Origin of the sequence: Endozoicomonas arenosclerae, assembly GCF_001562015.1 — a bacterium.
In the GTDB taxonomy this organism is placed as follows: domain Bacteria; phylum Pseudomonadota; class Gammaproteobacteria; order Pseudomonadales; family Endozoicomonadaceae; genus Endozoicomonas_A; species Endozoicomonas_A arenosclerae.
Map to the genome: position 1 here is coordinate 1 of NZ_LASA01000090.1, position 57,671 is coordinate 57,671.

The 57,671-nt window shown below is 48.2% G+C and carries 46 protein-coding genes (1 of these 46 running past the window's edge); 35 read left to right on the forward strand and 11 right to left on the reverse strand.

Features of this window, described 5'->3' with window-relative positions:
• Both WG89_RS14050 and WG89_RS14055 read left to right on the forward strand, forming a co-directional pair.
• Positions 1-204: hypothetical protein (locus WG89_RS14050; RefSeq protein WP_216638488.1), on the forward strand; the 204-nt coding region annotated here is incomplete at its 5' end.
• A 94-nt stretch (positions 205-298) separates the two neighbouring features.
• A complete protein-coding gene (locus WG89_RS14055; protein ID WP_062267156.1) occupies positions 299-841 on the forward strand; it encodes a thioredoxin family protein in 543 nt (180 codons plus the stop codon).
• 1 nt (position 842) lies between these two features.
• Here the strand turns inward: WG89_RS14055 and WG89_RS14060 are convergent, their stop codons facing one another.
• The 5 genes from WG89_RS14060 to WG89_RS14080 all read right to left on the reverse strand — a co-directional run bounded on the left by WG89_RS14060 (position 843) and on the right by WG89_RS14080 (position 5,469).
• Complete coding sequence (locus WG89_RS14060) at positions 843-2,072, reverse strand: hypothetical protein (protein ID WP_172806817.1); 1,230 nt, start codon at positions 2,070-2,072, stop codon at positions 843-845.
• A gap of 63 nt (positions 2,073-2,135) precedes the next feature.
• A complete protein-coding gene (locus WG89_RS14065; protein WP_062267160.1) occupies positions 2,136-3,593 on the reverse strand; it encodes an ArnT family glycosyltransferase in 1,458 nt (485 codons plus the stop codon).
• 269 nt (positions 3,594-3,862) lie between these two features.
• A complete protein-coding gene (locus WG89_RS14070) occupies positions 3,863-4,474 on the reverse strand; it encodes a tRNA-uridine aminocarboxypropyltransferase (RefSeq protein WP_062267162.1) in 612 nt (203 codons plus the stop codon).
• Positions 4,446-5,063 carry an alpha-ketoglutarate-dependent dioxygenase AlkB family protein gene (locus WG89_RS14075; protein ID WP_062267165.1) on the reverse strand — a complete coding sequence of 206 codons (618 nt, stop codon included), beginning with the start codon at positions 5,061-5,063 and terminating at the stop codon, positions 4,446-4,448. Before WG89_RS14075 ends, WG89_RS14070 begins: the two co-directional genes overlap by 29 nt.
• A 121-nt stretch (positions 5,064-5,184) precedes the next feature.
• A complete protein-coding gene (locus WG89_RS14080; protein WP_062267167.1) occupies positions 5,185-5,469 on the reverse strand; it encodes a DUF406 family protein in 285 nt (94 codons plus the stop codon).
• 146 nt (positions 5,470-5,615) lie between these two features.
• Between WG89_RS14080 and WG89_RS14085 the strand changes: the two genes are divergently transcribed.
• From WG89_RS14085 to WG89_RS14120, 9 genes are all read left to right on the forward strand, one after another.
• On the forward strand, positions 5,616-5,927 hold the full coding sequence (locus WG89_RS14085; protein WP_062267169.1) for a Dabb family protein: 312 nt from the start codon (positions 5,616-5,618) through the stop codon (positions 5,925-5,927).
• Positions 5,928-6,199: 272 nt separating this feature from the next.
• Complete coding sequence (locus WG89_RS14090) at positions 6,200-6,709, forward strand: DUF4829 domain-containing protein (RefSeq protein WP_062267171.1); 510 nt, start codon at positions 6,200-6,202, stop codon at positions 6,707-6,709.
• Between the two features lie 31 nt (positions 6,710-6,740).
• Positions 6,741-6,911 carry a hypothetical protein gene (locus WG89_RS31195; protein ID WP_172806818.1) on the forward strand — a complete coding sequence of 57 codons (171 nt, stop codon included), beginning with the start codon at positions 6,741-6,743 and terminating at the stop codon, positions 6,909-6,911.
• A 14-nt stretch (positions 6,912-6,925) separates the two neighbouring features.
• Positions 6,926-7,843 carry a helix-turn-helix domain-containing protein gene (locus WG89_RS14095; RefSeq protein ID WP_062267173.1) on the forward strand — a complete coding sequence of 306 codons (918 nt, stop codon included), beginning with the start codon at positions 6,926-6,928 and terminating at the stop codon, positions 7,841-7,843.
• Positions 7,844-7,972: 129 nt separating this feature from the next.
• Entirely contained in the window at positions 7,973-11,308 is a 3,336-nt protein-coding gene (locus tag WG89_RS14100) for a protein kinase domain-containing protein (RefSeq protein ID WP_079253837.1), read from the forward strand.
• Positions 11,309-11,859: 551 nt separating this feature from the next.
• Complete coding sequence (ppc, locus tag WG89_RS14105; protein ID WP_062267178.1) at positions 11,860-14,493, forward strand: phosphoenolpyruvate carboxylase; 2,634 nt, start codon at positions 11,860-11,862, stop codon at positions 14,491-14,493.
• Between the two features lie 70 nt (positions 14,494-14,563).
• Positions 14,564-16,474: an NADAR domain-containing protein gene (locus WG89_RS14110; protein WP_079253838.1), complete on the forward strand. Its 1,911-nt coding sequence runs from the start codon at positions 14,564-14,566 to the stop codon at positions 16,472-16,474.
• Positions 16,475-16,498: 24 nt separating this feature from the next.
• Positions 16,499-17,920: an opioid growth factor receptor-related protein gene (locus WG89_RS14115; RefSeq protein ID WP_062267183.1), complete on the forward strand. Its 1,422-nt coding sequence runs from the start codon at positions 16,499-16,501 to the stop codon at positions 17,918-17,920.
• Positions 17,921-18,000: 80 nt separating this feature from the next.
• Positions 18,001-19,125, forward strand: a complete 1,125-nt coding sequence (locus WG89_RS14120; RefSeq protein ID WP_062267185.1) for a beta-ketoacyl-ACP synthase III — start codon at positions 18,001-18,003, stop codon at positions 19,123-19,125.
• A 46-nt stretch (positions 19,126-19,171) separates the two neighbouring features.
• Here WG89_RS14120 and catB read toward each other — a convergent pair whose 3' ends face one another.
• Positions 19,172-19,807 (reverse strand): type B chloramphenicol O-acetyltransferase, encoded by a 636-nt coding sequence (gene catB, locus WG89_RS14125; RefSeq protein WP_062267187.1) that lies wholly within the window; start codon positions 19,805-19,807, stop codon positions 19,172-19,174.
• A 174-nt stretch (positions 19,808-19,981) separates the two neighbouring features.
• Here catB and ubiE point away from each other — a divergent pair, with 174 nt between their 5' ends.
• From ubiE to WG89_RS14180, 11 genes are all read left to right on the forward strand, one after another.
• Positions 19,982-20,743, forward strand: a complete 762-nt coding sequence (gene ubiE / locus WG89_RS14130) for a bifunctional demethylmenaquinone methyltransferase/2-methoxy-6-polyprenyl-1,4-benzoquinol methylase UbiE (protein ID WP_062267362.1) — start codon at positions 19,982-19,984, stop codon at positions 20,741-20,743.
• A 2-nt stretch (positions 20,744-20,745) separates the two neighbouring features.
• The gene (locus WG89_RS14135; protein ID WP_062267188.1) at positions 20,746-21,336 is read left to right on the forward strand and encodes a ubiquinone biosynthesis accessory factor UbiJ; all 591 of its coding nucleotides are present in this window, start codon (positions 20,746-20,748) and stop codon (positions 21,334-21,336) included.
• A gap of 52 nt (positions 21,337-21,388) precedes the next feature.
• Entirely contained in the window at positions 21,389-22,990 is a 1,602-nt protein-coding gene (gene ubiB / locus WG89_RS14140) for a ubiquinone biosynthesis regulatory protein kinase UbiB (protein WP_062267190.1), read from the forward strand.
• Between the two features lie 8 nt (positions 22,991-22,998).
• A complete protein-coding gene (gene hisI, locus WG89_RS14145; RefSeq protein WP_062267192.1) occupies positions 22,999-23,436 on the forward strand; it encodes a phosphoribosyl-AMP cyclohydrolase in 438 nt (145 codons plus the stop codon).
• Positions 23,429-23,758: a phosphoribosyl-ATP diphosphatase gene (locus tag WG89_RS14150; protein WP_062267194.1), complete on the forward strand. Its 330-nt coding sequence runs from the start codon at positions 23,429-23,431 to the stop codon at positions 23,756-23,758. Before hisI ends, WG89_RS14150 begins: the two co-directional genes overlap by 8 nt.
• Before the next feature lie 170 nt (positions 23,759-23,928).
• Positions 23,929-24,147 carry a twin-arginine translocase TatA/TatE family subunit gene (gene tatA, locus WG89_RS14155; protein ID WP_062267196.1) on the forward strand — a complete coding sequence of 73 codons (219 nt, stop codon included), beginning with the start codon at positions 23,929-23,931 and terminating at the stop codon, positions 24,145-24,147.
• A gap of 100 nt (positions 24,148-24,247) precedes the next feature.
• Positions 24,248-24,652: a Sec-independent protein translocase protein TatB gene (gene tatB, locus WG89_RS14160; protein WP_062267198.1), complete on the forward strand. Its 405-nt coding sequence runs from the start codon at positions 24,248-24,250 to the stop codon at positions 24,650-24,652.
• Positions 24,653-24,766: 114 nt separating this feature from the next.
• A complete protein-coding gene (gene tatC, locus WG89_RS14165) occupies positions 24,767-25,504 on the forward strand; it encodes a twin-arginine translocase subunit TatC (protein ID WP_062267364.1) in 738 nt (245 codons plus the stop codon).
• Between the two features lie 110 nt (positions 25,505-25,614).
• On the forward strand, positions 25,615-28,395 hold the full coding sequence (locus tag WG89_RS14170; protein ID WP_062267200.1) for a serine/threonine-protein kinase: 2,781 nt from the start codon (positions 25,615-25,617) through the stop codon (positions 28,393-28,395).
• An 83-nt stretch (positions 28,396-28,478) separates the two neighbouring features.
• Positions 28,479-29,189 carry a 16S rRNA (uracil(1498)-N(3))-methyltransferase gene (locus WG89_RS14175; protein WP_062267204.1) on the forward strand — a complete coding sequence of 237 codons (711 nt, stop codon included), beginning with the start codon at positions 28,479-28,481 and terminating at the stop codon, positions 29,187-29,189.
• Between the two features lie 87 nt (positions 29,190-29,276).
• Positions 29,277-30,071: a DUF2059 domain-containing protein gene (locus tag WG89_RS14180; protein WP_062267206.1), complete on the forward strand. Its 795-nt coding sequence runs from the start codon at positions 29,277-29,279 to the stop codon at positions 30,069-30,071.
• 12 nt (positions 30,072-30,083) lie between these two features.
• On the opposite strand, the gene WG89_RS14185 is transcribed toward WG89_RS14180, so the two are convergent.
• Entirely contained in the window at positions 30,084-32,330 is a 2,247-nt protein-coding gene (locus tag WG89_RS14185) for a primosomal protein N' (RefSeq protein ID WP_245662919.1), read from the reverse strand.
• Between the two features lie 283 nt (positions 32,331-32,613).
• On the opposite strand from WG89_RS14185, the gene rpmE reads away from it, so the two are divergent.
• The 3 genes from rpmE to WG89_RS14200 all read left to right on the forward strand — a co-directional run bounded on the left by rpmE (position 32,614) and on the right by WG89_RS14200 (position 35,324).
• The gene (rpmE, locus tag WG89_RS29400) at positions 32,614-32,829 is read left to right on the forward strand and encodes a 50S ribosomal protein L31 (RefSeq protein ID WP_079253839.1); all 216 of its coding nucleotides are present in this window, start codon (positions 32,614-32,616) and stop codon (positions 32,827-32,829) included.
• A 232-nt stretch (positions 32,830-33,061) separates the two neighbouring features.
• On the forward strand, positions 33,062-33,736 hold the full coding sequence (locus WG89_RS14195) for a thermonuclease family protein (protein WP_062267210.1): 675 nt from the start codon (positions 33,062-33,064) through the stop codon (positions 33,734-33,736).
• 337 nt (positions 33,737-34,073) lie between these two features.
• Positions 34,074-35,324: a malic enzyme-like NAD(P)-binding protein gene (locus WG89_RS14200; protein WP_062267212.1), complete on the forward strand. Its 1,251-nt coding sequence runs from the start codon at positions 34,074-34,076 to the stop codon at positions 35,322-35,324.
• Between the two features lie 132 nt (positions 35,325-35,456).
• Here the strand turns inward: WG89_RS14200 and WG89_RS14205 are convergent, their stop codons facing one another.
• Positions 35,457-37,934 (reverse strand): penicillin-binding protein 1A, encoded by a 2,478-nt coding sequence (locus WG89_RS14205; protein WP_062267214.1) that lies wholly within the window; start codon positions 37,932-37,934, stop codon positions 35,457-35,459.
• 518 nt (positions 37,935-38,452) lie between these two features.
• Between WG89_RS14205 and WG89_RS14210 the strand changes: the two genes are divergently transcribed.
• From WG89_RS14210 to hemE, 10 genes are all read left to right on the forward strand, one after another.
• Positions 38,453-39,544, forward strand: coding sequence for a pilus assembly protein PilM (locus WG89_RS14210; RefSeq protein ID WP_216638489.1), 1,092 nt, complete (start codon positions 38,453-38,455; stop codon positions 39,542-39,544).
• Positions 39,544-40,110: a PilN domain-containing protein gene (locus tag WG89_RS14215; RefSeq protein WP_062267216.1), complete on the forward strand. Its 567-nt coding sequence runs from the start codon at positions 39,544-39,546 to the stop codon at positions 40,108-40,110. The genes WG89_RS14210 and WG89_RS14215 overlap by 1 nt, the downstream gene beginning before the upstream one ends.
• Entirely contained in the window at positions 40,107-40,721 is a 615-nt protein-coding gene (locus WG89_RS14220; RefSeq protein WP_062267217.1) for a type IV pilus inner membrane component PilO, read from the forward strand. Before WG89_RS14215 ends, WG89_RS14220 begins: the two co-directional genes overlap by 4 nt.
• Positions 40,721-41,248, forward strand: a complete 528-nt coding sequence (locus tag WG89_RS14225) for a pilus assembly protein PilP (protein ID WP_062267219.1) — start codon at positions 40,721-40,723, stop codon at positions 41,246-41,248. The genes WG89_RS14220 and WG89_RS14225 overlap by 1 nt, the downstream gene beginning before the upstream one ends.
• 328 nt (positions 41,249-41,576) lie before the next feature.
• Positions 41,577-43,658 (forward strand): type IV pilus secretin PilQ, encoded by a 2,082-nt coding sequence (locus WG89_RS14230; protein ID WP_062267221.1) that lies wholly within the window; start codon positions 41,577-41,579, stop codon positions 43,656-43,658.
• A 146-nt stretch (positions 43,659-43,804) separates the two neighbouring features.
• The gene (gene aroK / locus WG89_RS14235) at positions 43,805-44,329 is read left to right on the forward strand and encodes a shikimate kinase AroK (protein WP_062267223.1); all 525 of its coding nucleotides are present in this window, start codon (positions 43,805-43,807) and stop codon (positions 44,327-44,329) included.
• 14 nt (positions 44,330-44,343) lie between these two features.
• Entirely contained in the window at positions 44,344-45,435 is a 1,092-nt protein-coding gene (gene aroB, locus WG89_RS14240; protein ID WP_062267370.1) for a 3-dehydroquinate synthase, read from the forward strand.
• A gap of 521 nt (positions 45,436-45,956) precedes the next feature.
• Positions 45,957-50,414, forward strand: a complete 4,458-nt coding sequence (gene gltB / locus WG89_RS14245; protein WP_062267225.1) for a glutamate synthase large subunit — start codon at positions 45,957-45,959, stop codon at positions 50,412-50,414.
• A 132-nt stretch (positions 50,415-50,546) separates the two neighbouring features.
• Positions 50,547-51,974, forward strand: a complete 1,428-nt coding sequence (locus WG89_RS14250; protein ID WP_062267228.1) for an FAD-dependent oxidoreductase — start codon at positions 50,547-50,549, stop codon at positions 51,972-51,974.
• Positions 51,975-52,193: 219 nt separating this feature from the next.
• Positions 52,194-53,261, forward strand: a complete 1,068-nt coding sequence (hemE, locus tag WG89_RS14255; RefSeq protein ID WP_062267230.1) for a uroporphyrinogen decarboxylase — start codon at positions 52,194-52,196, stop codon at positions 53,259-53,261.
• A gap of 72 nt (positions 53,262-53,333) precedes the next feature.
• On the opposite strand, the gene WG89_RS14260 is transcribed toward hemE, so the two are convergent.
• The 3 genes from WG89_RS14260 to purH form a co-directional block, all read right to left on the reverse strand.
• A complete protein-coding gene (locus WG89_RS14260) occupies positions 53,334-55,673 on the reverse strand; it encodes a response regulator (protein ID WP_172806819.1) in 2,340 nt (779 codons plus the stop codon).
• A gap of 508 nt (positions 55,674-56,181) precedes the next feature.
• The gene (gene purD / locus WG89_RS14265; RefSeq protein WP_062267234.1) at positions 56,182-57,465 is read right to left on the reverse strand and encodes a phosphoribosylamine--glycine ligase; all 1,284 of its coding nucleotides are present in this window, start codon (positions 57,463-57,465) and stop codon (positions 56,182-56,184) included.
• A 179-nt stretch (positions 57,466-57,644) separates the two neighbouring features.
• A protein-coding gene (gene purH / locus WG89_RS14270; RefSeq protein WP_062267235.1) for a bifunctional phosphoribosylaminoimidazolecarboxamide formyltransferase/IMP cyclohydrolase crosses the window boundary here: on the reverse strand, positions 57,645-57,671 show its 3' portion. Its footprint extends 1,560 nt past the window's final position; the window shows 27 of its 1,587 coding nt (coding positions 1,561-1,587); its start codon lies off the right edge, out of view; it ends in the stop codon at positions 57,645-57,647.

Genomic DNA, 57,671 nt, shown 5'->3' on the forward strand with positions numbered 1-57,671 from the left:
GTGTACCGCTATGAAAACATGATGACCCCTTACGAAAAGTTCCTGTCACTGAAGGAACCAGAACAGTACCTGAAAGAAGGGATTACACTGGACCAACTAAAGGACAAAGCGGAAGCCATGACCGATAATGAAGCGGCCAGAAAGCTGCAACAAGCCAGAGAAATCCTGTTTCAATTAGTTCATGAGCGACAAGCCGAGGGTTAGGTAGTAGTACCTGCCTTCAGGCTCATTTCAGGATTGGAAAATACTCTCCCACTGCTGACTTCAGAGGCTGTGGGCCAGATTCAGGAGAAAAAACATGGCGCTGACTCCATCCAATATGATTGAACTGGGCGCTTATGCACCTGACTTTCAATTGCCTGACCCCAAGTCGGGACAGGATGTGTCTTTGCAAGAGATTAAGAAGAGCAAGGGTGTTCTGGTGATGTTTATCTGCAATCACTGTCCTTATGTGGTTCATCTTGAAGAGGCATTGGTGCAGTTAGGCAGGGAATATGCCGATCAGGATGTGGGTATTGTTGCCATCAGTGCCAATGATGCAGCGGCCTATCCGGGCGATGCACCTGACAAGATGGCCCTGAAAGCCTATCCGTTTCCTTATCTCTATGATGAGACTCAGGCCGTTGCCAAAGCCTACGATGCAGCCTGTACGCCTGATTTTTTTCTTTTTGATGAGCATTTGAAGTGTGTATACAGGGGTCAGTTTGATGATTCCCGGCCGGGTAATGGCAAGCCGGTCACCGGGAATGAGCTGAAGTCTGCAATGAGTGCTCTTTTGGCTGGCACACCTGTTTCGCCTGATCAAAGCCCCAGCGTAGGTTGCAGTATCAAGTGGAAGTAGTTTAAGGCTGTCTGGTTGAGTTTTGATTCATCAGTCTCAGGACGATCTCAAGCCATCTCTTGATTCGTGTTTTATGAACGGTTGAATCAGAAGAGTCTATTGAAGCGAACTCGTGTTGAGTTTCTGCTTCTATAGACAGTTTGTCTTTTATGTCTTGCTGATCCATCGAAGTACTCGCAACTGCTTTGCCAGATCTTACTGGTAGTCGAGGCTTTTTTTCTGCCTGATGGTAGGGGAATTCTTTTGGGTATGGTTCTTCTTCAGAGGGCAACTGACGGATAGCTTCTTGGGATACTTGGTCATGTTTCTCAATCCCTTTTGAAGTGGCCGGTTCAGGGCGTCGTGCATCGGATTCACTTTTAGAGTCATGAACAGTATTTTCAGTGTTCTCATAACCTGTTTGAAAAACACCTTCACAGGGCGCTTCTGAAATATCCTCCGTGACATTAAACAGAGTCAGCTTTTTGAATCGAGTCGAAGGTGAAAATGCCAGCATACTCCATTGGCAGCCTTCCCTGCTAAAGGGCATTTCAGAACGCAAGAAGTGAAGATTCTTCACAGTATTCTGGTGAGAGATTACAAGCGTTGGATCAGACTGTGTCGAGAACTCGGTTTTTGATGTTATAGAGACGGAATGAGCGGGGAGACTGTCTACTTTGGAAATTTCCGGAGGGAGCCAGTGATGATAGTTTTTTTGTCTGTCTTCAATGAAGTAGTTCGGTTGGGTCACTGGCTTTACGGTGAATTCAGTCACTGGAAAGACCTCACCAATAAATGCCTGTCCCTTTTTGGCATGAGTTGTTTTGCTGATATAGGCAGAGTGATGAAAGATCAGGCTGCAACCTTCAGGGGTGTCACGGGACACCCGGTAAAGGTCTACTGATGAAAAGAATTCTCTGCGACAGTCGGGAAGTTGTTGTTCGCCCTCTCTACCTTCAGAAGTATTGGGCCTATGGGCATAAAGAGGCATAGTCGCTTCAAGTTCTGAGCCGAACAGAGAAATATTGAACTGACAAGCGCCACCCAGAAGGTTACTGCCAAGAATTTTGCAGAAACTGCTTTTGATGATCCATTCCAACCCGTGGTCGAAGACTGGGGGAGAGGGCTCGGCTGAGCTGCTTATCAAAAGACAAGGGAGCAGCAGGTGTAGGTGTGATTTTCTGATTCTATGATTAACCGTGAAAATTTTTTCATCACCCAAGGGCGACGAGAAAATGTTTCTTCTACTCATGGCTGATTTATGCCAGTGAGTGGCACAGCTGCCGATGATGGTGCGACCGAGACCATAGTAAGATCATTCTTTTTCAACCCAGAGCGTCCAGTTGCGGTATCTGGAGACCTTTTCAAAGCGTTCCCGTAAGGATGGAGAAAGCATCTCTATATTGCCATCTCTGGTGGCCAGAAAGTCCCGTCGATCCTTATGCAATTGATCTCTAATCTCTTGTTCGCTGTCAGCCAGCAGGGCCTGGCCGTGAGAGTAAAAACGAGCAGAAAAGGGGCGTTTCATGAAATAAATAAGGTGGCCGGGTTGCTCGGTTGGATGAGCCATCATGCTGGCAATGAGATGCTTTTGGGACTTTTTGCCTCCGTCATTGATCATGACAACGGTGGTCACAATCATCAGTATCGGTGTGAGTGTTGCCAGAGCCAGCAGCTTTGTACCATGGCTGGACCAGTGCTCTCCAAACAATCGGGCCATGATCAATGCCAGTGCTGGCATGACAGGTAGTGTGTATGTCCAGATCAGATTTGTGGTGAAAGTGAAAAAGAGTGGAAGAAAAAGTAGCCAGCAAATCAGGAAGTAATCCCACGGCTGAACTCTTAGGGTGGGCTGCTTTTTCCAGTACTTCCAGAGTTGCGTAATAACGCATCCCAGTAGAATCAGGGTCCAGGGGAAACCTCCTACCAGAAGGTATGCCCAAATGGCGCCCAGTGTGTGAACGTGGGCATTACCGTACTCGTCCCCCTGCCAGCCTGAATCCAGATAGCGTGAGAAGTGTTCACCAATGAACATATACTCCAGAAGGCCAGGGCTGCGAATTTCGGCACTGATATACCATGGCAGGGCAATCACAGCGGAAAGCACAATTCCCTTGATCCAGGGGAATCGTTGCCAGAGGGTGATTAACCTTTTTTCAGGAAGGCACCAGAGGAAAATAGGACCACCCGCCAACACCAGTGCTGCCAGTCCTTTAGCCAGCAAAGCCAGGCCACAGCCAGCAAAAAACAGGTATTGCCATAGCGTGGCTTCTTTCGGGTCTTTGCTGTGCCAACCAATCCAGAAACCACTGAGGATCAGAGTAATAGTCAGTGTCATGATCGGATCCGCCAGCAAGGCTCCAGCCAGAACCAGGAACATAGCAGAAGTGATCAGGAACAGTGCTGCAATATTGGCCTGCAACTGACTCATTTGGAAACGAGCGAGTTTCCACACCAGTGCCAGAGTGCCGAGACTGCAGATCAGAGAGGGCAGCCGTGCTGCAAATTCATTGATACCGAACAGTTTGAAGCTGACCGCAGAAAGCCAGATGAACAGGGGCGGCTTCCCCAGAAAGGGCACACCATAATCGAAGTAGGGTATGATCCAGTCGTTGGTTTCAACCATCAACCGGACTATCTCACCATAACGGGCTTCCGAGGTGTCCATCAGAGGGTATAGCCCCAGGGAGAACAGGCGAATCAGAATGGCAAACACGATAAGGGTGTAGACCCAGAACCATCGGGATGAAAACTTCAGGATAGCGTCAGTCATTATTGTTCTGAACTCTATTACAGTTTAAATCGTCATCTATGTGGGAGAATGTCTGGAGACATTGGGTACTGCTGATTGTTCCACTCTATTTGTTTCGGCAGATTCCGTTTTCGCACAAATCCAGTGAAAGAAATGTCTCTTGTCCTGATTTAAACCTGTTCCTGATGAACTCCCGGGTTCTTTATCCTTGAGCGTATATAGGTTCCTTTTAATGACTCGCAGTGCAGTATTTATAGTACCCAAGCACTGTAATGCCTATTGAAAATAGTTCAGTTTGATCGGTTCCTATAGTTTTTTTCGTAAACTTCCCGCCCCATAGCTTCTATTTGTCTCTCGATCATGGCATTGAAGCTGTCCAGACAGTTCTGGTGAACTTGAGGGTTGCCTGACAACTCCCGGAGCAGGCATACGGCTGCTTCTATGGTCGACAAGGCTGATGGCCCGGGTACTTTGCGTATCCTGTAGCTGGACTGTTGCTGCTCAGGTAGAGATATAAACGGCAGGGCGTGAAAGTGTGGATTCAGGTGGAGTATTTTTCGAGCTTTTCTCCAGGTGCCATCCAACACTATGCAGACGTCTGGTTGGCCATGGTTCTTCTGATGCTCAGAAGGCAAAAGGGCCTGGTCATCAGGAAACAGCAAGCAAACCTTTTTATGCTCAATCAAATGGTTTAACTGGGCGTGATCAGTGAAATCTTCACCAATAAGTACTGTACAGTTTTGTATGCCCAGTTTTGCAATTCTGGCGGTGTTAAGAGGGTGACGAACCTCGTCCGGATGTTGCAGGATTAAAAGCTCACAGCAGGCAGGCTCTGGCTGCAGGTTACTGCAAATGCAAAATTGAAGTGGGCGCTCACAGCGTGGGCACTTGGCTCGGGCCATGGACTCTCCTGAAGGTCAGGTTGATACGAGGGGATACGGTTTTTGATGTTTTTGGGATGCTGTGCTGCCAGCAGCTCTGGGTCGAGCCGGACATAACCAGTAAGGAGCCTGAAGGTAAGTCCAGTGACAGAGGTTTGATATTTCTGGGTTTGCTCTCTTTATGTTTCAGTCGAAAGCGTCTTTTCTGACCCAAGCTCAAAGAGGCAATTACAGGCTGGTGGCCGAGCTCAGGCTCATCGTCCGAATGCCAGCCGTTGCTGTCACTGCCGTCACGATAAAGATTGATCAGCACTGTATTGAATTGAGCATTGGAAACTGATTCAACCTTATCCTTCAATGCCAGTAGCAAGGGGGACCAGGGAGATGGATCAAGTTCAATTCCGGAGTAGGAATAGCTCATTCCCGGGTCGCCATGCCAAGACTGAAGTCTGGGGAGATCAAACGTTTTACCAAAAAGCGTAATGGTATCCTGACGCCATTGGGTCTCTGAGAGGAGCTGATGAAAATAATGCTCACTGTCCTCGGGGGAGAACAATTCTGGCCAGAATCTCAGTTCGGCGTCAGGTGCAGGAATCTTGACGGGCTGCATGAAGTGTCTGTCTACAAAGCTATCTTGCACGTTTTGAATTATGAACACAGATGATTGGCGTGCTGTGCAACAAGGTCAGGAACCAGTCCATGGCTTTTAGTGATTAAACCTTCATCTGCACTTATCTCTGAGACATCTCAAAGATCAATTTTTCTGCAGTGCAATCAAAATCCAGCATAGCCTTGATCACTGTGATGCCGTTTTCCTGACTGGTTTCTGATTGAATCTTGCAGTTGCCTGATCCAACAGAAAGAGCACGTTGTTCAATCTTGCTGAATTTATCCTGGGCGGATACCGCTTCGTCGCCACGAACCTCCAGGGTAACCCGGGTGTCGTCGTCACTGATCAGAGTGCCTACTTCAACGGTGTTGCAGGTTGTGCACTCATAGGGGTCTTTCTCGTTCATGCTGATACCTCGTACAAGCGAGCAGTCTCGCTACATTCATCATGAAATAAACATATTACAGGATCTATACGGATACGTCAGAAATATTAGGTTCGTCTAGACTCTGACGTTCCTGTTTATACCTTGAGTCACAGTGAGGAGTTTCAATGATCCGTCATATGGTTCACCTGCGTTTTCTGAATTCAGTCAGTGAAGTCGAGAGAGAAGCCCTGTTCCAAAAGCTGTCAGCTCTCCAGAAAGAGATTGATGGAATTATTGAGTTCAAAAAAGTGGTCAATGTCAGCGTAGAGGAACCTCTGGTGAGAGGATTTATTGATGCTTTCTGGTTTGACTTTGTTGATGCTAATGCGCGGGATCACTATCTGACTCATCCGGAGCATGTGAGGGTAGCTGAAGAGCTGGTTCAGTGTCTTGATGGCGGTCTGGAGGGTGTTTTTGTCTGTGACTTTGAGCTTTGAGTTCGCTTTCAGAGCCCTTTATTTAAACATTTCCACTTTGTTTTCTCTCTCACTCTCAATCCGGGAGTGAGGAGTAAATACTTCATTTCCGCAAGTATGGACACGTACTTGAATCTCCTTTGATAAATACTGTCATCACCGTTTGATGTTGATGCTTCCTGACATGTAAGCAGCCTGATTAATCTTTAAGGCTCGCAATAGCCAGGTAATCAGCTATCTAAAGAACAAGAACGATGTGTTTGCCGCAGAATGGGTAATCTGGAGGAACAGTGATGAAGTATATATTTGCAGTACTATTGGTGTTAGTCGGGGCTGTTAGCTTTGTCGGCATAGTGGTAGCTGAAGAGGTGCCTGTAGAAGCTCGTCAGCAGGTGGAAAGTTACTATGCAGCATTAAAGAAAGAAGATCTGGATAAAGCAAAGTCTCTTTTTACTCCTTCGGCTGAACTCAATATGACCTGGAAGTATGGTAACGAGTTGCCTGATGAGTCCTTAACCTTGACCATTCATGAACTTGAGCAGGTTCTGAAACCAGAAGTACTTGCAGAAATGCCAGAGCTTATGAAGGGGTATAAGGAGTTAAGCCGGACTTCAGAAATTACCTCGGCCAATACTGACAAGGAACAGGTAGTGATCGTTGGTCAACAAACCATACGCTACCAGATTACCTATGAAAACTCTCCCTGGGAGGGAGAGGCTAAAGAAAACGACACCTTTACTCTGATTAAAGAGAAGGGTGAGTGGAAGATTTCTGAGCTGAAATCCGTTACTGACTATCAATGATTGCTGAGTATATAAAAAGAGGAAGTTGATCATGGCTTGGACTGCAATTCTGGGTATCGTGTTGTTGTTATGGGCTGCCTGGGACCTTTATGCGGGCAGTGTCTGGCTCCACAGGGAATTCAGGCGTGACGAAGAACCCGGTGCGTATTGGAGCACTCTTTCACTCTGGGTTATTGTCGGCATCTCATGCTTTTATTGGTAATACTGAGCTGTTGAATGAATGTAGTTGAGTCCACCAGTCTGGTGCCTGAAGAAGAGCTGATCAAAAATCTGGCTCCTCACTGGCGAAAAAGATTTTTGAAGGCTATTGGCCTGATCGTTGAAAACCTGGGGCAGGCACCTGCACCTTCTCTTGACGAAATTGCACGACAATGTGCTATTTCTCCTTACCACTTTCATCGGATGTTTCGAGTCATCTTTCATGAGACGCCTGCACAATATATTCGCAGAATGCGTTTGCAGCTGGCAGTGGGGCTATTGATGGAGAGCCAGAAAATCAGCGTAACGGACGTTGCCATGTATTGCGGATTTTCTTCTTCTCAGGCAATGGCCAAGGTTTTAAAGAGAGAGTTGGGTCTTAATGCCAGGGAAATACAGGCAATGATTCAGGATGGTCGTGCCACAGAAGCAGAATCCCTGGTGCTCAAGCTGGGGCATCCGGAGCTGAAAATTGATGAATGCATAGAAAAAACCATGGCTAAAAATATCGACTTCCAGGTAGTGGAATACCCGGAACAGCACTATTCAGTTAAGCCGGTTCAGGGGGCTGGGGTCTACGAACTGGCAGACTTTGCGTATCAAAATAAAGGACAGCCCGGACAGGACCTCTTTCTGGCTGTTCGCTATGAAGAGCTTGAAAATGAACAGCAGGGTGGTGTGGCAGGCTATGAAGTAGACACTGCTAAAGAGGCTAATCTGACTTTACCGGCGGGTGCTTATCTGGTCTGCAAGGTAAGGTTGAGCAGTGAAGCGGGTTATATGTCTGCATGGGATGCTCTTTATTCCTGGTTGGTCACTCATGATTATGAATTAGATGAGAGTGGCTATTGTATCGAGTGGATTCATAATCCGGATCAGCTGCTTCAGGAGTTAACCGAAATGACTCTGGGCCTGCCTCTTTCAAAAATAAAATAACCGCTAATCAAAAAAAATGCACGTTGGAGAAAGACTCTGACTGATATCAGCAGCTGACTCAACTGGCCTTCTATACCCATCTAAACTAGTGGGAAATTCAATAACTGAAGGCTATGGAGTGGCTGCATCATGATTTGTCATAGAGTTGACGGTCTGTCGACAAAACTAATGGATTTAGGCGCGCAGGATACAGATCTTGTCGGTGCTGAAAATGACAGTCCGAAAGCAAGTCTGGTGACGGGGCCAGCTTCCAGTTGGGGAGACTGGAGGAGCTATTTGGTTAAACCCGTTCCCGCTGAAAAGCAGCTGAATCTGATCAAGCAGCTTCAGGAGATGGAAGTCAGGGCGAATCAGTTTCTTCATAACCGTGGTATTGCAGGAGCAAACGTTCAGGTTCTGAAGGATGATACTGAGCTGACTAAAGAGCTGCTGGATGCCAGGTTACTTGAGCTGAAAAACAGTCACAAATATACCTACGATATTCTGGTTGATGCCCTGGGTTCTGGTTACATTGATTACAGTCATTTGCCTGAACCGAAGATGATTGATGAGATGGTTCAGCGCTGGAAAACAGCCAAAGCAGGCTTGATGAAGGACAGGGTAAAGGAGCTGACGTCAGCTGCACTCTTTTCCTTTATTGAAGGTCACTTCGGTATTCCTGCCGTTGAAGAAGTCTGCAGAAGAATTGCCAAAGATGAAGGTGTCCAGTTTAAGGTGCCCGAGAGAAAAGTGGTTCCTGTTGGAGAAAAGCCCGGTGTTTCACCTGCACCGGTTCGAAAGCTGGAAGAACCCGAGGCAGCCGCTACTCCTCCACCGACTGCCAAAGTCAAGACAAAAGAGCCCGGGCGACCACGAAAAGAAGTGGTTAAAGAAAAAACATCTAAGCATCGTACAGTTCCGGCTCCCAAGCCAGTGGTTCAGGAAGAGGTAAAAGAGCCAGCTGTTATTAAAGAAAGAGTACCGGACGAGCCTCAGGTCAAGACCAAAACGGAAGTAAAAACACCGTTGCCGCCAGAGATTGAGCTAGAGTTGCCACCACTCATCGAACTTCCACCAAAACCGGTTGAGCAGGAAAAAGAACCGGAAGCTGTTGCCAAAGTGGTTGAAGAACCCCGGAAAGAGGAAAAGCCAGTCACTCCTCCACCGGTTACTCAACCTGTCGAGGTTAAGCCTCAGGTAGTGCCTGAAGAAGTGGTCAAAGAACCTTCTCCACCTCTGCCTGAAAAGCAATCCAGATCAGTCAAACTGAACTTTCCAGAGCTTATTACTATCAAGGAACGAAGCGTTTTTGAAAGGAGGTTGGCCACCCTTAGAAATGCTGCTCAAAAAGACAGCTTAACGCTACGTATGCTGGATGGCAGGTTCAACTCACTGATGACTGTTCTGGATTACGCTCAGAAGAACAGAGGGTTGCTGACTTCAGATCAAATCAACGAACTGCTTGATGTGTACTTTCAGTGGGTCAGTGCAGCCCGACTGCCGGATGTGACTCCAGAGTTTGTTGCAAAAGTGCTGACTGATTGTGATGACATCAGTAAGGCTTTCCCACGAGCTCAGGTCATTCCTTTACAGGAAACATTCAGAAATAAACTCATTGAGCGTCTCAGAGACCTCCCGAAGGTGAAAGAGGTTGAGCCCGCTCTGATGCAGCAACACTTCAATCTATTACTGCATGTTGTCAGGGACGAGGCTATAAATAAGACCATGAGTGTTCAGCAAGCTAACAGCCTGGTTCGTGAGTTCATGGCCTGGTTCAACGCGGTAGCTTTAAAAGGGGATTTACCAGAGTTCCTTGAAAAGATTCTGAAAGATCTGAGTGATGCTTCAAGGGAATTCCCGGGTTTGGAGACGCAGCAATTCCAGCAATTAATTCGAGATAAACGACTCAGGGAACTCCGTAATTATCCAGCGGTGACTGAGAAAGATCTTCCTGCTATCGAAAAACACTTTAAATTGTTGATGAGTGTTGTCAGAGATGCCATGAGCAACCAAGCCATGAGAACTCGTGCAGTAAACGATTTGATGAGAGGAGGGATGGACTGGCTGAGTACTGTTGATATGACCGGAAAGTCAGCCGGGTTCATTGAGAATGCTCTGCAAGAGCTGAAAAAAGCATCACGAGACTTTCCCGATCTGAATACCCGGCCATACCAGCAAAATCTTAGGGACTGGAGACTGAGGGCGCTGCAAAATTATCCACGGGTTCAGAAAGTTCGTTTCAGTGAGCTTGAAGGACAGTTCAGGCTTCTGATGAGTGTTATTCAGGAAGGTTATCAGAATCAGGCACTGCAGACGCCTCAGGTTCAACAATATGTGAATGAGTTTTATGGCTGGTTGAATCATGTCGAAGTGCAGGGTATGTCTGCTGAGTTTGCTGAGAATGTAAAGTTAAGCTGTGAGTTTATTGATGGTGCTTTCAAAGGAGCAGGTGCCAACAGGATACGACAGCTGGTTGATATCAAACGTGAGGAATTAGTCAGGGGCTGGGAGAACGACAAAGGACAGGTAATCACTCATGGTAAGGTTCTGGGTGCGGGTAACTTTGGTGAAGCTCGTCTGATTGAGAGTGGCAGGGAAACCAGGGCAATGAAAGTGGCACTGGACGGTCCTGGTAAGAACTTCCATGGTGAAATGATCAACCTGGAACGGGAGCGGCAGGTTATTGCCAAGATGGATCATCCTCACATTGTCAAGGAAGTCGGTAAGAAACCGGTCGAGAGTAAAGTCAAACTCGTTAAAGAGCATGAGGCAGATGACTTTATTATGGTGGATGAAGTCTCTGAAACCGTAGCCGGTCTTCAGCTGGAGCTGGCTGATGGCAGTCTCGATTTGAAAGGAGATATCTGGCGTCAAATGCCTCTTGGGAAAAGATACCTGGCTTGTCATCAGCTGATGAGAGGGATGCGCCATATGCACAGAAAAGGCTATGCGCACCTTGATTTAAAACCTGACAACCTTCTCTACTCCCATAAGGATGGAGTAAAGGTCTCTGACTTTGGCCTTTCCGCGGAGTTAAGAGCGGTCAATAGCCGACCAAACCGTATTCCTAATATTGGTGTCCTGTCTTACAGCACACGAGCTGCACCAGAAAGGCAAAAGGAGGACTACAGTGACGGCACCAAGTGTGACAGCTGGAGTTTGGGGATTGCGATTGCTGAATTGATAACGGGTGAAAACCCCATGCATCAACCCAATATTGTGAATGAGTTTCTTGCCCAGAGTAATGGTTTTAGAACCAAAGGGCATGCAGGAACAGTGCTACGGCAGACACTGGAGAATGATATTTTCGACTTCCTCCGCGATCGTCAGCATTTGTTAGGGCCTGCAACCAATATGCTTTGGGATATGCTGCAGCCTGACCCTTATAAAAGACTTTCGGTAGAGGAGGCGTTTGCCAAATATGGGCCGGCTCTTGAGCAGGCAAGCTGGAATCCTCCTGCAAATGACACAAGACGTTTTCCTTAATAGTTGCCATTAGAGTAAATCTGCTTTAGGCCCCTTGAAAACGATGCAAAGAGTTGTTTTCAAGGGGCTTGAACCTGCCCGAAATCCCTTCGCAATCGGTTGTGTCCATATTTTATGTGTCTTGTACTTGTCTGATCGTCTGGGTGTGTATTTGTGAAAGCTTTTTTCTTCGGTTTCTATGGTATAGGCTCAGTGATTCTCGAAGTCGTGCATCATCAATATGAGGGATGAAAATCGGTACTTTTGTTCAGAAGTGCCTGTTAATTCCTGCATTTCAAGGTGAGCGTGCTTTTAGCCATGAACAAAGATCAAGGAGCCTGCCGGACTCAAGACAATTTCGGCCTAAATTTCAGAAAGAACGGCTAAATTATTCGATGAATTCGATTAAATAGGTTAACTATTCGCACGAATCCATAGAATAATTTAACGCATTCTACTGAAATTTATGCTCGAAAGCTTAAGCCCGACAGGCTCCAAGAGTGAAATAAACATCTTTCGTCAGCTTCGTTGGTGAAAGAGTTTTCACGGTAAAAACTTGGGAAGTTAAAGCTATGACGGACAGCAAGGCGAATCTGCGTCGCAACGTGAACCTTCTGGGTACTCTGTTGGGCAATACCATTAAAGAGCATCATGGCGAGGCTTTTTTCAATCGTATTGAGAGCATTCGGCAACTGTCCAAGGCGGCAAGGGCGGGCAGTGAAGACGACCGTGAGGTATTGCTGGATCAGCTCAAGAACCTCTCTGATGATGATCTGGTGCCTGTTACCCGTGCTTTCAGCCACTTCCTCAATCTGGCTAATCTGGCTGAACAGTACGACAGCATCGCTGTGAGCCACGGCGAAACCTACTGTGTCCCTGATCACTTTGACGAACTTATGGCCCGTCTCCGGCATAAAGGTTTCAGTAATGAACAGATTGCTGAAAGCGTTGCTGGTCTGGATATGGAGCTGGTGCTAACCGCTCACCCCACAGAAGTTTCCCGCAGAACTCTGATTCAGAAACATGAATCGATTTTCGAATGTCTCAGTAACCTGGAAAGCAGTCGTTTGAGCTTCAGGGAGCGTGCACGCCTGGAAGATCGTCTCCGACAGTTAATTGCCCAGGCCTGGCATACCTATGAATTCAGGATGAAGCGCCCCACCCCTGTTGATGAAGCCAAAGGTGGTTTTGCCACTATTGAGCACTCCCTGTGGAATGCTGTGCCGGACTTTGTTCGTGCCATGGATGAGCGTTTGAGAGAGCATACCGATATTGGTTTACCTCTTGATGCCGTGCCCGTTCGCTTTTCTTCCTGGATGGGCGGCGATCGTGATGGCAACCCCTTTGTAACAGCAGAAGTCACCAGGGAAGTATTACTGCTGAGTCGCTGGATGGCGGCTGACTTGTTCCTCAGAGATCTGAAGCCTCTGATTGGCGAGCTTTCAATGACTGAGTGCAGCGACGAAATGAAGCAAAAGCTGGGGGGTTGTCGGGAGCCCTATAGAGTGCTTCTAAAGGAACTCAGGGAACGTCTGAGACAGACCCGAAGCTGGTGTGAATACTCGCTGGTAGACAAACCCCGTAACTCGGAAGTTCTGCTGGATCAGAAAGATCTGGTTGAGCCTCTGGAGCTTTGCTATCGCTCGTTACATGAAGTGGGATTGGGTGTTATTGCCGACGGCCCGTTGTTGGATATGATCCGCCGTGCCCATAGTTTTGGCCTGACCCTGATCCGACTGGATATCCGTCAGGAAGCGGGCAGACACACTCAGGCATTGAGTGAGTTGACCCGGGCTCTGGGTATTGGCGACTATGATAGTTGGGATGAGCAGGAAAGACAGACTTTTTTATTGAAAGAGCTTCAGAATCCCAGACCCCTTCTGCCCAATAAATGGCAGCCCTCAGATGATGTGGCTGAAGTCATTGCTACTTGCAAAGCCATTGCCAAAGAGGGTCAACAAGCGCTGGGGGCTTACGTCATTTCCATGGCTTACACGCCTTCTGATGTGCTCTCAGTTGCCTTGTTGCTGAAAGAGTGTGGTGTTGACTTTGCCATGCCCATAGCACCTTTGTTTGAAACACTGGATGCTCTGGATGGCGCCAGCGAATGCATTTGCTCTCTGCTGGCTCTGCCCTGGTATCGGGGTTATTGCCATGGTGGACAGATGGTCATGATTGGCTACTCGGATTCGGCCAAGGATGCTGGCTGGATGGCTGCCGCCTGGGCACAGTACCGTGCCATGGAAGAAGTCACGGGAGTCTGTCGTGAAAATAATGTCGATTTGACTCTGTTTCATGGTCGCGGCGGTACCATTGGCCGTGGTGGTGGCCCAGCTCATGCTGCGATTCTTTCTCAGCCACCGGGGTCTGTAAATGGCAATCTCAGGGTGACCGAGCAGGGCGAAATGATTCGCTTCAAATTTGGTTTCCCGGATGTGGCGATTAACAGTCTGATGCTTTATGCCAGTGCCACACTGGAGGCAACTCTGTTGCCTCCTCCTGTGCCAGAACAAAGCTGGCGCGACATGATGGATCAACTGGCTCAGGACTCCCTGCAAACTTACCGGGGTATGGTTCGGGATGAGCCTGATTTTGTTCCTTATTTCCGCGCAGTAACACCTGAACAGGAACTGGCCAAGCTGCCACTGGGCTCCAGACCGGCCAAACGCAAGCCTAATGGCGGTGTTGAAAGTCTTCGAGCTATTCCCTGGATATTTGCCTGGACTCAAATTCGTTTGATGCTGCCCACCTGGTTAGGCTGTGGTGTAGCGCTCAGAAATGCCTTGGAAAATGGTCACAGGGGTACGCTGGAAGAGATGATCGATCAGTGGCCTTTCTTCAAGGCTCGACTGGAAATGCTGGAAATGGTCTTTATGAAGACGGATTCCAAGCTGGCTGAATATTATGAGGATCGCCTGGTGCCCACAGGTTTGCAGCACCTGGGTGAGAGCCTGCGAGAGCAGCTGGATACAGCCATTCAAGCCTTGCTGGAGTTGAAAGGGGGTGAAGAGCTGATGTCCAATCATCCTCAGAACAAACAGGCGATAGCTTTGCGAAACCCTTATACCGACCCACTTAATGTGCTTCAGGCCGAGTTGCTTTACCGTGTTCGACACGCAGAAGAGGGCGAAGTCTGTGACAATCTGGAGCAAGCACTCATGATTACCGTGGCGGGTATTGCTGCAGGTATGCGTAATACCGGCTGATAGTTTTCAGCAGTGAGTTTCTCTGTTTCATGCCGATAGTCTGAAGAGGATAGTTCTTTGGACTATAGGCATGACTTATTCTGATATACCACCGTCAGGTAGACCTTCTCCCCACATAGGCGGAGATACGGGTCATACTCATAGCGAGCATAAGGTAACACCAGCCGGGCGCCAGATACCGGATGATCAAACAACCGTCGAGGGGAGCCCCATTGATCGGCGAACCGTCTCTCCAAGCTCTGCTACTCCTGCTTTAAATGGTAAAGCTGCCAGACAATCCCAATTGTTACAGTCTTATCAAAATCAATGTCGTCATGCTGAAAATTTGCTCGGTCAAAGCTTTCTGTCTCGCAATCTTGAAAACCTGAGTGATTACCTTGATGGCTCTCATGAAGAGGCTGAGGATTTACCGTTTGAAGTGGTTTATGTGACGGACGAAGGCGTGACGTCCATTATTCCCCCCGATGAAAATCTACTGGATGATGAAGAGCTTTTTCAGTCATTGAATGATCAGTTAGCTGAAGAGGTCAATGTTCTCAGAGGGCACTTTGGTCAGCAAAAAATCAAAGCACAGTTAGCGTCCGATCTCACATTAAGTATGTTGGACGTAGTTCATCATGAGCATTTGTTGGCAGATGAAGGTATTTCACAGCCAGATGCAGCGTTAAAAGAGTCTGCTGTTTATCTCGATTTTGATCGGATTGGCGAGCTACCCAGTGTGCCTGGATATACACCTGAGTCGATAACAGAAACCCATCATTTCAAGGATATTGCAGAACAGCTTCAACCCGGTGTGGTTTTATTGCCCAAGGTGCCAGAGCCTGTTATTCCAAAAACACTTGAGCCCCCTCCGACAGGGTTCTCAACCCGAGCACTGACGCCTGCCGAAGCATGGGTTCACTTTACCGTAGATCCCGATCTCCCCATCCAGAGCGAGAGTAGAAAGTGGACGATTAATCAGATCAGGGCATTAGATGATAAAGCCCTGGAGCAACAGCATGACTATATCCAGTTGCTTTTCCCTAATATTGATCCCAGCAGTGTGAATACCAAGGCACCCCTTTTAACCCCTCAGATGGTTTGGGAGGTTCAACAGAATCCTGTTGCTCAGCAGCAATTACAGGCCTCTCTTGACCAAATGCTCGGCTTCTGGGGGCTGGCGAGACAGGGAGATTCAATTCAGGTTGATCCAGGCAAGGGAGCAGCACATAGAAAGTGGCTCTTGAATAATGATGATCATAATCACAAGAGAATTACGAGAGTGATCAAATGTCTGATGGCCTGTGGCTATGAAAGCTGTGCTGCCAATCTGGAAAGAACGCTGCAGGAGCAAAGAGGACAGTCCAATGTGCCACTGAACCCTTACTGGGCTGATGCTGTGAAAGTGGCAAAAGGAAAGCGGTTGATGACGTTCTCTGGTAGCCAGCTGGAGGCCAGAAGTTCGATTCGTTCTTACAAGGATTACATGCAGACCCATGCTTTGGGAGCTTGCCAGAATGAACCGAGGGTTATGTTCTATAAAAAGGGCAAGCCCTACTTCGAGTTTACCAATTTCTATGAGCCACCTGGCGGTATTAACATCGAAGGTTTCAACTGGCCGACGACTGAACACTATTTTCAGGCCAAGAAATTTAACAAGAGCCGTTGGCCTCAGATTCAACAGTTAAAAACCGCAGGCGATGTGTTTCGCTATATTCATCCGGATCCAAATGATACCCAAAAGACCATTCCGCTGGATGTCGGGCATGATGATTGGTTGCAATCAAGGGATAGCATCATGCTGCATGCATTGAGGGAAAAAGCACGACAGGATGATTTCTTTCGACGGAGGCTTTTGGGTACTGGAAACCAGCCCCTCTATGAAGACTCGAATAAAGATAGCTATTGGGGCATTGCCAGAGGTGGTGAGAACCGCCTTGGAGCGATGTTGATGCAAGTCAGGGATGAGATAAGGGCAGGGACCATTCTTCCCATCAGTTAAGGATACAAATACAGGGATAGTTTTATGATTTCTACCAGAGTTGACGATCTTTCTGCTCAATTCAAGGCACTGGACTGCTGGGGAACAGAAAAGGTTGGGGCTGATGTTGAAGATGGGCCGCTTAAGATCACTGCGGGTAATGAGCAGAACTATTTTGCCTGGGGGCGAACCGTTGTCAGGGTTGAGGAGCAGGAAAGGCTCTATGATGAGCTGGAACATCTGATTAACCAGATGAATATGGGGGCTCGACGTCGTGGCCTGGATACTCGTCAAATAGAAATCCATTGTTTCAATCCAGCTGAATTGACCAGGGACGTTGCCGAACAGGTATTGGCTGAAATCAGGGAGTCACCTCGCTATACCTACGACAGAATCTATCACGCTATGAATCAGGCCTATATGAATCACTCTCATACGGGTCATTCTGAAAAAATAGGTAAAGAAATCTGGGCAGCTTTGGAAGAAGTTCTGGAGCACTTGCCAGAGCATCATGTAAAGGCCGTCATACCTAAAGTCATCAGCAGCTTCTTTGAAGATCATAGAGATAATGAAGTCTCTGACATGATCATGAGGCGTATTCAAAGCCGTTATCCCGATGTCAGTTTTGGAAGGGGAGGGAGTTCTCAGCGGCAGGTTACTCCACCTGTGAGATCAGCAGGCACTTCTGCAACGTCAGGGGCTGGAACCCGTGTTGCCCAGGATGACTTTGGGCCCTTTGTAAGCAGTTCAAGTCAAACAAACCCTGATAGACAGCGGGAAGAGCTTTTTCGCCGCTCTTCTTCAAGCAGGACAGAAAGAGGAGAATCATCGAGAACTTCTTCAGGGGCAACGGCAACCAGTTCAATGGAGTGGGTAAGTCCACCAAAAATAACTCGTGTCAAGAACGCAGTGAACCGTTCAGAGAGTGAAGAGCTGGAAATGACCGATCACTGGCTGGCGTTCTCACGAACAGGCAAACATAAAATTGCAGGGCAGAAACATACCCTGGAAGGCATTCGAGCGTTCACTCTCAGTCAGTGTGAATCTGCCCATGACTACATTCAACTACTGTTTCCCAATAGCCAGCCCAGCCAATACAACAGAACGGCTCCTCTACTCACTGACAAGATGGTGATGGAAATCCAGAGTGATCGAGAACTACAAAGGGAGTTACAGAAATCGCTGGATCAAATTCTCGATTTCTGGGGGATGTATCGAAGGGGAGATCAGATCTTTGTTGATGACTCAAAGTCATCCAGACACAAGTGGAATAAAGCTTTTTATGACCATAATGAATCCAGAGTTTCGCGGGTTTTATACCATCTGATGGAAACGGGATTTGTTGAATGTGCTTTAAATATGGAAAGCGCGATGAATCGCCATCGAGGCCGGAGAAAGAATACTCATTGGGCGACGGCTGTCAGAACCCGGCCACCTTCAAGGCGACTGTCGTTCAATGATATTTGAGGCAAAATATTAAGGTTTTATTACTATGGTGCATGATATAGGATCACTAAGAACATAAAAATAAGGTGATCGAGGCAAGCATGGCTGTCGCTGCAATTATCACAGGAACGGGGCTGTATACCCCAGCCAGTGCTATCAGTAATGATGAACTGGTCACGAGCTATAACACCTGGGCTCAAAAAGAAAACGACAAACACCAGCAGGCAATCTCTGCCGGTGAAAAAGAACCGCTGCCATTGAGCAGCAGTGCCTTCATAGAGAAAGCATCGGGTATTAAAAGCCGGTATGTGATGGATCGGGAAGGCGTACTTGATCCAGATCGTATGGTGCCCCATCTTCCAGAACGAAATAACGAAGAAATCTCCGTTCAGTGTGAAATGGCTCTTCATGCCGCTAGAGATGCATTGTCTCAAGCACGTGTACGACCGGAAGAAATAGATCTGGTGATTGTTGCCTGTTCCAATATGCAGCGCCCATACCCTGCCATTGCCGTTGAAGTGCAATTTTACCTGGGGGCTTCCGGTTACGCTTATGACATGAATGTTGCTTGCTCCTCAGCCACTTTTGGTATCAAGGCCGCTACTGATGCGGTTCTTGCTGGTAATGCGAAAAGGGTGCTGGTGATCAGTCCGGAAATTACTTCCGGGCATCTGAACTTCAGAGATCGTGACAGTCATTTCATTTTTGGAGATGCCTGCACGGCGGTTGTTGTTGAATCGGATGATGTAGCTAGAAATGACAAAGGCTTTGAAGTGCTGGGAACCCGTGCCTGGACACAATTTTCCAGTAATATTCGCAATAACTTTGGTTTTCTCAACCGTGCGGATGAGTCGGGCGTGGGTCAACCCGATAAGCTATTTGTTCAAAATGGTCGCAAAGTCTTCAAGGAAGTCTGCCCGAAAGTGGCAGAGATTATTTCCGGGCACCTTGATGAGTTGAGGCTGACTCCTGAGCAGCTATCTCGAATGTGGTTGCATCAGGCCAATTTGAGTATGAATCAGCTGATTTCCCGAAAAGTCCTGGGTCGTGAAGCCACTCCTGAAGAAGCTCCGGTGATTCTTGATGAGTACGCCAATACCAGTTCTGCAGGATCAATCATTGCCTTCCATAAGTATTCTACCGACCTTGAGGCGGGAAGTTATGGTGTCATCTGCTCCTTTGGTGCAGGTTACTCGATAGGCAGTGTGATCATCAGAAAGCGTTGAAGTACCAGTCAGTAGCAGTACTTTTTGGGGTATTGCTACTGACGAATTAGTGTTGCTTAATATTTTTCAGCCAGTATTGATAGAGTTCAGATATCTTATCTGAACACATCAGTGGCATCGCATCCCTGATGGTTTCTTCTGGCCAGTTCCACCACTGCATTTCCAGTAATTGATTTATCGCTTCCGATTTGAATCTCTGTTTAATCTGTTTAGCAGGGTTACCGGCTACTACCGCGTATTCTGTGACATCTTTGGTTATCACAGCACGGCTGCCAATAATGGCTCCGTTTCCAATGGTTATGCCGGGCATGATCATGGCTTCAGCTCCGATCCAGACATCATGGCCAACAAGGGTGTTTCCAACTCGTTGAAATCCATCCACGGCTTTTGAGGCCATCTCGTTATCCTGGTAGAAGAAAGGAAATGTACTGACCCAGTCAGAACGATGGCCCTGATTGCCTGCCATGATGAATGAGACACCTGAACCGATTGAACAGAATTTACCGATGTGTAATTGGTCTACATCAGAGCGGTCAGGGTTTAGATAGCGGGCACATTCATCAAAACTGTGGCCATGATAGTAGCCTGAATAGTAACTGTGGTCGCCAACAATGATATTGGGGTTGGTGACCTGCTCTTTCAGGGGAACGCCCTTGAACGGACTTTCAAAATAATTACTCATTTTTCTTGTACTGACCTTGAGAGAAATCAACGTACTGTTGCGTGGACTGCAGGCAAATTTACCTCTGTGCCATTAGCCATTACAATACCCCCCTATTTTTCCCGAATGCTTGCCAGCAACAGGAATGGAAGAATTTTCTTCGGATTGTATTCCGGTGCTGGGGCGGAGATCTGGATGACTGACAAGGTAAGAGATCAGGACAAAACACACTTTGGCTACAAAGATGTAAAGCCTGATGACAAAGAGAAACTGGTGGCGGGTGTTTTTCACTCCGTGGCGGACAGCTATGACGCGATGAACGACTTGATGTCGATGGGCGTTCACCGGCTCTGGAAGCGCTTTACCATAGAGCTCTCGGCAGTTCGCAAAGGTCATCAGGTTCTTGATATTGCTGGAGGCACTGGAGATCTGACCAAACAGTTCTCCCGTCTGGTAGGCGATACAGGACGAGTGGTTCTGGCGGATATTAATGATTCCATGCTTCGTGTCGGCCGTGACCGTCTGATTGACCAGGGAATTGTTGGTAATGTTGAATACGTTCAGGCCAATGCCGAGTGCCTGCCCTTTCCTGAAAATACTTTCGACTGCATCACCATTGCTTTTGGTCTTCGTAATGTGACCGATAAGGCAGAAGCATTGCGTTCCATGTGCAGGGTTCTCAAACCGGGCGGTCGTCTTTTGATTCTGGAGTTTTCCAAAACCAATAATCCATTGTTGACCAAAGCCTACGATGCCTACTCTTTCTCTCTTTTGCCTGCTATGGGCAAGCTGGTGGCGGGTGACTCTGAAAGTTATCGCTATCTGGCGGAAAGTATTCGCAAGCATCCGGATCAGGCAACTCTGGAAGCCATGATGAAAGAAGCCGGCTTTGTGAATACCACCTATCACAATATGACCGGTGGCATTGTAGCCCTGCACAAAGGCATCAAACCCTGATTATGATGAAAACGGCGTTTCTGGCCTTTCTGGAGACTCGAATCAATCAGCTGTTGAAGCTGGATCCAGTGACAATTGAGGCTTTACGCTCTCTTGATGGCAGTGTTATCCACTTCAATTGCCTTCAGCCTGAATTCCAGTGCTATGTTTTTCTGGATGCATTGGGCGTTCGCTGTGCGGGCTGGCATGAGGGTTCTGTTGATGTCACCTTTCAGGGGGGGGCAAGTAGTTTTATTGAACTTTCAGCGGATCGAGTCTCTGCCTGGGATTCTATCAAGGGACTGAATGTATCAGGCGATCCAGAGGTGATAGCTGCTCTGGAGTCTGCCCATCGAAAGATGGAACTCGACTGGGAAAGCCTGATCTGTGAACGTATTGGCCCTGTAGCCGGGCACACACTGGTAGAAGGTATGCGACTCATAGCCTCGACGTTTGTCGGAGCGGGAGAGAGTCTTTCTGCCCAGGGTGCTGTTTATCTTCAGGATGAATTGAAAGTCATTCCTTCCGAGCCTGAGCTCAGTGCTTTCAGTCGTGAGGTGGATGCCCTCAGGGGTTCGGTTGAACATCTTGATGAACGACTGAACAAGTCTTGATGGGAATGGCTTCTGAGTGCCTGAAGGCAAAAGAATACCGCGGGAGAAAAGGGTGCTGCAGTTAACCCGTTTAATAAAAATTGTTGGGGCCATTGCCCGTTACAGACTGGATGATCTGGTAGAAATCGACCGGCTGCCATTTCCCGCCAGAGTGTTGATGAGGCTTCTGCCCTGGCGCTACTTCATCAAAAACAGTGAACCCAGGGCTATCAGGTTGAGGAAAGGCCTTGAATCCCTGGGACCCATCTTTATTAAGTTTGGTCAGATCCTCTCTACGCGCCGGGATTTGCTGCCCGATGATATCAGCGACGAGCTGGCCCGACTGCAGGACCAGGTAGAACCTTTTCCTGCTTCTGATGCCGTCACCATTATCGAAAAAAGCCTTCATGCCCCGGTCTCAGAATTGTTTGATCGATTTGATCATGAGCCTATGGCTTCCGCTTCCATTGCACAGGTGCACAGTGCCCGTTTGCACTCGGGTGAAGAAGTTGTCATCAAGGTGATCAGACCCGGCATTGAGAAGGTGATCCGTAAGGACATCCGTTTAATGTACGGCTTCAGTCGATTGCTTATAACCCTGATCAGGGAAGCACGTAGACTGAGGCCCATTGAAGTGGTCAGGGATTACGAAAAGACCATTCTTGATGAGCTCGACCTGCTGCGGGAAGCGGCTAACACGTCTCAATTGCGCAGGAACTTTCTGGATTCTCCACTTCTGTTTGTCCCTCAGGTTTACTGGGATTACTGCAAGCCTTCTGTGATGGTCATGGAGCGTATTCATGGTGTTCCAGTCGCCGATACCCAAACGCTGAAGGCTAACGGGACTGACATGAAAAAGCTGGCGGAAAGAGGCGTGGAAATCTTCTTTACCCAGGTTTTCCGGGATCGCTTTTTCCATGCTGACATGCATCCGGGTAATATCTTTGTCGATATTACCCATCCATCCGAGCCCAAATACATTGGTATTGATTGCGGTATTGTGGGGACACTGGAGCCTGAAGATCAGTATTATCTGGCCTGTAACCTTCTGGCCTTTTTCAAACGGGATTATCGTAAGGTTGCACAGCTCCATGTGGACTCCGGCTGGGTGCCGTCCCATACCGTTGTGGGCGAACTGGAAGCCGCGATCCGTACAGTCTGCGAACCTATATTTGAAAGGCCGCTGAAAGATATTTCTTTTGGTCACCTGCTGGTGAGGCTTTTCCAGGTAGCGCGTCGCTTTGAGATGGAAGTTCAGCCTCAGCTGGTTTTATTGGAAAAGACATTGCTGAATGTTGAAGGCTTGGGTCGTCAGCTTTATCCGGATCTGGATTTGTGGAATACAGCTCAACCCTATCTTGAAAAGTGGATGAAAGATCAGGTCAGTCCCTGTGGTATTGGGCGCTCCGTTAGTGAAAATATTCCCGACTGGTTGCTGAGTGCGCCCAATATGGCCCGGAATGCCTTACACAGTGTTAAGCAGATATCTGAGCATCAGCAAAAACTCATGGTCATGCATGATCGGGCAGATAAGCAGTCCGGTAAAATGAAATGGCTGGGAGGCGTATTAGTTGCAGTAGCCGCTGCAGTTCTGGTTTTCCCGGAGTGGTCTGCACAGATACCCTGGCAAGGGGTGTTAATGGGAGGAGTCGGGGTCTGGCTCCTGACTCGATAGGAGTGTCTATGAGTAGCGATGGTTACGAAGAGAAGAGTTGGCTGGAAGAAGTTTGCTGGAATCGGGATGGGCTGGTAGCGGCTACGGCCCAGGATCATAAAACCGGTCGGATACTGATGCAGGCCTGGATGAACCGCGAAGCCCTGGCATTAACTGCGCAAGAACAGCAGGCTGTATACTGGTCACGTTCAAGAGGCAAACTCTGGCGTAAAGGTGAAACCTCTGGCCATGTACAAAAGTTGCATGAGTTGAGGTTGGACTGTGACGGTGACTCCATTGTGCTGATTGTGGAACAACTGGGTGGAATAGCTTGCCACACTGGCAGGGAATCCTGCTTCTACCGTAAGTTGACCGAAGGCGGGCAGTGGTTAAGTACGGATGAAGTCCTGAAAAGTCCTGATGCCATTTACGGTGAAGACAAGAGCGGAAGCAGCGATAATGGATAACATATTAGATAAACTGCAGGCTGTGCTTGAAGAACGTCGTCAGGCTAGCCCAGACAGCTCTTACGTTGCCAGCCTTCATGCTGCCGGGATGGATAAAATCCTGAAAAAGGTGGGTGAAGAGTCGGCTGAAACTCTGATAGCAGCGAAAGTGGCGGAGTTTGGCGGCAGTCTCGATGATGTGGTGTATGAAACCGCTGATTTGTGGTTTCACTCACTGGTCATGTTGTCGCATCTGGGTCTGAGCCATAAAGAAGTCCTGCTTGAGTTGGAACGAAGGTTTGGCCTGTCTGGCATTGATGAAAAAGCTTCAAGAGATGCCTGAATGTCCATTGTCCGGTGATCCGGTACAATGGTGACAAAGAAACAGTCGGTTTCTTGATGAAAGCGACTGTTCATGTTTCTGGGGGCGAGTAGCTTTAATTGCCCCCGGGAGCCTGGCTGAGCGGTCTATGCTTGGTCAGGTTCCTGATCAGTCTGAAAGGAAGGTGGATTATGGGATTTGGTGGAATCAGTATCTGGCAGCTGCTCATCATCTTGCTGATAGTAGTTATGCTATTTGGTACCAAGAAGCTCAAGGGCCTGGGTGGAGATCTGGGTGGTGCTGTTAAAGGGTTCAAGAAAGCGATTTCTTCTGACGAAGAGCAGAAACCTCTGCAGTCAGAAAATACCCAGAAGGAAAAAGAGTCTGAAGATTCTCAGCCTAAGTCCTGAGTGACGGCAATGGAAACAACTTTTCATCCTCTTATGAATAGACGTCTTTGATGGAAAGTATTTCTCGGTAACCTATTTTTGAGAGATCTCTGGAGATAAAGTGTTCGATATCGGTTTCACAGAGCTACTTCTTATTGCTGTGATTGCTCTGGTCGTATTGGGACCGGAGAGATTGCCGGGGGCTATTCGAACCACAGCCTACTGGGTAGGCAAGATCAAGCGCAGCTTTCAGTCTGCCAAGGAAGAGTTGGAGAAGGAGCTGGATGTCGACAGCATCAAGAGGCAGATTCACAACGAGCAGGTCATGAAAGATCTGGAAAAGACCCGAGCCAAGGTGACTGAGTCAATCCAGGCGCCATTGGAATCATTGAACAAGCCTTTTGATTTTGGAGACCAGGACAGTAAAGGGTCCGACAGTCTTGAGCAGAAAAGCAGTTCTAAACAAAACAGCAATGAGCCGGAAATGCCGCTTACCCCGAAGCATGAAAAGGACGACAGAGCCTGAGAGAGCGGTATTTTCATAGTAAATCAGCCGTGAGCGAAGGAAGCATTTTTTCGTCCCCCTTGGAGGATGAAAAAGTTTCACGGTAAACAGCACAGAGAAAAAAGATTCCAGCGCATGAGTGAAGGCGGAGCAGACAAAGAGCAGCCTCTGGTTCAGCATCTGATCGAACTAAGGAGTCGTTTGCTTCGCAGTTTTGCAGCCGTGTTGTTTGTTTTTCTGGGGCTCTTCTATTTTTCCAATGATATTTACCTGTTCGTTTCCGAGCCTTTGAGGGCGCATTTGCCTGAAGGCAGTACCATGATTGCCACTGAAGTGGCTTCTCCTTTTCTTGCGCCTTTCAAACTGACCCTGTTTGTAGCTTTTTTCCTGGCTATTCCCTATATCTTGCATCAGGTCTGGGGGTTTATTGCGCCAGGTCTGTATAAAAATGAGAAACGAATAGCGATCCCCATGTTGGTAGCCAGTGTCGTGCTTTTCTATCTGGGGATGGCATTTGCTTATTATGTGGTTTTTCCGATTATCTTTTCTTTTTTTACGACGGTGGGACCAGAGTCGGTAACGGTGATGACGGACATTAATCGTTATCTCGAGTTTATACTGAAGCTATTTTTTGCTTTTGGCATGGCCTTTGAAATACCGGTAGCCACTGTGCTTTTGGTTTGGAGTGGTATTTCAACGGTTGAAAGTCTCTCCAAAAAGCGCCCGTATATTGTTGTGGGCTGTTTCGTAATGGGAATGTTGTTAACTCCCCCTGACGTAGTTTCCCAATCTCTTCTGGCTATTCCCATGTGGCTCTTGTTTGAAGTTGGTGTGTTTTTTTCCAGACTGGTCAAGCCCGCAACGTCAGATTAAGGACGTATTTGCACTATTCTCTAAGCGTCAGAGCCGAGCTGCCATTTAAATGGCTCAGCATTGTTTTGTCTAAGCTATGAATATAGGGATGTCATAATTTCAGGATAAGTATGGCCAACGTTCAGAAGCCTCCCCAGGATGACAGTGTTCTTTATCATCTGAGGATGGCTGCCATTAGTTTAGGCAAAGCTACTTCACTATTTTTCGACAGAGCGCGGGCTTTCAGTCGTAGTGTTGTGGTTGTTCTGATTCCTGCCCGCCTTAAAAGAAAGCTTAATCTCGATAGGCCTCCAGTTCATCCATTAGATCAGCGTTCTGTCACTTCTATGGGTCCCTATAGATTGAATGCGGTTTTGAAAAATTACTCATTTCCTGAAGTAGATCTGTTCAAAAAAGACTTCAAGCTCAGGGTTCTGGATGTACTGGATGATATTGCAGCGATTGAGCCTGCGGATGTGGGTTCGGCCTTTTACAGTAATATCAAGCGCCTCTTTCTGGCTGGAATGGATAGAAGCAGCTCAATGGATGAGATTTTTGAGTTGCTTAAAACCCATGTTCCGGTTCCATACAGGCAGCGGTTGTATGTCAGCTTTCTCCAATTGAGTCAGGATTGTGGTGCGGACTTGAGTCTATCCGAAGACTGTAAGTCGCAGATGGTCAGAGGTGTAAGGGATAAATCATTTCATACAGCAAAAGAGAAGTTGTTTGAGTATCTGAAATCTGAATTGGGAGAAGGGATTGAAGGTCTGAAGGATGGGTTTCGCAAATACAGCCCGATGGAGCAAAGTTTTTTAAGGATGGTGCTGTTTGCTTATGATGTTCCTAGTCTGCTTTTAGGTCTTAATAATTGCAGTAAAGACTGCAGTAAATATCGATATGTAATGGTTTTGAAAGAGTTATTGGAGGCGGAAGGCCATACCAAAGATGCTCCGGGAATGAGGTCGACTTTATTGGCTTCAGCTCAACAGCTGAGTGACTTTAAAACTCAGATTATGCCGCTGCTGGAAGCGATCTATATGAGTGCAAAGAGTGCTCAGAATGGTCAGCAGACCCAGTTAAAAATAGAGTCATTAGCAGAGTCCTTGATGTCGATCAGCGATGTTAACGAAGCTTTCGCAGTGATTAAGCAGCTGGCTCCCTCACAGCATGTTGATGGGCTGCTGACCGCTTTCATAGAGATCTGTGAAGTGACTGGGGACGAATCTCAGTTGGATGCGTCTATCAAACAATATTTTGAAGACAGGGAAAACCGGCAAGATCAGAGTGCTATGGATCTGAGCTGGAGTTATGTGTCAAGAAACCCTGAGCTGTTGGTGAGTCTGAAAAAAGAACTGGTGGTTGATATTGAAAATGTTATCAGGGGGGTCTTGGAGGAGTTCTATGCAAATGCCACAAGGGAAGGTTTGGATGAAGGGCTGGAGGTTGATTCACCTGTAGTGACAGGAGCCGAGTTAAATCGGTCGTTATCAACCGTTTCTTCTTCAGGGTACGATACAGCCTCTCAATTAAGCGATGATTCTTCTATGGATGATACCCTTGAAGATTCTCTGCAGGATCGAACAGTAGAAGAGGATATGGACGTACATGATCAGTTTGATGAAGCGGCTGCTAAAAAAGGATCTACCTATCTGCATTTACCCGAAGTGCAAGAAAAGCTGAGTCGGCTGGGTGATACTGAAGTTGAAAGTTATGAGCCTCCTTTAAGTGGTGACCTGGAAGATTACGTGGTTGTTCCTTTTACCGAAATAAACCCTGAAGAGCTGCCTGATATCAGGAAGCTGGAAGCCCTGAAAACTAGCATAGGGTCCTGTGATTCATACGAAGATATGCTCCGGGAGTTGATCGATCATGCCCCGGTCAAGTATGCGAAGCATCTGATGGGTGGGTTAAGTGAAACTTATCAGCATTTGAAAGCATCTGAGCATGAGCATAAAGAGCAATCAGTGACTTCCCATATTCCTGATTTTCCTCCTTATGATATACCCAGAGAGCGTTCGGAGGAAAAGAGCCGGCAGGATGTTTTTGATCACATGCAAGTAAGCCCCGCAGGAGACGTTGTTGGTCAGGGCAGCTTTGGTCAGGTTGAGCCTGTTATTGCTCACACTTCCGGTTCAGCGAGGCCTGTAAAAGCCCTGAAAACTACCTTAAATGCAGATCGAAGCAGAGAGCTGGAAATAATGGCTCGCTTGCAACACCCTCACATTGTCTCTGTGGAAGATTTATACAGGGGAGGAACTGCTGAGCGGTCTTCTTCTGGCGAAGTAGGCTTCCGGGAAGGTATTCAAATGGAGTTTGTGGGGCAGAACCTGCATGAGTTAATCAGGGGGAAGGGAGTGAATGGTCAAATGACCAATAGTGGACCTCTTCCTGATTCTTTAAGTAAGAAAGTAGCAAAAGGGCTACTGGAGGCTTTTGAATATCTGCATACCCAGACCCCTCCCATCAGTCACGGTGATTTGAAGCCGAATAATGTGCTGGTTACTGCAGATGGGGAAGCTAAGTTAGCTGACTTTGGGGCGGCGGCCTTTCAGGAATCGAAAGAGATCGGATGGGATAACTTTTCCGGAAATCTTGTGACTGCACCCCCAGAGTTTTTCGATCAATCCAGAGGAAGAACAACTCAGGCCGACATGTGGGCATTTGGCTGTGTGCTCTATGAGATGGCTACGGGTGAAGTACTGTTTAAACAGCCTCCGTTAGTGGCTCGGCCTATGGCTCCTGTGAGCTATATGAGAGAAGAGGTTGAGAAGGCCATGGCGCATCCCGAACTGAACTCCCCTGACCATTTAGCATTGAAAGACCTGCTGAGGCAGTTACTAGAGTTTGATCCTGAGAAGAGATTTACAGCCCGTGATGCATTACACCATGTCCACTGGCTTCCTAAACCTTGAGTCATGATCCAATCCTTGATTCTTTTACTCAATAACGGTTTCAAGCGACAATAGGACGTTTTTCTCTCTTACGTAATTCACTCATGAATCTACTGCTACTAACACCTTCCGACTTTATTTCTGAAAATGGTGTCCGGCTTACGGGTAGACCTTTACAACATGTTCTGGAAGTTCATCGTTCTCATCAGGGTGACACCCTCAGGGTGGGGATGCTGAATGGTCAGTTGGGTGAAGCAATAATCGTTTCTCTAACTGAACAATCCATGGAGTTGGAAGTGCGCCTGGATGAGGAACCCCCAAAGCCTCTGCCTTTAACTGTTCTACTGGCTCTGCCCCGACCCAAAATGTTGAAAAGAAGCTTGCAACACTTGTCGTCTCTGGGTGTCAAAAAAATTATTCTGATGAACAGCTACCGGGTTGAGAAAAGCTTCTGGCAATCTCCCTGGCTTTCTGAGGATAAAATCCATGAACAGCTGGTGCTGGGTCTGGAGCAGGCAAGAGATACTCTATTGCCAGAAGTTGTTCTGGAGAAGCGGTTCAAGCCTTTTGTTGAAGATCGTTTGCCAGAGCTTTTGGAAGGTAAAAGAGGATTGGTTGCCCATCCAATGGGAGGGATAGCCTGTCCTCATCAGGTGGAAGACGAAGTAGTATTAGCTATCGGCCCGGAAGGTGGGTTTATTCCCTATGAGGTGGAAAAGCTGGAAGAAGCGGGCTTTGAACGTATCCATCTTGGCTCACGAATTCTCCGAGTGGAAACTGCTGTCACCGCTATCACAAGCAAATTGTATGATTGATTGTTCATAGAAATACGGTTGATATTTACACAGTCAGGCTGTTTATGTATGTTTAATTGACAGCCTTTCCGTTTGCCGGGTGAGTGTATGGACGCACACATCAACATTTCAGCCTTCAGCCCTGGTCGTTTTTCTGCAATTCTGCTTTTTGTCATACTGCTCTTTTCGGGTAGTCATCTATCTGCAGCCGATAAAGGTATTCTTCTGGGTGAGTTGTACGAGAATGCTCAACTTGAACAGCAACTAGGTTGGGTGCTTTCCAGTATGACTATTGACCAGAAGGAATACACACTGCCTCCTGAGGTGGTGAGTACGGTCAATCAGGTCGTCAAGGTTCGTTACAGCTCCGATCTGTTTAAGTCTTCCATGGAAGCTACTTTGGATGAAGCTCTAAGCGTGGGTGAGTTGTTGAAATTGCTGGACTGGTATAATTCAGCACTGGGGCAGAAGATTCTTCGTCTGGAAATGGAAGCCAACGATCCTCGCAATGCCTTGCATATGCAAGCTTATATTGAAGATAAATTATCCAGAGAGCTGCCCAGAACCAGTCGTATACGTCTGATCGAAGAGTTAATGGAAACGCTTGATGCGGTAGAGTTAGGCACTGAGTTGGCTGCCAGTGCTTCGGTTGGAGCCAAGCGAATCCTTCACGAAGTCATGCCCATAAAAGACGGTCGTCCTCTAAGACCCCCGGAGATTCTCAAGGCCAGAGAAAAGCCGGTGATCCGTAAAGGTATGAACGATCATATGAGGTATGTCTACCTCTACACCTATCGAAGCCTGCCTGATAACGAAATACGAGCCTATCTAGACTTTGCACGCAGTACAGCCATGCAGAACTTTCAGCGGGGGCAGATTCAGGCTATTGCCCGCATCCTCTGAACTTTTCGGATGTCATGTCATCTCCTGAGGATCAACATCCAGAGTCCAGCGGACTCCTTTTGGCAGTTTCATACCATCCAGATGTTTGACAGCCAGATCCAATGTGCGATGCAGGGCAGGGCGCTGATAGCTTTGCAGGAACAACTGATAACGATAACGACCCTGCCTTTTTTCCATGGGTGCCGGGATTGGACCCAGTACCCTGACCGATCCGTCTTGCAGGTGGTTCAGCAATAAGTTTCGTAACCCTTTCAAAAGATTTTCTGCTGCTGTTGAGCTGTGAGACTCTGTTCTGAAAAGAGCCAGATAACCTTCCGGAGGTAATTTAAGTTGCTTTCGTTCACTCAGCAGTTTGTCAGCAAAACGACTGTATTGCTGGCTGACCAGCATCTGCAAGGCGGGATGTTGCGGGTTGTGAGTCTGAATGACGACATGACCCGGCTTCTTCTCCCTGCCAGCCCGCCCTGCCACTTGAAGAATCAGTTGTCCCATTTTTTCCAGCCCTCTGAAGTCAGAGCTGAACAATCCTGAATCGGCATTAACGACGGCCACCATTGTTACATCAGGAAAGTGATGACCTTTTGCCAGCATCTGGGTTCCGAGCAAAATACAGGGTTCGCCGGTATGGATGGTATCCAGTATCTCAGAAAGAGCATTTTTGCGGCGTGTTGAGTCTCTGTCCACTCTGATCAAGGGAGTATCGGGAAACATTTGTTCCAAAACCTGTTCGCAGCGCTCAGTACCTTGTCCTACTGGCTGAAGGTTTTTGCTATGACATTTTGGGCAAGACCAGGGGATGGTCGTCTGATAGTCACAATGATGGCAATGCATGTGAGGTGGCTGTCGGTGCAATGTCATGTGGGCATCACAGTGAGGGCAGTCGGTCACTTCTCCACAGTCATGGCAGATCAGGGAAGGTGCATATCCTCGACGATTTAGAAACACCATCACCTGCTCGCCCTTGTCCAGGGTGTCTCTCATTCGGGTCAGCAGGCTCTGGGCAAAACCTTCATGGAGTATCTGTTGGCGGATATCCAGAAGTTCAAGGGTAGGTGGTTTTGAATGACCAGCCCTGATTTTAATCTCAAGATGGCTGAATCGACCTTTTCGGGCATTGACCAGAGTTTCCAGAGAGGGTGTGGCGGAACCCAGAACAACTGGGCAGTCTGCTATTTTTGCCCGGTATATGGCCAGATCCCTGGCGTTATACCTTAAAGTGTCTTGCTGCTTGTAGGAGTTGTCGTGCTCTTCATCAACAATAATCAGCCCAAGTTTGGGCATGGGGGTAAAGATGCCTGAGCGAGTGGCAATAAGAACGCCTGCTGTAGCTCTGCTTGCCGCCAGCCAGCCTTGCAGTCTTTCTCCATCACTCAATCCTGAATGCAGGCAGGCAACAGGGACGGAGAATCGACTGCGGAAACGTTTGACGGTCTGTGGAGTTAGACCAATCTCAGGTACCAGGACCAAAGCTTGTTTGCCTGCCTTCAGAGTGGCTTCAATAGCTTGAAGATAAACTTCTGTTTTACCGCTGCCTGTTACGCCATCAAGCAGTATGGGATGAAAGCTGGACGTTTCCTGAATACCTTCAAGGGCAAAAGCTTGTTCAGGATTAAGAGTCAGCGACGTTTGTCTGACCGGGTTTTGATATTCAGTGAAAGGCCGGTCCAATAATTCTATTTCACGTACCTGTACCAGCTGTTTCTTTTGCAACTGGGTGAGAATAGCCTTGCTGAAGCCTACTTCTCGAAGTTCTGGTTCGGAAATGCCCTCCGGGTATTCACTTAGCCACTGTACAGCCTTGAGTTGTTTGTGAGCTCGTTTTAATGAAGCGGTGGTGTCCTCGTCCAGCGGTGCAGAAAGGCTCCAGAGAGCCACCTTTTCCCGGCTGGCAGGCTTGCCCTGTCTGAGCGCTTTTGGCAAAGCCTGAAGCAGTGTTTCCCCCAGACTGTAGTGGTAGTAGCTTGAGGCCCATCGACAAAGCTGCATGATATCGTCTGGAATCAGTGATTGCTGATCCGGCAGGGCGGACACCTTTTTGAGTTTGTCTTTCGGGTAGTCTGAGTCCGGTTTGATGGATTCAATGATGCCAATCAGTTTTCTGGGTCCAAAAGGAACCTGTACTCTCATGCCAGGTTGAAGGTCTGCTGCTGAATCGGGTGGAAGATAATCGAACATCTGCCTCAGAGGAGTGGGTATGGCGATGCTGAGATAAATATCGTCACAGGGGGTCATGAGGCTGCTTTCACTGGCTGTTGGCATTGTGGGCCTTCCGGCATAAGTCGGGCAGGCTCCTGGCTCAGTGTAACCTGACTTGATGCAGGGTTGAAATGAGTCGAGGTGAAATACCGGTATTTGCTTGACGGGGATACTCTGGTATGATTCCGCCTCAATTTTCCAGGGTCGCTTAATGGCAGTGTCTGGGCAAGGTTTCACGCCTCTGTTCTGAAATGCCTGCTGGTGACCATTTCGCGTGCGGTGCCTTGGCCGAGTAACTTTTTAGTCAGAGACCGGGTGGCGGCATGCATTTTTTGAGGTAGATCCCATGAAGCCGGAAATCCATCCGAACTACGACGCTATCGAAGTTACCTGCTCCTGCGGTAACAAGATCCAGACTCGCTCTACTCTGTGCAAGGACCTGCACATTGAAGTTTGCTCCAAGTGCCACCCATTCTACACCGGCACTCAGAAAGTGATGGACACAGGCGGTCGTATCGAGCGCTTCACCAAGCGTTTCGGCAAGGTTGGTGCTCGCAAGTAAGCAACTTTTTGCTTGCCATGCAACCTGCTGGCTGACGGCCATGAGTTGAAAATGCCGCTATGCTTCTTCGAAGAGTAATTCGAAAGGTAGCATGATGGATTGTTTTGACTTGCCTGGTCGCTCGAAAAAGGCGTTTCACGTTATCGTGAGCGCCTTTTTTTGTGCGTTATTATTTTGTGCTTTCTCCGCGTATTCCTCAGAGGTCTGCACCCTGAAAGGTGCTTCGGAGACTGTGCGGTGGGACTACATTGCTGATGGCGATACCCTCTGGCTAAAAGACGGTCGCAAGATTCGTTTCTCCTCCATAAATACCCCTGAGATTGCCCATGAGAAAAAGCCTGCAGAGCCTTTTGGGGATGAAGCTGCTTTAACCCTCAGGCAATTGTTTTCTGGTTCCAGAAAGTTGAAGCTGCAGGTGGTTGGCAAGGATCATCATGGTCGGGTTCTGGCTCATCCGTTTCTGATGGACGGCCGCTCCATAGAATCGCTTCTGATTGAGAAGGGGTTGGGGTATCAGCTTTTTTCAGAAGAGCGAGATCCTTACAGGGATTGTCTGAAGCAACAAGAGGCGCAGGCTCGAAAAGAAAGAATCGGTATCTGGTCGAAAAAAGCAGTGTTTGATATCAGGGCAGACAGGCTAAAGCCCGGCTTTCAGATTCTCCGGGGTGAAGTGGTCAAAGTGTCCAGTCCCAAAAAAAATGATTTTTTCTGGGTTGAAATGGATGGGCCGGTAGTGATTCGTATACCAAGGTCGTCTGTTGAGACAAATTGGCTGAAGTCTCTGGTGGGAAAGCGTGTTGAGTTAAGAGGTTGGCTGGTGGATCGCAAGAATAAAAATAAGGGAAGCAGGCAGTATAAGCGCTGGATGATAGGTATTTACAGTCAGGATGGTATTCAAAGGCTTTGATACTGGCAAGATGGGTTCGGTTGCAGAGTTGTATTATTCGTTACTGTTCATGAATTTAGGTGTCTGGTCTGTAGATATACTTTTCTGGCCTGCTGAATCCTTGTTCGATAAACAGTGATCCTATATTCTCACGGGGAGCCTGACCAAGAATAGACAGCTCGGCCTAAAGTCCAGAAAGAACGGTCAGATTTTCCTTTGCATTTGATTGAATAGGTTGACTATTCGCACAAATCCAAAGAAAAATCTGCCTCGTTCTACTGAACTTTATGCTCGAGCGCTATTCTCGTCAGGCTCCCGATTCCCACTCATATTTTCATTAGGGTGAAAGTACAAGGATATGAAGCAAGCCGCTCTGGATTACCACGCCAAGCCTAAACCCGGAAAGATTTCGATTGAACTGACCAAGCCGGCAGAGACTGCGAAAGATCTGTCTCTGGCTTATAGCCCGGGTGTAGCGGAGCCAGTGCGTGAAATCGCTGCTGACCCAGAAAATGCCTACAAATACACCATGAAGGGCAATCTGGTCGCCGTGATCAGTAATGGCAGTGCCATTCTTGGTCTGGGTAATCTTGGAGCGCTTGCCAGTAAGCCGGTCATGGAAGGTAAAGCTCTGCTATTTAAACGTTTTGCTGGTGTTGACTCCATTGACCTTGAAGTGGATACCGAGAGCCCTCAGGACTTTATCGATACAGTTAAGCGTGTAGCTTGCAGCTTCGGCGGTATTAACCTTGAAGACATCAAGGCGCCAGAATGCTTTGAGATTGAACGTCGTTTGATCGAAGAGTGTGACATCCCTGTATTCCATGATGATCAGCATGGTACTGCCATTGTTACCGCAGCAGGTATGTTGAATGCGCTTGAGATTGCAGGCAAGAAAATTGAAGAAGCTCGTCTTGTATGTCTGGGTGCAGGTTCTGCAGCGATCTCCTGCGTCAAGCTGCTGATCAGTTGTGGTATGAATCCGGCGAATATCTTCATGCTGGACAGTAAGGGTGTTATTCATACTGGTCGCGACGATCTGAATCAGTACAAAGCTCTTTTTGCCGTTGAAACGGACTGTCGTACTCTGGGTGACGCAATCAATGGTGCTGATGCTTTCCTGGGGCTTTCAGGCCCGAATCTGCTCTCTCCGGAGCAGCTGGAAAGAATGGCAGAAAACCCGATTGTTTTCGCTTGTGCTAACCCGGATCCAGAAATCCGTCCTGAGCTGGCCAAAGAGGTTCGCTCTGACGTGATTATGGCAACTGGTCGTTCTGACTATCCCAATCAGGTGAACAACGTTCTTGGTTTCCCATTCATCTTCCGTGGTGCGCTGGATGTTCGAGCCAGTCGTATCAATGAAGAGATGAAAGTGGCTGCTGTTCATGCGATTCGTGAGCTGGCCAAGGAAGATGTGGTGCAGGAAGTAGTGGATGCCTATGAAGGTGTTCAGTTGAGCTTTGGTCCTGAGTACATCATTCCCAAGCCAACAGATCCCCGTTTATTGGGCACTGTTTCCGCTGCAGTTGCAAAAGCTGCTGTAGATTCTGGTGTGGCTCGTCAGCCTTATCCTGCAAATTACCCGTTGAAGTCGCTGGACGATATCTGATCCTTCGATTTCGTGGTTAAAAAAAGCCCGGTCTGATTTCAGTCCGGGCTTTTCTTTGGCGTTTTCGCGGGGGCTGAGAAAATCATTTACCCCCTTCAAAGGGGATAAATGATTACTTTCATTCAAGGTGGTTTAGAAGAGGTCTTCAGGTTTAAATGAACCGCTATCCTCCAGCGAGGGTAGATTACCTTCACTGACGCTTTTTGGTGTGTTTTCCTTTCTGAACAGTTCAAAGATGGCTTCCGGATCACCCTGTTTGGCCAGCTGACCCGTTTTAGGATCGATTCGAACTGTTTCTATACCAGCTGGTTGAGGCAGGCGTTTTTCAGGCTGGTCAGCCAGAGCCGTTTTCATATAACTGATCCAGATGGGCAGGGCGGCGTTCGCGCCATACTCCCAGCGACCCAAAGTCGAATAGTTATCCATGCCGACCCAGACGCTGGTCAGGACATCAGGGTTGAAGCCTACAAACCAGGCATCCTTACTGTCATTGGTGGTGCCTGTTTTACCACCGATGTCGTGTCTTTCAAGGGCTCTTGCTCTTTTACCGGTGCCTTTCCAGATGACATCTCTCATGATGTCATTGATGATGTAATTCACACGGTTGTCCATGACCGATTCAGCTTCATTAATGGACTCTGTAACAGCTGTTGGCTCTTCCCCATCAATCGGGGCTGGCGTGGTTTCAGCAACCTCTGAGACAACTTCCTCTGTGGGAGTTGGCTCTTTATCGCAGTCGCGACAAACCGTAGCTGGATTCGCTTCAAAAACCGTGTCATCCAGAACATCGACTCTCTCGATCAGGTAAGGCATGACCTTGTAGCCACCGTTGGCGATGGTCGCATAGCCTGTGGTCAACTCCAGAGGGGTCATGGATACGTTCCCCAGTGCCAATGACAGGTTCCGTGTCAGGGCGTCTCCAGGCAGTCCCAGTCCGGTGAGGAAATTTACCGTACGATTGACACCTACCTCTCTGAGAATCCGAATGGAGATCAGGTTTCTTGACCGGTAGAGGCCTTCTCTGAGGCGCATGGGGCCATTGAACTTCATGTTGTCGTTGTTCGGACGCCAGGTGCCTTCAAGCCCTTCATCTGCAAAAACAACCGGGGCATCGTTGATGATGGTGGAAGCGGTCAACCCTTCATTGAGTGCGGCTAGATACACAAAAGGCTTGAAGGCAGATCCTGCCTGGCGAATAGCCTGGGTAGAGCGGTTGTACATACTGTCGTAGAAGTTGAATCCGCCTACCAGTGCGAGAATGGCGCCGTTTTCCGGGTTCATGGAAATCAGGGATGATTGGGCTTCTGGTTCCTGGCCCAGGCGATAGCGGCCGTCGGGCATCTCTCTAACCCAGATCAAATCACCTGGTTTCAGGACATCAGAAGCTTGCTTGGGGTTGTAACCAAAGGCATTTACGTTGATAAAAGGTTTAGCCCACTTGAGGTTATCCCAATCAATGCGATCAATCTTATCCCCTTTCATCAGTATCATGACGGACTGTTCTTCGACAGCTGTCACGACTGCAGGTTTGAGGACGCTGGCAGAACGGGTTTCTTTTAGAGTCTTTTTCCAAACCTCAGCAGGATCCTGATCCTGGCTGATAACCGGATTGCCTTCTTCATCCTCATTCAGGTTGGTGATGGGGCCCCGGTAGCCATGTCTCTCTGTGTAAGCAAACAGGCCATTCGCTACGGCTTCATTGGCAGAAGTTTGTAGAACACTATCAACCGTGGTGTAGACCTTGAAGCCTTCTGTGTAGGTTTCCGGACCAAAGTTCTCCACCATTTCCTGGCGAACCATTTCAGCAATGTAGGGCGCCTGCATTTCAATGCGTGGGCCGTGATAGCTGGCAGTGATAGGAGCCTGAACTGCAGTTTCATAATCGTTCTGGTTGACGTAGCCAAGGTCCAGCATTCTGCCGAGAATCCAGTTACGGCGCACCAGGGCGCGTTCAGGCCCATTAATTGGGTTGTAGCGAGAGGGGGCTTTGGGTAGACCGGCAATCATGGCCCATTGAGCCAGGTCGAGTTCGTCGATGGATTTACCGTAATAAACCTGGGCCGCAGCCTCTACGCCATAAGCTCGGTTACCCAGATAAATTTTATTGAGATAGAGTTCAAAAATTTCGTCTTTGGTCAGTTCCTGTTCAATCTGTAAAGCCAGTAGAATCTCGTTGAACTTTCTGGAGAAGACCCGCTCGTGACTCAGGAAAAAGTTTTTGGCCACCTGCATGGTGATGGTGCTGCCGCCTGACTGGATTCGACCGGTTGAAGCCAGTTGCACCGCAGCTCGCATCAAACCCATAATGTCGACACCGGGATGATGGTAGAAACGATCATCTTCGGCGGCCATGAAAGCTTTGACCAAAGGTTCAGGGGCATCCTCAAAGTGAATGGGTGTTCGGCGTTTTTCGCCAAACTCTGCGATCAGTTTTTCGTCTTTTGAGTAGACACGCAGTGGCGTCTGCAGATGAGTGTCACGCAGTGTGTCGACCGACGGCAGCGAAGGGCTCAGGTAGAGGTAGGCGCTGGCTGCTATCAGGGTGATGCCACTGACGGCTGCCAGGCAGCTCCAGAGCAGAAATTTTAATAGTTTTACCGATCGATTCATGCTTGAGTGATATCCAGTTCTGGCTCTCTGCAGATACAAGAGGCTCATTATAAAGGGAAATGTTCAATTTCCCTAGAATCCGGGTCGTCAGTTAATGTAATGTTCGGCTTTACGTTGCCAGGCCGTGAAAATGGTTTGATACCTATGAGGTGAAAAATTGTTTTCTGGCTCAAAGTGTTACTTATTGCTCAAAACGTGATCCAGAGCTCAGGGTTATTCCGGATGGACGATGATTTTCTGTCTCTAATGACGGATATTTGTCGCATCCATTCTGCGAGAGATTATCGTTGTGAGCAAAGTGGGTAAGCTGACATGATCTGTTTGATGATGGATCGGATAAAAAGTAGCCACAGGAAGGTGCTTAGCGTGATCTGTTCAAGATAAAGTTAATCCGAAAGCTTCCTTTCGTTGCGCATTTGAACGGACTGTTATTAAATGAAAAATAGGGAATTTTTATAACAAAGCCGCCATGAGCGAAAAACACCCTTGCTGAGTATTTTGATCAGGCCAGGTGTTACATGGTGAAAAAAGCAGGAATCGCGTCTGTGTTTGGGCTGTTCAATAATAAAACAAGCGCTGTCCTTGGAGTGGACATCAGTTCGACCTCAGTGAAGGTTCTCGAACTGGGTCGTGGCAGTGGGGGCTACCGAATCGAAGCCTACGGCGAAGAACCTTTGCCGCCTGGGGCTGTGGTAGAAAATAATATTCAGGAGCCTGAAGCCGTTGGCGAGGCTATCAAGCGCGCTGTTTCCCGCAGCCGCAGCAATGTCAAAAATGCTGCAGTGGCCGTTTCCGGTTCGGCTGTCATCACCAAGACCATTGAGATGGATTCTTCACTCAGTGATGATGAGATGGAAACACAAATTGCCGTCGAAGCCGATCAGTATATTCCGTATGCCCTTGATGAAGTGGCTATCGATTTCGAAGTGCTTGGTCTGAAGGAAAACAATCCTGAACGTGCTGAGGTACTTCTGGCAGCCTGCCGTCGTGACAATGTTGAAATGCGGGAAGAGGCCCTTGGGCTGGGTGGACTGAAAGCCAAAGTGGTGGACGTCGAAGCCTTTGCCATGGAAAGAGTCTATGAACTGGTCAGTGACATGCTGGAGTTGCCGGAAGAAGATCCTGTGGTGGCCATTGTTGATATCGGTGCCAGCAGTACTTCAATCAGTGTGCTCAGTAATGGTCAAACCATTTACACCCGTGAACAATTGTTTGGTGGCAGACAGTTAACGGATGAAATTCAGCGTCGTTATGGTCTCAGCCCGGAAGAAGCTGAAAAGTCCAAACGAGAAGGTGGTTTGCCTGATGATTTCGAACCTGAGGTTCTGGAGCCTTTCAAGGAGGCGGTGGTTCAGCAGGTTTCCCGCTCTTTGCAGTTTTTCTATTCCTCCAGTCAGTACAACGATGTCGATGCCGTCCTGATGGCCGGGGGCACCTCTTCCATTCCGGGGCTTGCTGCACTGGTTCAGGACAAGCTGGGAACCCAGGCTTTGCTGGCGAATCCATTTGCAAAAATGGCGCTATCCGGAAAAGTGGACGCGAGTAAATTGACCGGCACCGCTCCGGCGCTGATGATCGCCTGTGGATTGGCCATGAGGAGTTTTGACTGATGGCAAGAATTAACCTTCTCCCCTGGCGTGAACAGCTGCGTGAAGAACGTAAGAAACGTTTTGTCGCTGCCTGGGTGATGACCATTCTGGCAGGCGGTGCCATGATCTTCATGGCAGACCTTTACACCGGTAATGTGATCAGTCAGCAGCAGAGCAGAAATCAGTATCTTCAAAATAAAATTACTGAGCTCGACAAGAGTATTGCTGAAATCAAGGACCTCAGAGACAAGCGTACCCAGCTGCTGGAGCGTATGGAAGTTATCCAGAACCTGCAGGGTAACCGCCCGATTATTGTCAGGGTGTTTGACCAATTGGCACGTTTGATTCCTGATGGCGTCCATTTCAAGAGCCTGCAGTTTCAAGGAAATACTCTGAAGCTGGTCGGTGTGGCTGAATCCAATAACCGTATCTCCAGCCTGATGCGTAATTTTGACTCCTCTGAGTGGTTTGCTGACCCCAATCTGACCGCTGTGCGTAAAGTGACGCTGGGTGGAGAACGGATGAATGAATTTGATCTGACCGTGATTCGTACGTCACCTGAAAAAGAAGGGGAGGACGAATCATGAGCATTGCCGATTCTCTGAAAAATCTGAATGAGCTGGATCTGGCCGATCTGGATCTGGAAAATGTTGGGGCCTGGCCCCTGGCAGTCAGAATCATTGCCTGTGTACTGACGCTTGGTCTGGTGCTTTTTCTGGGTTATCAGTTGCATTTGAGTAACCTCCAGAAATCTTATGAAAGTGTGATTGCCAAGGAGAAGCAATTAAAAGATCAGTACCGTGTTAAGGCTTTTCAGGCGGCCAATCTGGATGCTTACCGTGTGCAGATGGAAGAAATGGAAGCTTCATTCGGTGCGCTGGTTAAGCAGCTGCCCAGTGATACTGAGGTACCTGGTCTGTTGGAGGATATTACCTTTACCGGTCGTGGTGCGGGTTTGACTTTCGAGACCATTAAACTTCAGCCAGAAAAAGCTACAGAGTTTTATATTGAGCTGCCTATAAGCATCTCTGTCAGCGGTAACTATCACGATATTGGCAGTTTTGTCAGTGGAGTGGCCAGCTTGCCACGAATTGTAACGCTTCATGATTTCTCCATTACTCCGGAAAGGAATGGGCAGATTCTGAAGATGGAGATTCTGGCCAGAACCTATCGCTACAACGACAAGGAGTCTCAGTAATGAAGTATTTACCAAGACTTCTGGTTGTATGCGCAAGTGCTGCGTTGGCAGGCTGCTCTGGTAACAGTGGTTTTAGTGACCTGGACCAGTATATGGCGGAAATGAGGGCAAAGCCTTCCGGAAGGATAGAGCCTCTGCCAACCTTTACACCCTACGAGGCGTTTACCTATAGGGCTTCAGGTTTGAGGAGTCCTTTTGAGCCGCCGGTTAAAGTAAAAGCCTCAGACCGGGAGTTCAACAGTAATGTCAAACCGGATAACGGCAGGATAAAGCAGTATCTGGAACAGTTTGATATTGAGACTTTTGCTCTTGTAGGCTCGATCAGCAACGATGATGGTCTATGGGGCTTAATTCGTGGCGATGATGGCATTCACCGGGTCAGAGTAGGTGACTACATGGGGAAAAACCATGGCCGAATCACTTACATTGATGACAGTGAGCTGAGAATTATCGAGATTGTGCCAGCAGGTTCCGAGGTCTGGATTGAAAGACCCAGAAGCCTGAGGCTGGATCTTGGTCAACCCTGATCGGAAAGCAATCGCTGTAAAGCTCTGAGCAATAAAAAATGAATCTTTAATTGCCCGGGGTTGTAAAATGATTCTTACAGCAAACATTGCTTGCAAGGATAGCTCGATCAGTTTCGAGATGGATTTCCCGCTTTAACCATGCATGCCTTTACATAACATATCTTTTTGATATTAAGGGGGTGATAAAGGCATGGCTCTTGTTTCGTTACTTGTATCAGCAAGAGTGAACATGGTTTATTTGACAAGGTAGGCCTCTGCAGAAAACTGGATTTTTCTGATTTCATGCCGATTAGAACAACAATTCTAAAATGCTAAGTGGGTTAAGTAGATGAATAATAAGCCCGTGTTGAAAGCCAGCGCAGTACGAATGCTGCTGTATACGGTGTTGGCGTGGTTGCCGCTTTCTGTCTGGGGTGTAACGCTCAAGAAAATGGATGCTGGCACCCTGCCGGGTGACATAGTAGAGCTGCGTCTGATGTTCGATGGCCCTGCACCTGAGGCCAAGGGTTATACCATAGAACAACCGCCAAGAATCTCTCTGGATTTGCCATACACTCGCAGTGATCTGCCCAAGTACAACGAAGTGGGCTTTCAGAATACTGAGAGCGTCACTGTGCTTGAGGCCGGAGACAGAACACGGCTGGTAGTTAATCTTAAAAACGCATCCGGTTTTACCACCAAAACAGATGGTAATGTACTTTATGTTTATGTGGGTGCAGAAGGTTCTACTGCTCGTTCACCACTGCCATCAGTAGCGAACTCTGGTGCGCCACTGGCCGATCCCGCCAGCACTGGTATTACCCATATTGATTTCCAGCGTGGTGAGGAAGGTGAGGGTAATATTGTTATTACTCTGGCGGATCCAAATATTCCTATGGATATGAATGAGCTGGGTGGCAGGATTCGTTTGGAATTTCAGGGGAATGTGTTGCCAGGTCGATTGCGCAACCGTTTGGATGTCATTGATTTCGCAACACCTGTGAAATTTATTGATGCCAAAGTTGAAGATGGGAATGCTGTTGTCGTTATTGAGCCAAAGGGTGAGTACAACTACCTGGCGTATCAAACCGATAACACTCTGACCGTTAGTGTTAAGCCTGTTACTGATAAAGACTATGGTCGTGATCGTAAAGGCCTGACCTACAAAGGAGACAAGCTCTCCCTCAACTTCCAGGATATTGAAGTTCGTGCGGTGCTCCAGTTGATCGCTGACTTCACTGACCTCAATCTTGTGGCATCTGATACTGTTAGCGGAAACGTGACTCTGCGCTTGCAGAATGTACCCTGGGATCAGGCGCTTGATATTGTGTTGAAGTCCAAAGGTCTTGATAAGCGTCTCGAAGGTAATGTTCTGACGGTTGCTCCTGCTGAAGAGATCGCCGCTAGAGAGCGTCAGCAACTGGAGAACGACAAGCAGATTCGTGAGCTGGCTCCGGTTTATACCGATTTGATTCAAATTAATTACGCTGACGCTGCAGAAATCGCAACCGTTCTGGCCGGTGAAGGTGAAGAAACCAGTTTGCTGACTGAGCGTGGGTCAGTGCAGGTAGTGGCTCGTACAAACAGCCTTCTGGTAAAAGATACTCAGGAAAAGCTGGATGAGTTGCGTGCTCTGATTCAGCGTCTGGATATCCCTGTCAGACAGGTGATGATTGAGGCTCGCATTGTAAATATGAACTCCGACTTTACCCGGGATCTGGGTGTGAAGTGGAGTGGAGCAACAGATCTGACATCTAATGAGTCTGGTCGGGCTATTGGTATCGGTGGTGGTGGTACTACCGCTGGCAATGCTGGTGGTACTCCTTCAGCTGGTGTGGGCAACAATCCATTTATCGACTTTGGTGCAAGCGGAGCTAATGCCGCTACTCTAGCCATTGGTTTTGCTACCAACAGTACAATCTTGAATCTTGAATTGTCCGCCATTTTATCTGACGGTGGTGGTGAGACGGTTTCTCAGCCCAAGGTTATTACTGCTGACAAAACCAAGGCTGTGATCAAGTCTGGTAAGGAGATTCCTTACGAAGAGAAAACATCCAGTGGTGCCACTTCTGTTGCATTTAAGGATGCCGTGTTGTCACTTGAGGTGACTCCACAGATTACTCCTGAGGGCAGTATCATCATGGAAGTTACCGTGACCAATGACTCGCAGGGAACCGATGCACCTAACGGCGTACCGACGATTAACAAGAATGAAGTGAATACTCAGGTTCTTGTAAGAGATGGTGAAACCGTTGTGCTGGGTGGTGTCTTTACTCAGGAGAAGAAGAAGGGAACAGTGAAGGTACCAGTGCTGGGTGACATTCCTTATGTAGGGCGTTTGTTCCGTAAAGATACCAACTCAGACACTAAAACAGAGCTGATGATTTTCATTACACCTCGCGTGGTAAACGATAACATCACCCTCCGCTAAAGCCCGCCTGAGAAGGCGAAATCCGGAAACTATCTAAGAACGGGAGCTTAAACTCCCGTTTTTTTATGCCTTATCTTGTTGTCAGCACGACTTAGGATGCGCTACGCTCGGCCACACGCAGGCAGGAAGTCGGGCTAACAAAGACAATGCCATTAACAAATATATTTCTGGTAGGCCCCATGGGGGCTGGTAAAAGTACAATAGGGCGGATGTTGGCCAAAGAGCTGGGGCTGCCTTTTTATGATTCCGATCATGAAGTAGAAGCGCGAAGTGGTGCTGATATTCCCTGGATTTTTGATGTTGAAGGGGAAGAAGGTTTTCGACAGCGTGAAATTCAGGTTATTCAGGATCTCTGCACCAAGCGGGGCATTATTCTTGCTACCGGTGGAGGGGCCGTGACACGACTGGAGAATCGTCAGCAGTTAGGAACCAATGGTTTCGTCGTTTTTCTCAAGGCATCTGTGCCAGCTCAGTTGGCCAGAACAGAGAAAGATAAGAAGAGACCCTTGTTGCAGCGGCCTGATAGAGAGGATGTTTTGACTCAGTTATTGAGTGACAGGGCGCCTCTTTATACCAGTATTGCTGATATAGAGCTGGATACCGAGCTGCTTTCCCCTAAGGCGTTGATCAATGAAATCATCCGTGCAGTGGAGAAGAACAGAGGTGTTTGATGCAGGAACCCGGGATGCTTGAGCTTAATGTGGATCTGGGGGAGCGCAGCTACCCGATTTTTATTGGCTCGGGGCTTTATGCTAGAGCTGCCAGGCCAGATTTGCTGAAGCCTTATATCAAAGGGCAGCAAGTAGCCATTGTAACTAACGAGACCATTGCGCCGCTTTATCTCGAGCAGGTTCGAGGCTTGCTCGATGGAGTGAACTTGATTGAGGTGATTCTGCCTGATGGTGAAGAGCACAAAAATCTTTCGACGCTTGAGCAGGTGTTTGATGAACTGCTGAAGGCTCGTCATACCCGTAAAACCACTCTGGTTGCTCTGGGAGGTGGTGTTGTCGGAGATATGACTGGTTTTGCTGCTGCGGCTTATCAGCGTGGAGTGGATTTTGTCCAGATTCCTACCACGCTTTTGTCCCAGGTAGACTCCTCTGTAGGTGGGAAGACAGGTGTCAATCATCCACTAGGCAAGAATATGATTGGCGCGTTTCACCAGCCTAATGTTGTCCTGATTGATACAGACTCACTGGGTACTCTTCCTGACCGGGAGTTTTCTGCTGGTGTGGCAGAAGTTATCAAGTACGGGCTTATTTGTGATCAGCCATTTTACCAGTGGCTTCTGGTAAATATGGATCGAATCATGGCCAGAGATCAGGAAGCTCTGACTTACGCTATTCACCGTTCCTGCACCGATAAAGCGTGGGTTGTGGCTGAGGATGAGAAAGAGTCGGGTCTCAGAGCCATTCTTAATCTTGGGCATACTTTTGGTCATGCAATTGAAACCCACACTGGTTATGGTGAGTGGCTGCATGGTGAAGCAGTCGCTACTGGTATGGTTATGGCGGCAGAGCTTTCCTGTAGGTTGGGATACCTGTCTCGAGATGAGGTTCAGGAGATAACGGATCTGCTCAAGGTATCACGTTTGCCTGTTGAGCCTCCTGTAGGGATGTCTCCTGAGCGATTTATTGAGCTGATGTCTGTAGATAAGAAAGTACTTGATGGTCAATTGAGACTGGTTCTTATGGAGAAGGTGGGTAAGGCTATCGTAACCGATCAGTTTGACCGCGGTGTGCTGGATGAAATGCTGAAGGATGTGTGTAAGGTTTAGAGTCTATTACCTATTGTTCTTTTTATGCATTTGTGATTGAGGGGCTGGCCGTGTAAAATGGTCAGCCCCTTGTCTTATAAGGCAGGGCTAAATATCTGCAACCTCAGTCTATTTTCAGTGAAGTAGCAGTAACAGGTACAGCCTTTTCTTGTGTCTGTTTTTGAATTAAAATCCTAAAAAAATGAATTTATATTCTCGGGCGAGTGCCCGACAGGGAAGGTTCGAAACCTATTGGAGTATGAGCCGGGCTCATGTTGTGACCTGAGTAGGCTGAGAAAAGTCAGAGACGTCGCCTGACCGTTCAGAAAAATAATCCAGTAGAGCAGCGCAAAAGCTATGGAATGCCAGATAAAAAAACTCAGCATGAAAGCGGCGAGCAGCAAAATTTGAAGAAAAAACAGCCTTGGGCAGAAAGAGAATAACGATCGTCAAGGGAGTCTGATTCAGAGTAGAGGATCTGAGCAGTCTTCCAGAGTGACTACGTTTCAAGGTTTATAATAACTGGCGATGAGAGAGTGCCTATGAAAGCAGGTCTGTATAATCCTGGGGAGTTTAGGGATAACTGTGGTTTCGGGCTGATAGCCCATATGGAAGGAGAGAGAAGTCATGACCTCCTGAAAACCGCTATTGAAGCACTTACCTGCATGACGCACCGTGGTGGTATCGCCGCAGACGGAAAAACAGGCGACGGATGTGGCTTGTTGATTCAAACCCCTGATACATTTTTCCGTACTGTCGTAAAAGAGCAGCTGGGTAAAGAGCTTCCTGCGCAATATGCTGTAGGCATGCTGTTTCTCAGTCAGGACGAAACCGTTGCTGATCATGCCAGAAAAAAGCTCGAAGCCGAGTTGGAAAAGAAAAATCTGGTAGTGATTGGCTGGCGTAAAGTGCCAGTTAACAGTGAGTGTCTTGGACCTATTGCTCTGGATCAGCTTCCTGTTATTGAGCAAGTGTTTGTTGGTCATCAGGGTGAATTGGACGAAGCAGAGTTTTCAGCCCGTCTGTATATGGCTCGCCGATTCACTAATATGGCGCTGGAGCAGGACCAGGATTTCTATATCTGCTCCCTGTCCACTCAAGTGGTGACCTATAAGGGCCTGATGATGCCGGTGGATCTGGCTAATTTCTATCAGGATCTGGGCGACCCTCGCTTTGAAACCGCGATTTGTGTATTCCATCAGCGCTTCTCCACCAATACCATGCCCCGCTGGAAACTGGCTCAGCCTTTCCGACTGTTGGCTCATAACGGTGAAATCAACACCATCACCGGTAACAGAAACTGGTCACAGGCTCGTCGAAATAAATTCAAGTCAGAGCTGCTGCCTGATCTGGGTCAGATCTCTCCTCTGGTGAACCGTACGGGTTCAGACTCCTCGAGTTTGGACAATATGCTTGAGGTTCTGGTGACCGGTGGTGTAGATCTATATCGTGCTATTCGAATGCTGGTGCCGCCTGCCTGGCAGAACGTGGACACTATGGACCCGGGTCTCAGAGCTTTCTACGAATACAACTCTATGCATATGGAGCCTTGGGATGGTCCAGCAGGTCTGGTTATTACCGACGGTCGTCGTGCAGTGTGTGCGCTTGACCGCAATGGTCTGCGTCCATCACGTTGGGTAATTACCAAAAATGGCTATCTGACCGTTGCTTCTGAAGTGGGTGTTTATGATTACCAGCCAGAAGATGTCGTCGCCAAGGGGCGTGTAGGGCCTGGTGAAGTGCTGGCTATTGATGTTGAGTCGGGTGAGTTGTTGCAGGCTCACGATATTGATGAGCAGCTGAAGACTCGACAGCCTTACAAGCAATGGCTGAAAAAGAATTCCTATCGAATTCGTTCCCAGTTCAGGGACGAAGACCACAAGATTGAACATCTGGATGCTGATCTGCTGAATGTTCACCAGAAGATGTTTTCTGTGACTTTTGAGGAGCGTGACCAGGTTATTCGCCCTCTGGCAGAAAGTGGTCAGGAAGCCGTGGGTTCCATGGGTGATGATACACCTATGGCTGTATTGTCAGGTCGCGTGCGCTCTGTATACGACTACTTCAGACAGCAATTTGCCCAGGTCACCAATCCTCCCATTGATCCTCTGCGTGAAGCGATCGTTATGTCCCTGGAAACCTGTCTGGGACGTGAGAAAAATGTTTTTGAAGAGACGCCTGAGCATGCGGGTCGTGTCGTTCTGAAGTCGCCTGTACTGTCTACCACCAAGTTCCTGAATCTGATTAATGCCCATCACCAGCATGATGATCTGGATGTGGTCTACATCGATATCAACTACAAGTCAGAAGAAGGTTTGAAAGCGGCTATTGAGCGCATCTGTGATGAAGCAGAAAAATCGGTGCGTGATGGTAAAGCACTGATCCATCTGAGTGACCGTGATATCAATGATGACAAACTGCCTGTGCATGCAGCCATGGCAACCGGTGCTGTTCATCACCGACTGATTGATACCGGGTTGCGTTCAGACGCCAATATTCTGGTAGAGACAGCTACCGCAAGGGATTCTCATCAGTTTGCAGTACTGTTGGGCTTTGGCGCCACAGCCATTTACCCTTATCTGTCGTATGAAATCATCCATGACCAGATTCGCTCCGGTGAAATTCTGGCGGATCCGCTGGATGCCTATAAAGCTTACCGCAAAGGTATTGATAAAGGTCTGTTCAAGATTCTCTCCAAAATGGGAATCTCGACCATTGCTTCTTATCGTGCTGCACAGCTGTTTGAAGCTATAGGTCTCTCTTCTGAAGTCGTTGATCTCTGCTTTAAAGGTGTCCAGAGTCGTATTGAAGGGGCGAGTTTTGAAGCGATTCAGCAGGATCAGAAGTTACTTTCGGAAACTGCCTGGAAAAAGCGTAAGCCTATCCAGCAGGGCGGACTGCTTAAGTATGTTCACGACAGTGAATACCATGCGTTCAATCCAGATGTTGTGCAGCAGCTGCAAAAAGCGGTTTCCACAGGTGATTACGAAGAATTTCGTCGCTACTCCAAGTTGGTCAATGAAAGGCCTGTAGCGACTCTGCGTGATCTGATGGGGCTTAAGTCTGCTGATAAGCCTTTAGCTCTGGATGATGTAGAACCGGTTTCCGACATCCTTAAACGCTTTGACTCTGCTGCAATGAGTCTCGGTGCTTTGTCTCCTGAAGCACATGAGGCTCTGGCTGAAGCAATGAATCGTCTAGGAGGGCGCTCAAACTCCGGTGAAGGCGGTGAAGATGAAGCTCGTTTCGGCACGAACCGAGTTTCCAAAATCAAACAGATAGCTTCGGGTCGTTTTGGTGTGACTCCGCACTATCTGGTCAATGCAGAAGTGCTACAGATTAAAGTGGCTCAGGGTGCCAAGCCGGGTGAGGGTGGTCAGCTGCCAGGCGGTAAGGTTAATAAACTGATTGCCAGGCTGCGTTACTCTGTACCGGGTGTAACACTTATTTCGCCTCCACCACACCATGATATTTATTCCATCGAGGATCTGGCTCAGCTGATTTTCGATCTCAAGCAGGTGAATCCGGATGCACTGGTTTCTGTGAAGCTGGTATCTGAGCCGGGTGTTGGCACCATCGCTGCAGGTGTAGCCAAGGCATACGCTGATTTGATTACCATTTCCGGCTATGACGGCGGCACAGCGGCTAGCCCTCTGACGTCTATTCGCTATGCGGGTTCTCCCTGGGAGTTGGGCCTGACAGAAGCGCATCAGGCACTGAGAGCCAATGATTTGCGTGGTAAGGTTCGATTGCAGACAGATGGTGGTATTAAGACCGGTCTGGATGTAGTGAAAGCAGCCATTCTGGGGGCGGAAAGCTACGGCTTTGGTACAACCCCGATGGTAGCCATGGGTTGTAAGTATCTCAGAATCTGTCACCTCAACAACTGTGCGACAGGTGTTGCTACTCAAGATCAGCATCTGAGGGATAATCACTTCCTCGGTACCGTTGAGATGATTATGAACTTCTTCACCTTTGTTGCGGAAGAAGTTCGTGAGTGGCTTTCTGTTCTGGGTGCCAAAGGTCTTGAAGATGTTATTGGTCGTACAGAGTTGTTGGACCTCCTGCCTGGTGATACTGACAAGCAGAAAGGGCTCGATCTGACGCCGATTGTACGAAATGATCTGATTCCTGAAGATAAGCCTCATACCTGTCAGGTAGATCGTAACCCATCTTACGACAAGGGTGAGCTGGCAGAGGTCATGGTTGAAGCCTGCCTGCCTGCAATTGAAAGTGGTCAGGGTGGGGAATTTGAGTTCACAGTAGGTAACTGCGACCGCTCTATTGGTGCAAGGCTCTCCGGTGAAATTGCCAAGCGTCATGGCAATCAGGGAATGTCTGAAAGTCCTCTGAAACTCAATCTGAAAGGTACGGCGGGCCAGAGCTTTGGTGTCTGGAATGCCGGTGGCCTGGATATGCATCTGGAAGGGGATGCCAACGATTACGTCGGCAAAGGTATGACCGGCGGTAATCTGGTGATTCGTCCACCTCAGGGCAGTGTATTCAACTCTAATGAAACTGCCATTATCGGTAATACCTGTCTGTATGGTGCTACCGGTGGTCGTCTGCTGGCAGCTGGTCGTGCCGGTGAGCGTCTGGGTGTCAGGAACTCAGGTGCCACTGCAATGGTCGAAGGAGCAGGGGATCACTGTTGTGAGTATATGACCGGTGGTCTGGTCGTGGTACTGGGCGAAACAGGGCATAACTTTGGCGCTGGTATGACCGGTGGCTTTGCTTATGTGCTGGACCTGAAACGGAACTTTGTAGACCGTTACAATCATGAACTGGTGGATATTCATCGAATTGATACTGAATCCATGGAGGATTATCAGTCTCACCTGATGGGCCTGTTGGATGAATACGTCAAGGAAACAGACAGTGAATGGGGTCGTGAACTCCAGGAAGAGTTCTACGACTACAGAGGTCGTTTCTGGCTGGTGAAGCCAAAAGCGGCGAGTTTGGACTCATTGCTCGCGAGTACTCGTGGGCGTCCTGAATAGGACGCCTGCCCGCTTGCAAGGAAGGTCTTTAGAACAGCCATGTGCGCTGCAGCCTTGAGCTAATGAAAAGCCTTGAGCATAAACGCAGCGCCATGAGCGTTATAAAAACAATCAGCGAATGAGGTCAAATCCATGTCACAGTTTAATAGCCGACTTAACAACCACTTCCAGTTCGTCGAAGTGGGCAGAAAGGACCCGGATAAAAAAGCACTTCGGGTTCGTAAAAATGATTTCGTAGAGATTTATGAGCCTTTTAATGAAGGCCAGGTGAAGCAACAGGCGCACCGCTGCCTGTCCTGCGGAAACCCATATTGTGAGTGGAAGTGTCCTGTTCACAACTATATTCCTGACTGGCTGAAGCTGGTTTCTGAAGGAAATTTGTTTGAAGCGGCTGAGTTATCTCACCAAACCAACACCTTGCCAGAAGTCTGTGGGCGTGTATGTCCTCAGGATCGTCTCTGCGAAGGCGCCTGTACCCTGAATGATGGCTTTGGTGCAGTAACCATTGGTGCAACCGAAAAATACATCACGGATACGGCTCTGGCTCTGGGTTGGCGTCCGGATATGTCAAAAGTTGTCTGGACAGATAAAAAAGTTGCGGTCATCGGTGCCGGTCCTGCCGGGCTGGGTTGTGCTGACGTACTGGTTAGAAATGGGGTCAAACCGGTCGTATTCGATAAAAATCCGGAAATTGGTGGCCTGCTGACGTTTGGTATCCCAGAGTTCAAGCTTGAAAAGTCCGTCATGGCCCGTCGTCGTGAAGTATTCACCGAGATGGGGATTGAGTTCCGTCTGAATACCGAGATTGGCAAAGATGTTCTGATCGAAGATCTGATGGAAGATTACGATGCTGTTTTCATGGGTATGGGCACCTATACCTATATGAAAGGTGGCTTCCCGGGTGAAGAGCTTCCGGGTGTTCACGATGCCCTGCCTTTCCTGATCTCCAGTGTTAACCGCAATCTGGGCTTTGAGAAAGACGAGTCTGACTTCATTGGCATGAAGGGCAAGAAGGTGGTTGTTCTGGGTGGTGGTGACACCGCTATGGACTGCAACAGAACCTCTATTCGCCAAGGTGCTAAGTCGGTCGCCTGTGCTTATCGTCGTGATGAAGAGAATATGCCAGGTTCTCGTCGTGAGGTGGCCAATGCCAAGCAGGAAGGGATTAAATTCCTGTTTAATCGTCAACCCGTAGAAATTGTCGGTGATGGCAAGGTAGAAGGCGTAAAAGTGATCACAACCAAGCTGGGTGAGCCAGACGAGCAGGGGCGTCGTCGTCCAGAGCCCGTTCCTGGCAGTGAAGAGATTCTGGAAGCCGATGCGGTATTGATTGCTTTCGGTTTCCGTCCAAGTCCCGCTGACTGGTTTGAGTCCCAGGATATTCAGCTGAATGAGTGGGGTGGTGTGATCGCGCCTGAACAGGCCCAGTACAAGTTCCAGACCTCTAATCCCAAGGTGTTTGCCGGTGGTGATATGGTTCGGGGTTCTGACCTGGTGGTTACCGCTATCTGGGAAGGTCGCCAGGCCGCTGAAGGTATTCTTGATTATCTTGATGTCTAACTTTGACTGCTGGCAGTTATCTCCTCACATCGGTGGGCAGATAACTGCCAACGAAATAGACATTAGTACTATTCATTGCGTCTGAAAAATTGTCAATTCAAGGGGGAATGAGTATTCTCCCTTCTTTCCTGTTAGAAACCATAGGTGGTTTGGGTCGTAATTATCCAGATGTGGGCCCTCCATCATGGTTGAATGCACTTCCTGATTTCTGGAAACACCATGACCGAGCTGAAAAATGACCGATTTCTTAAGGCTTTGCTGAAGGAGCCTGTTGATGTCACACCTGTCTGGATGATGCGTCAGGCCGGACGGTATTTGCCTGAATACCGGGAGCTGAGAAGCAAGGCGGGTGATTTTATGTCGCTCTGCATGAATCCTGAGCTGGCCTGTGAAGTCACTATTCAGCCGTTAGAGCGTTTTGATCTGGATGCGGCGATCCTCTTCTCGGATATCCTGACGATACCGGATGCCATGGGGCTTGGCTTGTACTTTGAAACCGGCGAAGGCCCAAGGTTCAAGAAGCCGGTCCGCACAGCCGCTGATGTTGAAGCTCTGGCAGTTCCTGATCCTGAAAAGGATCTGGGCTATGTGATGGATGCTGTGCGTACCATTCGTTCCGAATTGAATGGCCGTGTTCCCTTGATTGGTTTTTCCGGAAGCCCCTGGACTCTGGCAACTTATATGGTAGAAGGCGGAAGCAGTAAAGACTTCCGTCGTATAAAAGCCATGATGTTCGACCAGCCAGAAGTGCTGTCTCAACTGCTGGATGTTCTGGCGGACTCTGTGACTGAATATCTCAACGCCCAAATCAAGGCAGGGGCTCAGGCGGTTCAGATTTTTGATACCTGGGGTGGAGCGCTTTCTCCAGAGTGTTATAAGGCATTCTCTCTGAAATACATGGAGAAGATTGTTTCTGGCCTGATTCGTGAACATCAGGGTAGAAAGGTGCCAGTGATTCTCTTCACAAAGAATGGTGGGCAATGGCTTGAGTCGATGGCTGCTACCGGTACTGATGCTTTGGGTCTGGACTGGACGACAGATATTTCCGATGCGCGTCGTCGTGTAGGAGATAAAGTGGCCTTACAGGGGAATATGGATCCGTCCGTTCTCTATGCTTCACCAGAAATTATTCGTGCTGAAGTGGCCAAGATTCTCAGTAGTTTTGGTCCTGGAGAAGGGCATGTTTTTAATCTGGGGCATGGTATTCATCAGTTTGTAGAGCCAGACCGTGCAAAGGTTTTTGTTGATGCAGTACACGAACTGTCTGCTCAATACCATGCTCAGTAACGCTCATTCCTGATATAAAAAAGCTCATTCATCCTTAGGGTGAATGAGCTTTTTTGATCGTTGCTCTAATACTCAAACGCTTTCCGTTTCTCCCTGACGGGTTTCCCCGAGGGCTTGTGATAGTGCTTTCTGAAGTGTTTTACGCCCTGCAGGTTTGGTCAGGAACGTACTGATCCCCAGTCTTTCTGCACGTTGTTTGCCAGGTGGATTGGTTGCACCGGTCAGTATGATGATTTTGGGTATTTCGGTCTGACTGTCTTCGTGCAATCTCTCTACCATTTGAATGCCGTTCATGCCGGGCATGTGGTGATCCAGAATGATGACGTCAAAGGCTCGTCCCAGATAGGCTTCATTGCGAATCATGGCGAGGGCTTCCCGTCCGTCTTCGGCATCCAGTGTATTGATGCCCATGAGGGCGCATTGTTGAGCCAGTACCTGTCTACAGGTTTTGTTGTCATCAACGATTAGCGCTTTGATATTTTTGTGAGAGAAGTTCGGTTGATCTTCCCTGCTCAGGATATCTGTTGTCTGATTTTTGTGTGGGATGGCAAACCAGATGTGAGTGCTTCCCTGATTCATAATGCCAAACTGTCCTGACATGGCTTCAATTAATTTGATAGCAATGTACAGGTGCATACTGATATCAGCTTGAAGCTTGGCTTCTGAGTAACTTAGGCGGCTGATGTCAGCAGGCAGGTTCATACCCTGCTGTCCCTGGTTGTAAGTAATCTGGAACAGGATGTAGCCATCCTTGCTGTCTTGCTGTTTTTCAGGTTCGGAGCCTGGTAATAGCGAGGTCTGATTCACGGAAACCATGACCTCGTTATTTTCTGTCTGGCTGAAAATATGGCTTAGAGTCCCTTCCATAATAAGTGAAAGTTGACGTGTGTCTGCTTCGCTGATGTCCGGCACGTCGGGGTGTACGAAACTAATGAGCTCAGTATTGAGCTGTTCGGCCCTGAATCTGAATTTGTAAAGACTGTCATTCAGGAATTCATTGACGTCATAAGGTTTGATTTCAAGACTTGTTTCGCTTTGCTCAAGCTTCCAGGCTTCTGAAAGAAGGTTAATCAGGTTGCTTAATTCATTGCCAGCGTATCTCAGGGTTTGGACATAGTTTTCCTGTTTTGGGGTCAGTTGTGTACTCTGCAGTAATTCTGACATCCCAAGAACCCCGTTCAGAGGTGTTCGGAGCTCATGGCCCATGGCGTTGAATATATCACTGTCTTTCGTAATTTGTGTGATGGGGGCAGGTTTGGATGATTTATTTAGTACGGGTTCGGAATCCGTGACCAGATGCTCATTATTTCCAAAATAAAAGCTGAAGGCGAGAATGGTTAATGAGGTGATTTGCATCAACATCCAGATTGCTGCAATCGGGTTGTAATCAATGACACCTAATATGGCCAGAGAGGCTATCAGATGGATAATGGCGTAAGGTGTTGAAAGCCAGGCGGGTATAGTCAGTGCTCCCGATGCCCTGGTAAAAAGACTGCAATACCAGATGATCTGGGTAGTAATCAGGTTGATCAGCAGACTGTGTTCCAGTGAGACAGAGGCTCCCGTCAGAATTAAAATTAATAATGATGCAGAGATAATGGAGAGCGTGTTAAAGCAGTAAGTCAGCTTGATGCTGTCGCCTGACAGGCTTACCCGCGCCATTTGGCTCAGTAAAATGGTCCCCACGATAAGAGAGACATTCATCATTACGTGTTGTAGCCAGCCTGGTTCTAACCAGCTCACATGTACCAGTCCCTGCCAGCTGATCAAAAACACTGGACCCATGCAACAGATCAGTGCCAGATAGATATGGGCTTCCTGGCGATATTTAAACCAGTTGAACGCGTTCATCATGATCATGACCAGAAACAGGGCCAATAGCCAGCCGGTTTGCCAGTTTGCGTATTCCTGATCGCTGAGAATAACACTTGGGGATTTCAGTGAGGCGTGAAGGCTGTCAGCCGCTGCAGCAGGTATTTCAACAAATACGTCGCTGGCTTGCTCCATATAGGAGTCAAGATTGTAGAGGTAAATATTACTGCTGGCCTGTCGTCCACCAGGAAGGAGTTCATGATGATCCGGACTGGCAATATACGCATTTAAAGTCACGCCGGGAGGAGGTCTAAGCCTGAGTATGGGGAGAGGCTTGACGCTGATATCTTTAGGTAGTGTGATTTTGACCCAGGCTGTGCCTTTCTTGGTGGTAAAGTAGAGGCGCTCTTTCTGCCAGGGGGCAAATCGAAATAGGTAGTCAGGAGTATTGATCTGATCAAGATTCAAAGTGCTCTCAGGATCTATAAAGATACTCGAATAAGGCTCCAGATTGACGGAAACATCGTAGGGCTGTTGGTCAACAGGTTGATCAATACTGAATGCGGCTGAACCAAAGGTGGATAGGGTCAGCAAAAGCATAGCTCGAAGCCAGAACTGTAGCCTGTCGTAGAGTCTGGAGTCAGACTCTCTGTCTAAGCAGGGTTCTGTACCAATGGATAATATGCGGTTGAATACAACTCTCATAATATTTATTGAAAATTCCATTTTTCCATTGGCAGTGAGTATACCTTAAGCTGCTAGGTGAAAAAGTGAAATTGTTGCTGTTTTTACACTATTTTACGGGATGGCAAGCCAATTTTTCACCTGCCAAAGTCAATAAAACGTTTGATTTTTCTGTCTTTTTTCCTGATGTGCTCAGTTTCGACCTTTCTGTAATGTTGACTTCATGGTCGACTGACGTTTATTAAGGCGGGGTCTCGCTTAGACAAACGTTTTTATTTTCAGGTGGCGATTCCGGCCGCTATGACATGGGTACAGTAGAGTCAGCTGGAGTTTGGGAAGAGTTGGGTTTTCTGCCCTTTATGTTATTTTCAGCTCTTTATCCCTTGTTCAGGAATAAAGAGCTGTTTTCTTGGTGTGGCGCCTGTTACTGCTCTCTGGCAATTGCACGATAACCGATGTCGGTTCGATAATAAGCGTCATCCCATTGTATTTCAGATGTTGCCTGATAAGCTTTTTCCTGGGCTTCGCTAACGCTGTCACCCAGCGCGGTTACGCAGAGTACACGACCACCGTTGGTTAAAACCTTATCCCCTTCGATTTGGGTGCCAGCATGGAATACTTTGCAGTCTGCGCTGTTGGCGTTTGCAATGCCAGAAATAGTATCTCCCTTGCGGTATTTTTCCGGGTAACCACCCGCAGCCATTACAACGCCCAGCGCGGTTCTCTGATCCCATTGAGCTTCAGTCTGATCCAATTTACCAGTAGCACCTGCAAGACAAAGTTCAACCAGGCTGGACTGCAAGCGCATCATGATGGGTTGGGTCTCTGGGTCGCCAAAGCGGCAGTTATATTCCAGTACCTTGGGTGTTCCCTTGGCATCAATCATGAGTCCGGCGTACAGGAATCCCTTGTAGGTATTTCCTTCAGCTGCCATGCCTTCAACGGTTGGAATGATGACTTCTTTCATGGCGCGGTCATGTATTTCTGCTGTGACTACAGGTGCTGGTGAATAAGCGCCCATGCCACCCGTGTTAGGGCCCTTGTCGCCATTGTCGCGGGCTTTGTGGTCCTGGCTGGTGACCAGAGGAAGAATGTTTTTTCCGTCAACCATCACAATGAAACTGGCTTCTTCACCCTGCAAAAATTCTTCGACGACAACCCGGTGACCGGCTTCGCCAAAAGCATTACCAGCTAACATGTCATCAATGGCCGCAAAGGCCTGCTCTTCAGTATCAGCCAGGATAACGCCTTTACCTGCTGCCAGACCGTCTGCCTTGACGACAATGGGTGCACCCTTTTCACGAACATAAGCTTTTGCCGGTTCGATTTCAGTAAAGTTCTGATACTCAGCGGTAGGGATGTTATGCCTCGCCAGAAAATCCTTGGTGAAGGCTTTGGAGCCTTCCAGCTGGGCGGCGCCCTGTGATGGGCCGAATATCGTCAGGCCTGCTTCCTCAAAGCGATCAACTACGCCTGCAACAAGAGGGGCTTCTGGGCCGACGATGGTCAGACTGATATTTTCTTTTTTGGCAAACTCGACCAGCTTATCCAGATCCAGTACATCAATGCTTACGTTGGTGATGCCTGCTTCAAGCGTGGTGCCAGCATTTCCAGGCGCAACAAATACCTGTTCAACGTTGCTGTCCTGAATAGCTTTCCAGGCCAGGGCGTGCTCTCTTCCGCCGCTGCCGATAATGAGTACTTTCATAGGTTTGCCTGTCCCCCGGGAAACGAATCAGGGTGGATGCTGATCCGTCTCTCTAGTAATCAAACTGCTGTGAGATCTTTGGTAATCTCACAGTCACCATACAACAGCAGACTGTTGACCTGCCGCCGTATATGGCATGAAAAAAGAGGCACGTATTTGTGCCTCTGTATTCGGTGTCATTAGTGACGGAAATGTCTAACGCCAGT

Bases quoted from the DNA above. Each gene is read 5' to 3' on its own strand.
- WG89_RS14055 (WP_062267156.1), top strand. From the start codon at position 299: ATGGCGCTGACTCCATCCAATATGATTGAACTGGGCGCTTATGCACCT.
- WG89_RS14060 (WP_172806817.1), bottom strand. From the start codon at position 2,072: ATGAGTAGAAGAAACATTTTCTCGTCGCCCTTGGGTGATGAAAAAATT.
- WG89_RS14065 (WP_062267160.1), bottom strand. From the start codon at position 3,593: ATGACTGACGCTATCCTGAAGTTTTCATCCCGATGGTTCTGGGTCTAC.
- WG89_RS14070 (WP_062267162.1), bottom strand. From the start codon at position 4,474: ATGGCCCGAGCCAAGTGCCCACGCTGTGAGCGCCCACTTCAATTTTGC.
- WG89_RS14075 (WP_062267165.1), bottom strand. From the start codon at position 5,063: ATGCAGCCCGTCAAGATTCCTGCACCTGACGCCGAACTGAGATTCTGG.
- WG89_RS14080 (WP_062267167.1), bottom strand. From the start codon at position 5,469: ATGAACGAGAAAGACCCCTATGAGTGCACAACCTGCAACACCGTTGAA.
- WG89_RS14085 (WP_062267169.1), top strand. From the start codon at position 5,616: ATGATCCGTCATATGGTTCACCTGCGTTTTCTGAATTCAGTCAGTGAA.
- WG89_RS14090 (WP_062267171.1), top strand. From the start codon at position 6,200: ATGAAGTATATATTTGCAGTACTATTGGTGTTAGTCGGGGCTGTTAGC.
- WG89_RS31195 (WP_172806818.1), top strand. From the start codon at position 6,741: ATGGCTTGGACTGCAATTCTGGGTATCGTGTTGTTGTTATGGGCTGCC.
- WG89_RS14095 (WP_062267173.1), top strand. From the start codon at position 6,926: ATGAATGTAGTTGAGTCCACCAGTCTGGTGCCTGAAGAAGAGCTGATC.
- WG89_RS14100 (WP_079253837.1), top strand. From the start codon at position 7,973: ATGATTTGTCATAGAGTTGACGGTCTGTCGACAAAACTAATGGATTTA.
- ppc (WP_062267178.1), top strand. From the start codon at position 11,860: ATGACGGACAGCAAGGCGAATCTGCGTCGCAACGTGAACCTTCTGGGT.
- WG89_RS14110 (WP_079253838.1), top strand. From the start codon at position 14,564: ATGACTTATTCTGATATACCACCGTCAGGTAGACCTTCTCCCCACATA.
- WG89_RS14115 (WP_062267183.1), top strand. From the start codon at position 16,499: ATGATTTCTACCAGAGTTGACGATCTTTCTGCTCAATTCAAGGCACTG.
- WG89_RS14120 (WP_062267185.1), top strand. From the start codon at position 18,001: ATGGCTGTCGCTGCAATTATCACAGGAACGGGGCTGTATACCCCAGCC.
- catB (WP_062267187.1), bottom strand. From the start codon at position 19,807: ATGAGTAATTATTTTGAAAGTCCGTTCAAGGGCGTTCCCCTGAAAGAG.
- ubiE (WP_062267362.1), top strand. From the start codon at position 19,982: ATGACTGACAAGGTAAGAGATCAGGACAAAACACACTTTGGCTACAAA.
- WG89_RS14135 (WP_062267188.1), top strand. From the start codon at position 20,746: ATGATGAAAACGGCGTTTCTGGCCTTTCTGGAGACTCGAATCAATCAG.
- hisI (WP_062267192.1), top strand. From the start codon at position 22,999: ATGAGTAGCGATGGTTACGAAGAGAAGAGTTGGCTGGAAGAAGTTTGC.
- WG89_RS14150 (WP_062267194.1), top strand. From the start codon at position 23,429: ATGGATAACATATTAGATAAACTGCAGGCTGTGCTTGAAGAACGTCGT.
- tatA (WP_062267196.1), top strand. From the start codon at position 23,929: ATGGGATTTGGTGGAATCAGTATCTGGCAGCTGCTCATCATCTTGCTG.
- tatC (WP_062267364.1), top strand. From the start codon at position 24,767: ATGAGTGAAGGCGGAGCAGACAAAGAGCAGCCTCTGGTTCAGCATCTG.
- WG89_RS14170 (WP_062267200.1), top strand. From the start codon at position 25,615: ATGGCCAACGTTCAGAAGCCTCCCCAGGATGACAGTGTTCTTTATCAT.
- WG89_RS14175 (WP_062267204.1), top strand. From the start codon at position 28,479: ATGAATCTACTGCTACTAACACCTTCCGACTTTATTTCTGAAAATGGT.
- WG89_RS14180 (WP_062267206.1), top strand. From the start codon at position 29,277: ATGGACGCACACATCAACATTTCAGCCTTCAGCCCTGGTCGTTTTTCT.
- WG89_RS14185 (WP_245662919.1), bottom strand. From the start codon at position 32,330: ATGCCAACAGCCAGTGAAAGCAGCCTCATGACCCCCTGTGACGATATT.
- rpmE (WP_079253839.1), top strand. From the start codon at position 32,614: ATGAAGCCGGAAATCCATCCGAACTACGACGCTATCGAAGTTACCTGC.
- WG89_RS14200 (WP_062267212.1), top strand. From the start codon at position 34,074: ATGAAGCAAGCCGCTCTGGATTACCACGCCAAGCCTAAACCCGGAAAG.
- WG89_RS14205 (WP_062267214.1), bottom strand. From the start codon at position 37,934: ATGAATCGATCGGTAAAACTATTAAAATTTCTGCTCTGGAGCTGCCTG.
- WG89_RS14210 (WP_216638489.1), top strand. From the start codon at position 38,453: ATGGTGAAAAAAGCAGGAATCGCGTCTGTGTTTGGGCTGTTCAATAAT.
- WG89_RS14215 (WP_062267216.1), top strand. From the start codon at position 39,544: ATGGCAAGAATTAACCTTCTCCCCTGGCGTGAACAGCTGCGTGAAGAA.
- WG89_RS14220 (WP_062267217.1), top strand. From the start codon at position 40,107: ATGAGCATTGCCGATTCTCTGAAAAATCTGAATGAGCTGGATCTGGCC.
- WG89_RS14225 (WP_062267219.1), top strand. From the start codon at position 40,721: ATGAAGTATTTACCAAGACTTCTGGTTGTATGCGCAAGTGCTGCGTTG.
- WG89_RS14230 (WP_062267221.1), top strand. From the start codon at position 41,577: ATGAATAATAAGCCCGTGTTGAAAGCCAGCGCAGTACGAATGCTGCTG.
- aroK (WP_062267223.1), top strand. From the start codon at position 43,805: ATGCCATTAACAAATATATTTCTGGTAGGCCCCATGGGGGCTGGTAAA.
- aroB (WP_062267370.1), top strand. From the start codon at position 44,344: ATGCTTGAGCTTAATGTGGATCTGGGGGAGCGCAGCTACCCGATTTTT.
- gltB (WP_062267225.1), top strand. From the start codon at position 45,957: ATGAAAGCAGGTCTGTATAATCCTGGGGAGTTTAGGGATAACTGTGGT.
- WG89_RS14250 (WP_062267228.1), top strand. From the start codon at position 50,547: ATGTCACAGTTTAATAGCCGACTTAACAACCACTTCCAGTTCGTCGAA.
- hemE (WP_062267230.1), top strand. From the start codon at position 52,194: ATGACCGAGCTGAAAAATGACCGATTTCTTAAGGCTTTGCTGAAGGAG.
- WG89_RS14260 (WP_172806819.1), bottom strand. From the start codon at position 55,673: ATGCTTTTGCTGACCCTATCCACCTTTGGTTCAGCCGCATTCAGTATT.
- purD (WP_062267234.1), bottom strand. From the start codon at position 57,465: ATGAAAGTACTCATTATCGGCAGCGGCGGAAGAGAGCACGCCCTGGCC.